The following is a 57,671-nucleotide window of genomic DNA, read 5'->3' on the forward strand; positions in this document are numbered from 1 at the left end:
AAAGCGTATTTCGTACAACCTTATTAATAACTTAAGTCTATTGAAAAACACCTCTTTGTTCAAGAGGCGATTTGACTGAATCTGTTGTTTCATTCCCTGAATTGGCGAATTTAACCGTAAAAAAACAGGCAAGAATTTGATTCTCGCCTGTTTTGATTGTAAAGCTTAGCATACAGTCGGAACTTACATACGCTGTCCAGCTCCGACTCGCAGGGACTAGCAGAATTCCCGTCCACCCGTACGATAAATCATCATCGAATCGCTCCGCTCTTCGTGATTCATTTATCTCCGTCGTGACCGGTTCAATCTGTACGTCCCTAAACGTTTGCCTGCGCTTTTCTAATTTACTTAAGTCCGTATTTTTTGTTGAAGCGATCAACACGGCCGTCCGCTGCTGCGAACTTCTGACGTCCTGTGTAGAATGGATGGCATTCTGAGCATACCTCAATACGAATGTCTTCCTTAACAGAACCTGTTTCAAATTCATTACCGCAAGTACAAGTTACCTTTGCAGCTTTGTAATTTGGATGAATTTCAGTTTTCATCTCAGTCATCTCCTTCCGCCCTGAACCATCTGGAACAGAGTAAGTATCTTACATACTAGCACGGTGCCAGATATGTTTCAAGCACACTGCTTATATTATAGCAGGGTGAATGTTGTGTAGCAAGCTTGTTTTTTAAATATGATCTTAAAAACCGCTGTTGGTTTCCGTAGAGGGCTGCACTTTCCTGCCTCCGGGCGGGAGCCTAGGCCCTCAACTTCAACCAGCAGCTGAATCTATATAAATAATGAAAGTGAAACGGTCAAGGTGTTACTTACTCAAATTTAAGACTTACGCCCGCTCGTTTTCATTTCTTCTGTCAGGTTTTCAAAGAACTCCTGGTTGGTCTTTGTCTGACGAATTTTGCGTACGAGGCGCTCACCAAAGTCATGTGAATCGGACATTGCGCGGCGGATCGCCCATAGTTTATCAAGGTGATCTTTTGTCACAAGCAGTTCCTCTTTACGTGTCCCGCTGCGGCGAACGTCAATGGCCGGGAAGATGCGGCGTTCTGCCATGCTGCGATCTAGGTGGAGCTCCATGTTACCTGTTCCTTTGAACTCTTCATAGATGACTTCGTCCATACGTGAACCTGTATCAACTAGTGCTGTAGCAAGGATGGTTAAGCTACCGCCCTCTTCAATGTTTCTAGCTGCACCAAAGAAACGCTTTGGACGGTGAAACGCAGCAGGGTCAATACCGCCTGACAGCGTACGGCCGCTTGGCGGGATCACTAGGTTATAAGCACGTGCAAGACGTGTAATGCTGTCCATCAGAATGACAACGTCACGCTTATGCTCAACCAAACGCATCGCACGTTCAAGGACAAGCTCTGCCACTTTAATATGATTCTCCGGCACTTCATCAAATGTTGAACTTACAACGTCTGCATTAACAGAACGCTCGATATCTGTTACTTCCTCAGGACGCTCATCGATCAACAGGACAATCAGTTCCGCTTCAGGATGGTTTGTTGTGATTGAGTTAGCGATTTCTTTCATCAGCATCGTCTTACCTGCTTTTGGAGGGGCAACGATTAGTCCACGCTGACCAAAACCAACAGGTGACACAAGGTCCATAATGCGCGTTGAAAGCTGACGTGGCTGGTTTTCAAGCTTGATTTGGCGATCCGGATAAAGTGGGGTCAGTGCAGGGAAATGCACACGCTCTTTTGACGTTTCAGGATCGTCGCCATTGACTGCTTCTACATGGAGAAGTCCAAAGTAACGTTCGTTTTCTTTAGGGGGTCTTACTTTACCGGAAACCTTATCTCCATTTCTCAGATCAAAACGGCGGATCTGTGAAGCTGAAATATAAATATCCTCAGAGCTCGGTGAATAGTTGATTGGACGCAGGAAGCCGAAACCTTCTGACTGGATGACTTCAAGTACGCCTTCCATAAAGAAAAAGCCTTCCTGTTCAGCACGTGATTTCAGGATTGCAAAAATTAATTCTTTCTTTGTAAGCTTGCTGTAGTAAGAAACCCGGTATTCTTTTGCGAGTTCATACAATTCTTTTAATTTCATATTGTCGAGTGACGACATTTTTAATTCTTCCATAAAGGACACCACACTTCTTTTATTTTAATTGCCTCTTCAGCGAATCTATTGTGCTTGAAAAATGTTTGTGAGGATAACTGGTTGAAATAGAGGTTGTGTAGCTGAAGTCATTCATTATTCTACTCTTATTTATCAGCACAATCAACGGTGAAAATTGTCGCTTGTTGAGTACTTGTGTAAACGCTTTTGATTTCCGCTACAGGGGGACGCTTTCCGCGGCCGGGCGGTGACCCCGCAGAGCAGTGATTTTCTGCTTAGCCTGAGCGTTCGTCCGCGGAAAGCGAAGTACTGATCGGAGAGAAGTTGCGGTTACCACTATAATCAAACGAAAAAACTCCAGGTTTATCTGATATGCTCCCTTCGAAGTAGACAGAGAAATAATAAAAATTCTCTACTACTTTGAAGGGGGCATTTTTGTGTCTAAAAGGACGACTGGTCATACATTAGATGAAAAATTAAAAGCAGTGTTATCTATCTTAGAGGAGAAGAAGTCGGTGGGTGTGGTCTCAAGAGATTATCAGATCACTGAAAAGACCTTCAGAGATTGGATTCGTAAATATCAATCAGATGGCATCGACGGATTGAAGGAATCGAAGACCTGGAAAGCGTACTCCCAAGAATTGAAACGACAGGCAGTGGACTATTATCTGGCGGGTCAAGGGAGCCTCAGTGAGACCTGTGCTCGTTTCAACATCTCAACCTCCTCTGTCTTACGAAGGTGGATAAAGCGTTACACTAGTGGGAGAGACTTGAAATCCACTAGTGAGGGGAATAAAAAGATGAGTACAGGACGTAAGACAACACTACAGGAACGGATAGAGATCGTCCAATTCGCAATCGCCCACGACCTTGACTATCACAGGGCTGCAGAGAAATATCAGGTCTCGTATCAACAGGTCTATGGATGGGTACGGAAATATCAGGCTGACGGAGAGACGGCACTTCACGATCGCCGCGGGAAATCCCTGGAGTCTAAGCCGGACCTGACAGAAGTAGAGAAACTGAAGCTCCGCATCAAAGAACTGGACCATCGTAATCAATATCTTGAAACGGAAAACGGCCTCTTAAAAAAGCTGAAGGAGATCGAAAGGAGGGACAGAATGCGCGAATAGGCAGTCATCTACATCGGTTCCAGGCGATCCATGAGTACCATGAGGAAACGAAGGCGCCGATCCAACTACTCTGCCAACTGGTCGGTGTCTCGCGATCCGGTTACTACAAATGGCTGAACCATACGCCGACTGACCAAGAGGAAGAAAATGAATGGCTACTCGGAGAAATCAAAAAGATATTCAACAAGCATCAGGGGATTCTGGGCTACCGGCGGATCACAATGTTCATCAACCGCCAGTTCAAAAAGCAGTACAATCGCAAACGGATCCGTCGCCTGATGATCAAGCTCAGACTGAAGTCTTTCATTCGCCAGTCAAACGGCTACTGTACGAAGACCAGCTATGTCAATATCGAAGATAACATCTTGAATCGCGCGTTCACAGCGAGTCAGCCCAACCAGAAATGGGTGACGGACATCACGCACCTCCATTATGGTCTTGGGAATAAGGCTTATTTGAGTGTGATCAAGACCTGTACGACGGGTCCGTCGTAGCCTATCAGATCGGTCACTTCAACAACAACGCGCTTGGTAATGGACACCCTGAAGGCAGCCATCGAAGCGAACCCAGACGCGACTCCCCTACTCCATAGCGACCGTGGGTCACAGTATACCTCGAAGGAATACCGCTACATCACGACAGAAGCAGGGATCACGCGCAGTATGTCTCGCGTTGGGAAGTGCATCGACAACGCGCCGATAGAGAGCTTCTTCGGGCACTTCAAATGTGAAAGGTATGAATTGAAACAGTACAAGAGTTATGAAGAATTGGTCAACGACATTGATCAATATATGCGGTTTTACAACGAGGGACGTTATCAAGAGAAATTAAACAACCTGGCACCAATGGAGTATCGGTACCAGGCCGCAGCGTAGTGCTAACCTTTTTCTTTTTTACTGTCTACTTGACAGGGCGCAGTTCAATCATCCCGGAGCTTTTCGACAATTACTTCATGACAAGGTTCGGCTTTTTCTTCAGGCTGTGTGTGCCTTTGATAAAGCGGACTGTGCCGGATTTTGCACGCATAACGAGAGAATCGGTTTCTCCGTATGTAGCTTTGAACTGAACGCCTTTAAGGAGTTCCCCATCAGTTACACCAGTTGCTGCGAAAATAGCATCGTCTCCACGGACGAGGTCTTCCATACGCAGGACCTGGCTGACATCAATGTTCATCGCTTTACAGCGTGCTGCTTCTTCTTCATTTTGCGGCAGTAGTCGGCCCTGGATTTCTCCGCCAAGACATTTCAGTCCAACTGCAGCGATGACACCTTCTGGCGCGCCGCCGGATCCGAAAAGAATGTCTACACCTGTCGTATCAAAAGCTGTATTAATAGCGCCTGCAACGTCGCCATCACCAATCAGCTTGATGCGGGCACCTGCTGCACGCAGTTCTTCGATAATTTTCGCATGGCGGTCACGATTTAAAATCGTGGCTACGACATCTTCAATATCTTTATTTTTTGCTTTCGCTACTGCTCTCAGGTTATCAATGACCGGTGCGTTAATATCAATGCAGCCCACTGCTTCCGGTCCGACTGCGATTTTATCCATATACATGTCAGGTGCGTTCAGCAGGTTTCCATGATCCGCAACCGCCAGCACCGCAAGTGCATTCCAGCCGCCTGAAGCGACAATGTTCGTGCCTTCTAAAGGATCTACCGCTACATCAAGACGTGGACCGTAGCCTGTACCAAGTTTTTCTCCAATATAAAGCATTGGCGCTTCATCCATTTCACCTTCACCGATCACAACTGTACCTTTCATCGGGATTGTGTCGAATACGTCGCGCATTGCAGTCGTTGCTGCATCGTCTGCTTCATTTTTCAAACCGCGCCCCATCCATCTTGCTGATGATAATGCTGCTGCTTCTGTAACCCGTACAAGCTCCATTGATAAACTGCGTTCCATGTCATTCATCCCCTCGTGATTTGTCATGAACCAGTATAACACATTGTTTCTTATTATGACATACTATTTAAATTATGCGTTGTTTACCTGCTCGAGTTCTTCCATTGACATTTCCTCACGCCAGATCACTGCACCAAGGCCGGACAGCTTATCAATCAGGTCACTGTATCCGCGGTCAATGTGCTCAAGACCCGTTACTTCAGTGATCCCTTCAGCCATTAGTCCTGCAATGACAAGCGCCGCACCTGCACGCAGGTCTGATGCTTTCACGCGGGCACCCTGCAAAACAGATGGTCCGTAGACAATTGCTGCACGGCCTTCTGTTTTAATGTTCGCGTTCATCCGCTTTAATTCGTCAATATGCTTAAAGCGAGCTGAATAAATCGTGTCTGTTACCATTGCAGTTCCGTGAATTTTTGTCATCAGTGACGTCATCGGCTGCTGCAGATCAGTTGGGAATCCAGGATATACAAGGGTCTGAATATCAATAGATTTCAAGGTATCTGACTTCCCGATATAGATATCCTCATCACCAGTTTCAATAGGAACTCCCATTTCTCGCAGCTTCGCAATCAGTGATTCAACATGAAGCGGGATGACGTTATTAATCGTCACACCATCACCTGCTGCTGCCGCTAAAATCATGAAAGTACCTGCCTCAATCCGGTCAGGAATGATGGTGTGACGTGTGCCGTGAAGCTCATCCACCCCTTCAATTCTGATCACGTTTGTTCCTGCACCTTTGATTTTGGCACCCATATTACTTAAGAGCGTTGCAACATCAATAATCTCGGGCTCTTTCGCAGCATTTTCAATCACTGTCTGACCCTTGGCTTTGACAGCTGCAAGCATGATGTTGATTGTCGCACCTACGCTGACAACATCTAGATAGATTCGCGCACCCTTCAGCTCATCGGCACGCAGATACAGTGCACCCTGCTCATTCGTTACAGTGGCACCGAGCGCTTCAAATCCTTTTATGTGCTGATCAATCGGACGTGGTCCAAGATAACAGCCCCCCGGAAGACCGATTGCTGCTTTTTTAAATTTACCAAGCATTGCACCCATCAGATAATAAGAGGCACGCAGTTTTTTCACGCGTCCATTCGGTAACGGCATAGCAACCATTCCTTCAGGATTCACACGCATTTCACCATCTTCAAATTCAACGGTTCCGCCAATTTCCTCAAGCAGCGCCTTTAACGTATGAACATCAGATATATCAGGTAAACCTTCAATAGTCGTTGGTGTATCTGCAAGGATTGTTGCAGGGATTAGTGCTACTGCACTGTTTTTCGCACCGCTGACTTTGATGTTTCCTTTAAGGGGATTGCCCCCTTCAATTTTTAATTTTTCCATTGATTGAAGCTCCTTCCGAACCAGCTCTTTTATGTCTTTTTATCATGTGTATTTCCAGCTGAATCATGTGTGAAGGAAGCAGGATTTTTTACGCTTTGCGATTATTCCAGTCGTTAAGAAATGCTTCAATTCCCGCTTCCGTCAGTGGATGTTTAAATAGTTGGTGTAACACTTTTGATGGGCATGTTGAGATATGCGCACCATTCAGTGCAGCCTGTGTGACGTGCATCGGGTGACGGATTGATGCTGCAATAATTTCTGATTTAATATCGTGCATAATGAACATATCAGAAATCGTGCTGATCAGATCCATGCCGTCGTGACCAATGTCATCAAGGCGGCCAAGGAAAGGTGACACGTAAGATGCACCCGCACGCGCTGCCATCAGTGCCTGATTTGCACTGAAGATCAGCGTAACATTTGTCTTGATGCCTTCTTTTGCAAATGCCGCGGTTGCTTTCAGTCCATCAGGTGTCATGGGGACTTTAACGGTGATATTCGGTGCGATTGCAGCCAGTTCTTTCCCTTCTCTGATCATACCTTCTGCATCAAGAGAAATTACTTCTGCGCTGACTGAACCATCTACAAGTGAGGTGATTTCTTTCAGCCGGTCATGGAACGAAATGCCTTCTTTCGCTACAAGTGACGGATTTGTTGTAACACCGTCAATAATCCCCCAGCTGTGTGCTTCTTTGATCTCATCCATATTTGCAGTGTCAATGAAAAATTTCAATGTGATCCCATCCTTTGTTATGTATTTGATTGTAGCTGTTAATCTGCACGGCTGACATTCGCCTTCCGCTCAATTCAGTTTCATATGACCTTGGTAAATTTAATTACTAACTAATGTACCAATTTTCTCTTATTAAAAAAAGACAAATTTTCCAATGTGTAATAAGAAAATGACATTTACCAGAGCCATAAAACATTTAAAAAAGGCTGACTCAAAAAACGGTTGGGCCGCTTATTGTTGAATAAGCAGCCTGCCTGTTTGTGAGCCAGCCTCTTTTGATATGACTCAATTTCTACCCCATGAAACCGAGTGACGAGTTACGCCTTGCTTGATGAACCAAATTCACGCATTTTGCCGATTACTGTTTCTTTAATCACTTCACGCGCTGGTCCAAGATATTTACGTGGATCATATACTTCTGAGTCAGCAGCAAGTACTTCACGTACCTTCTTAGCTGATGCAAGTTGGTTTTCAGTGTTCACGTTGATTTTAGCTGTTCCGTAAGAAATCGCTTTTTGGATGTCTTTTGTCGGAATGCCAGTACCGCCGTGAAGGACGATTGGTACGCCTGCTTCTTTACCGATCAGTTCCATTTCAGTGAATCCAAGGTTTGGTTCACCTTTATAAGGACCGTGAACTGATCCAAGTGCCGGTGCAAGTGTATCGATACCTGTACGTTCTACAAGTTCTCTGCATTCTTTAGGATCTGCGTAGATCACACCATCAGCAACCACGTCATCTTCCTGGCCGCCTACAACGCCAAGCTCAGCTTCTACTGAAACTCCTTTAGCGTGTGCGTATTCAACAACTTTAGAAGTTACTTCCACGTTTTCTTCGAAAGGACCGTGAGAAGCATCAATCATTACAGAAGTGAAACCTGCATCGATTGCTTCTTTACACTTGTCAAAGCTTGATCCGTGGTCAAGGTGAATTGCTACTGGTACAGTAATGTTTAAGTCTTCAAGAAGACCTTCAACCATTTTCACCACAGTTGTAAATCCGCTCATGTAGCGGGCAGCACCTTCAGAAACACCAAGAATAACAGGTGATTTTTCTTCTTCAGCAGCCTGAAGAATCGCCTGTGTAAATTCAAGGTTATTCAGGTTGAACTGACCTACTGCATAGCCCCCATCCTTCGCTTTGTTCAGCATATCTGTCATTGATACTAATGGCATAATTAGTTCCTCCTTTAAATAAACGGCATAGCTTCTGCACAACCATTTTCTCTAGTATCATACCAAACGTTTTCGTATTTGACCATGCCAGCCACTCATCTTTTCAAATTAGACGTGCTAATTTGCCTTTATATGCTCTTTTACAAGGTTTCTGATATCCTGAATATCAAAAGGCTTGGCGATGTGTGTAAGCGCTCCCAGTGATTCCGCCTCCTGAATCATGCCAAGTTCACCGTAGGCTGTCATAATGATTACTTTTATTTCGATTTCCTCTTCTCTCATTCTCCGTAAAATTTCAATGCCATCCATGCCCGGAATTTTCATATCAAGCAATACTAAATCCGGCTCTTCTTTTAGAAGCGCCAGTGCTTCAAGTCCATTCGCTGCCTGAAATGTCTTGTACCCCTCTTTTTCAAGAATCTCATTCAGCAGAATTCGTATGCCAAATTGATCATCTACAATCAGTACTTTTTCCACGTTCTACACCTCTTTTTTGTGATACCCAACCCACCCAGGTTCGCTTTATATGTATACTTTTTAATCATAGAGCAATACGGTCTGTTTCTCAACAAGCCCTTATTATGGTACATTCAACAGAAACAGATGAGTTCCTTTATATTAATGAAGAAACCGTTTGCGCTTTTTCGACAATACCTTGTTAAAGTTGGCTGTTGATTTCCGCTTCAGGGGGACTTCACGGCCGGGCGGTGAGCCAGCAGGCTGCGCCATGCTCTGTCTCACCTGTCCCTTCCTGCCATAGGAGTCGCCCCCTTCCGCTTCAATAAACAGCTGTGCAAATACAAATATGGACTTTACAAAACCTTCGACAAAAAGTGCGCAACACTATTGAAAGGATGATTGTTATGCTTAAAATGTTTACAACGCAGCTGACCGGATTATTTGGCAGACTGCAGTCTAAAGAAGAGATGGAAATTGAAAATGCTGCCCGACTGTTAGCGCAGGCTAAGGTTGGAGATGGCTCGATTTATATAAAAGGATTTGGTGAAATGGCAGGGGTCGCTGCTGAAGCACTGCAGGGTGAAGAGCCGCTTGAGGGTGTGCGCGAACTCCAGGATGAAATAGCCGGATTAACAGTTGCTGACCGCGTATTACTCGTAACAAGAAGAACAACTGATCCGCAGGCGCTCAACTTTGCAGAAAAGCTGATTGAAGCGGAGATTCCTTTTGCAGTGATTGCAGGAAAAGTGAAAGATGCTGAAGGCGATCTTCAGGAAAAAGCGGATTCTTTTCTGAATACGCAGACCGTACGTGGCATGCTGCCTGGTGAAACCGGTGAACGGTTCGGCTTCCCTTCATTGATGGCTGCGCTTTATCTGTATCACGGCGTGAAGTTCGTGCTGGATGAGATTTTAGAGGATTATTAATGTGTAAAGTTCCTACTCGATTTCGGGTAGGAACTTTTTTGTCTCAAGTCATGCTTTTTTACGTTGGATGAAAAACACGATGATACCTATAGGAATGAGTGCGAAGCTTGCATAAATGCTGGTCCATTTGATCGCGGTAAAGACCGGCGCGATGGTTGCGAAAACATCCAGCTGATCAGGATAAAAGCTCATGACTAGTGAGGTGCTGAGGTTTTCAAGGTAATCAAAGATCAGACCAGCTAATGGCAGCAGAATGACTGTCCCCCATTTAGAGCGCCGGATTGGTCTAAAGAGTATACCGAGCGTGGTTGTCAGAAATAAAAAGTAAGCGACCGGCCACACTACATCAAACGTATACCGAGCCCGAACGTAATATGCCCGCCCTTCTTCACCGTATGTTTCTGCAATCGCGTAAAGCGTTTCAGGTGTATAAAAGAAGGAGCTGTCCGGCGAGTCAGATGTTCCTGTGACGCGTGAAGATTCAGCCGCTTCATCTGGTAGGACAAAGCCAAGAAATGCTGCAAAGATCAGTAAAGAAACGAGCCAGGTTTTCCAGTTTGACCATTGGTAGAGCTTTTTCATCTAATCACCTCTTTTTGTTTATTATAGCGGGATGGGGGTTGGATGAGCGAATTTCAACTGGGTATGCGGGGTGCAGCAGGCTGGTAATTGGTTCAGGGACTGTTGGACACTGCATAATTGATTCAGCGCCGTCATTAATTGATTCATAACGAAGAATTTTTGCATCATCATTCCCCATAATTGAACGCCTCCACGTTCACTGTTATGCCAAAAAAATCCCCCACCCAACCCCGGGCGGAGGATCCAGTCATTTATTACTTCTTCATTGATGCTTCAATAAAGTCTCTGAACAGTGGCTGCGGACGTGTTGGGCGTGATGTGAATTCCGGGTGGAATTGTGATGCCACGAACCATGGGTGGTCAGCAAGCTCAATGATTTCTACAAGACGGCCGTCAGGGCTTGTACCTGAGAATAAGAATCCTGCAGCTTCCATTTTGTCGCGGTACTGGTTATTGAACTCAAAGCGGTGACGGTGGCGCTCATATACGACTTCATTGTCATATGCTTCGAATGCTTTTGTACCTTCAGTCAGCTTACACGGATATAGACCAAGGCGCAGCGTTCCACCAAGGTCTTCGATATCTTTCTGCTCAGGCAGCAGGTCAATCACCGGGTATGGTGTTGTCGGGTTGATCTCAGCTGAGTGAGCCCCTTCCATACCAAGTACGTTCCGTGCAAATTCAACACTTGCAAGCTGCATACCAAGGCAGATACCAAGGAATGGTGTTTTTGTCTCACGGGCATAGCGGATCGCTTCGATTTTACCTTCGATTGCACGGTCACCAAATCCACCAGGGACAAGGATTCCGTCAACGTCTGCAAGCTCCTGCTCGACGTTTTCACGTGTCAGCAGTTCAGAATTCAGCCATTTCACTTCAACGTCAGCGTCAAAGCTGTAGCCTGCGTGACGCAGTGATTCTACAACTGAAATGTAAGCATCCTGCAGCTCAACGTATTTACCAACAAGGGCAATGGTTGTCTTTTCCTTCAGGTTACGTACACGGTCAACCAGTGCGTTCCACTCAGTCATTTCAGGCTGTGGTACATCTAATTTGAAGTGATCGCATACGATCTGGTCCATGTTTTGTGCCTGAAGTGCAAGCGGTACAGCGTAAAGCGTATCTGCATCTGTTGCTTCAATAACTGATTTCTCATCGATGTCACAGAATAATGCAATCTTATCTTTCATATCCTGAGAAATCGGGTTTTCAGTACGCAGGACAATGATATTCGGCTGGATACCAAGGCTGCGAAGCTCTTTTACACTGTGCTGTGTAGGTTTTGTTTTCATTTCACCGGCAGCTTTAATGTAAGGAACAAGCGTACAGTGAACGTACATCACGTTTTCACGGCCTACATCACTCTTGATCTGACGGATTGCTTCAAGGAATGGAAGAGATTCAATATCCCCAACTGTTCCGCCGATTTCAGTGATGACAACATCTGCGTTTGTTTCGCGGCCTGCACGGAAAACGCGCTCTTTCAATTCGTTTGTGATGTGCGGGATAACCTGTACCGTTCCGCCAAGGTAGTCACCCCGACGCTCTTTTTTCAGAACAGTTGAGTAGATCTTACCCGTTGTTACGTTGCTGTATTTGTTCAGGTTAATGTCGATGAAACGCTCGTAGTGACCAAGATCCAGGTCAGTCTCAGCGCCATCATCTGTTACAAAAACTTCACCGTGCTGGTATGGACTCATTGTTCCAGGGTCTACGTTAATGTACGGGTCGAACTTCTGGATTGTTACGTTCAGACCTCTGTTTTTTAAAAGACGTCCTAGTGATGCTGCTGTGATTCCTTTTCCAAGCGATGATACTACGCCGCCTGTGACGAAGATATATTTTGTTGACATGTGTGTTTCTCCTTTCGGGTTTACGGTGTTGTTAAAGGTAACCGTTGATCTGCGCTACAGGGGGACGCTTTCCGGACGGTGGTTGCTGAGCCTCCTCACCTTCGGCTGCGGGGTCTCAGCTTCCCACTAATCGTCCCGGAGTCGCCCCCTTCCGCTCCGATCAACTCTGTGCATAAGAATGAATCCTTATACCAAAGATCAATTACTTGTAATAAAAAGTAACTCTTTTCAAACAGCTATACTATTTTAATAGCATTTGAAAAAGAGTTCTATAAAAAATAAAAAGCGCCCCTCCTGCGTGTAAAACGCAAGGGAGCGCGGATATTTGCGATTGATCCCTTTAAAGGGAGCCCAAATAAAATACTACCATCAAATTTTAAAAAATCAAGAAAGAATTAAATGGCGGAAAAGACTGACGATTTATTACTTGTCCTCATCTTCGTCTTCTTCATCCTCATCATCATCGTCATCGTCAAGGTCGTCAAAATCAACGTCGTCTTCGAATTCTTCATCGTCGAGATCCTCAACATCTTCAACTTCATCATCGATCTCGTCATAGACTAGGTCGTCTTCTTCGTCATCAAGATTGTCAAAGTTCAGATCTTCTTCTGCTTTTTTCTTTTTCTTTGATTTGGTTTTCTTTTTCTTCGTCGTCTGGATTTCGCTTGTGATCTGCTCATCTTCTACCTGATCAAGCGGATACCATGAACGAAGGCCCCAGCCTTTGTCTGAGTCAAGATAGATAAAGCGGCCGTCCATGTTAAGGTCTGTGTAGAACTGAACGATTCTATTACGGGCTTCTTTATCTGTCACACCTAGCAGGCGACTCCATTCTTTGACCATATCGTTGAATGTCATTGAGTTATGCTTATCAACGAGTAATTGGTGTGAGATTTCTATAAATGAATATTCACGCAGGTCTTCTACTGAGCGATTTTTAAGTTCCATGGTTTGCACTCCTTTGATTTAGGTGATGTTGCTTTTAGAAGTTAGTCTTCCACACCACTGTCCCTTTCCGTGGGGGACTTCGCTTTCCTGCCCCCGGGCGGTGAGCCCCTACATGCTCCGCATGAATGGTCTCACCTGTCCCTTTTCTGGGGCGGGAGTCTCCGTCCCCCACTACAAGGGACAGCTGAGATAGCTTACAATAAGCAGAAGCTTTTATTAAAAGAAATCAACTTTAGCAACTTTGTATAGAATTTCATTACATACATTGCTTTAAGCATTGTAAAAGTCCATTTTCATATCTGCACAGCTGATAGTTGAAGCGTAAGGGCACGACTCCTGTGACAGGAAGGGACAGGTGAGACAGAGCATGGCAAAGCCTGCGGGCTCACCGCCCGGTCGCGGAAAGCGTCCCCAAGAAGCGGAAATCATCAGCCTGACTTCATAAAGCAAGCAATTATATATAAATGAATTTAGCTCAAGGCATATGTTCCATTATAACCAAAGTTTTAATCAGAATGCCATAGTTACCATTGTTTTTTAGGAATTCTTTATTCGGCTCTTTTTCGTTTCGCGCCATGCGAGCCAGTAGAATATGGCTGACAGCAGAAGAAATGGGACTGCTCCAACCATCCGGCTGTAAAGGTAGAGGGTCAGCCCGGCGATCATTAATATAGAGGCGCTGAGGATAAGCAGTTTTTTCACTAAATCACGTCCCAATCAGAATGATTAGTTTAATTATAGTACATAAAGAAAACTGCCGGGTAATAATCCGGCAGTTTTAACGGTAATTTAATACTACATATTACGACGGTACTGTCCGCCTACTTCATATAAAGCATGTGTGATTTGACCGAGTGATGCCACTTTGACTGTTTCCATCAGTTCAGCAAAGAGGTTGCCGCCTGATACTGCTGTTTCTTTCAGCCTGTTCAGTGCTTCTTCAGTCTTGTCAGCGTGTGACTGCTGGAAGTTCTGAAGGTTGGTGATTTGCGTTTCCTTCTCATCTTTTGTCGCACGTGCAAGTTCCATGCTGTCCATCTGTTCTTCTGATGGTGGATTTGGATTCAGGTAAGTGTTGACCCCGATGATCGGAAGCTCACCTGTATGCTTCTTCATTTCGTAGTGCATGGATTCTTCCTGAATCTTGCCGCGCTGATACTGCGTTTCCATCGCGCCAAGCACGCCGCCGCGGTCATTGATGCGTTCGAATTCCTGCAGGACCATTTCTTCCACAAGGTCAGTCAGTTCTTCGACGATAAATGCACCCTGGAGCGGATTTTCATTTTTACTTAAGCCGTGCTCTTTTGTGATGATCATCTGGATCGCCATTGCGCGGCGGACAGATTCTTCAGTTGGCGTCGTGATCGCTTCATCATACGCGTTTGTGTGAAGCGAGTTACAGTTGTCCTGAAGTGCCATCAATGCCTGCAGCGTTGTCCGGATATCGTTAAAGTCGATTTCCTGTGCGTGCAGAGAGCGGCCTGATGTCTGAATATGATATTTCAGTTTCTGGCTTCGTTCATTGGCACCGTATTTATCTCTCATAACAGTTGCCCATATTCTTCTTGCTACACGGCCGATCACTGTGTATTCAGGATCGAGTCCATTTGAGAAAAAGAACGACAGGTTTGGTGCAAAGTCGTTAATATTCATCCCGCGGCTCAGGTAGTACTCCACGTACGTAAAACCGTTTGCGAGTGTAAATGCAAGCTGTGAAATCGGGTTCGCACCCGCTTCAGCGATATGGTAGCCGGAAATCGAAACTGAGTAATAGTTGCGCACTTTTTGATCAATGAAATACTGCTGGATATCACCCATCATACGGAGCGCGAATTCTGTTGAGAAGATACATGTGTTTTGTCCCTGATCCTCTTTAAGAATATCAGCCTGTACGGTTCCTCGAACGACCTGTAATGTCTGTTCGCGAACTTCTGTGAACTCTTCCATAGAAAGCGTGCGGCCAAGCTCTTCCTCACGCGCTTTTACCTGCTGATCCACTGCTGTATTCATAAACATGGCAAGTATGATCGGTGCAGGGCCGTTGATGGTCATGGATACTGACGTTGACGGAGCACACAGGTCAAATCCTGCGTACAGCTTTTTCATATCCTCAAGCGTACAAATACTCACGCCACTCTCCCCGACTTTTCCGTATATGTCCGGTCGGTGATCAGGATCTTCACCATAAAGCGTCACTGAGTCAAATGCAGTACTCAGGCGCTTTGCATCATCATCTTTTGAAAGGTAGTGGAAGCGGCGGTTCGTCCGTTCAGGCGTCCCCTCACCGGCGAACTGGCGCTTTGGATCTTCACCTTTACGTTTAAACGGAAACACCCCTGCAGTATAAGGGAATGATCCAGGTACATTTTCTTTATAGACCCACTTTAAAATTTCACCGTAGTCTTCAAATTTCGGCAGTGCCACTTTTGGAATCGACAGGCCTGATAGACTGGTTGTCTTCAGCTCTGTGACGATTTCCTTATCGCGGATTTTCGTTGTGAATTGATCCTGCGCATACAGTTCTTTCAGCTGAGGCCAGTTTTCAAGAATCTTTTTAGATTCGGCTGACAGCTGCTCCCATGCTGTTTCTTTCATTCTGACCAGCACTTCAACCGTCTCTTCTTCACCAGCTTCTTTAGCTGCTTCAATACTGCCTTCAAGCTGGAAGAATCGGCGTGCAAGTTTCACCTGCTCCTCAGCACCCTTATGATAGCGGCGGACCGTTTCTGAAATCTCGCGCAGATAGTAACGGCGGTCGTTTGGAATAATGACGTTCTGCTTTTCAACTTCAGCTTTTTTAGAAAAGGCCGTTGACCAGTCAGTCTGTACTTTGTCATTTACTTTTTCAACGAGCGCTGCAAATAGTGCATTCGTTCCCGCATCGTTAAATTGGGATGCGATTGTACCGAATACAGGCATATCATCAAGGTCCTGATCAAACAGCATACGGCTTCGCTGATACTGCTTCTGCACCTGACGCTTCGCATCCTCAGAGCCTTTACGCTCATATTTATTAATGACAATCAGATCTGCATAGTCGATCATATCAATTTTCTCAAGCTGTGAAGGTGCACCGAATTCACTTGTCATCACATACATGGAGATATCCGAGATCTCAGCGATTTCAGCATCCCCCTGCCCAATTCCGCTCGTCTCAACAATGACCATGTCATAGCCTGCAGCTTTGACAACGGAAATCGCATCACGGATTGCAAGTGACAGCTCACTTTTAGAACCACGGGTTGCAAGACTTCTCATAAATACGCGGTCAGAGAAAATCGCATTCATACGGATTCTGTCGCCTAAAAGCGCACCACCCGTTTTCTGCTTCGTCGGGTCAATCGAGAGAATCGCTACTTTTTTATCCGGAATTTCATTGATAAAACGGCGGATCAGCTCATCTGTCAGCGAGCTTTTCCCTGCTCCCCCTGTCCCTGTGATCCCGATAACCGGCGCATGCTTTTCTTCCGCTTTCACCTGGTCCATAATGTTCTGCCAGACGTCGCTGTCATCCTTCATGCGGTACTCGGCAAGTGAGATAAACTTTGATACGACCGGAATCTGACCTGACGTCAGTTCGCTGATTTCATGCTTCATTTCTTTTTCAACGGTTGCGTAATCACACTCTTCAAGCATGCGGTTGATCATGCCCTGAAGCCCGTTTGTACGCCCGTCTTCAGGTGAAAAGATGCGTGCGATTCCGTATGCGTGAAGCTCTTTAATCTCACGCGGAATGATCACACCGCCACCGCCGCCATAAATGTTAATATGCGGAGCACCGCGCTCATTTAGCAGGTCGTACATATATTTAAAATACTCAACGTGCCCGCCCTGGTAGGATGAAATCGCAATGCCCTGCACGTCTTCCTGAATTGCAGCGTTCACGACTTCTTCAACTGAGCGGTTATGACCTAAATGAATGACCTCTGCACCGCTTGATTGCAGGATTCTTCTCATAATATTGATTGATGCATCATGCCCGTCAAACAGGCTGGATGCTGTTACAAAACGAACCGGATGTTTCGGCTTATAAATTACAGGTTCATTAACTGCCATTATTTATTCCCCCTTGTTCACCGCTGCCTGATATCCCCTTACACCTTTTAGCAGCAGCTCGGTCTGTCTGTCCGTATACTGATCGATATTGTATTCACGCAACGCCCATCTTCTGAACGCCCACATCTGACCCTGTACGAAAATGTTCTGTGCCAGCAGATGAATTTCATCCTGCTCCATCACAAGTTCACCTTCATCCACACATTTCTGAATCAGCGTTTCAAACATTCTGGTCATTTCAAGCTCTTTTTTCAACACGTAGGGCAGTGCATCTTTTGAAAGTGACTTGGCTTCCTGATACATGACAAGCACTTCATCCTGCATACTGTCGACTACTTTAAAATAGTGTGCGATCCCTCTTGATAAAGACTGCAGCGTGCCGCCATCAAGCTCCATGTCGTGCAGGCGGACGCGGACTTCGTCATAGATTCTGTCACAGACGAGGTAGAGCACGTCTTCTTTTGTGCGTATATATTCGTAAAGTGTGCCGATACTGAACCCTGAAGCTTTTGCGATTTCACGTGTTGTGGTGCGGTGAAATCCTTTTTGCTTAAAAAGGGATACGGCTCCTTTGATCATCTGGTCACGGCGCATTTCAATGAGCCGCTCGTCTTTTACTGAGGATTGTACTTCCCGTTTATTATCCAATCGCATCCGCCACCTTTCACATTGTTGATGGGCCGTTGGCTGAAGGGACGTTTGTCTATTACAACCGCTTATGATTTCCGCTTCAGGCGGACGCTTTCCGTGGCCGGGCGGTGAGCCCGCAGGCTTCGCCATGCCTGGTCTCACACATCCCTTCCTGCCACAGGAGTCACCGCCTTACGCTTCAATCAACGCTTTGTAAGTAAACATACTTGTTAAAAGTAAATTGAAATTAAGTAATCTTCGTAACTTTGTTTCCTAAGTCATATAAAGCGTTGATTGTAGCGGGAGGGCGAGACTCCTGCGGAAAAACGATCGTGAGAGACCCCGGAAGGCAGTGGTTTTCTGCCTGAGGAGGCTCGAGCGTTCGTCCGCGGAAAGCGAAGCCCTCCTGCGGAAATCAAAAGCGATTATCTGCACCATTAAATTTACTTCGTCACCATACGGCCGATTACGAGGCGCTGGATTTCCTGGGTGCCTTCGTAGATCTGGGTGATTTTTGCGTCGCGCATGTAGCGTTCAACAGGATAGTCTTTTGTATAGCCGTAGCCGCCAAATACCTGTACAGCTTCTACTGTTACCTTCATTGCTGTATCCCCTGCCATCAGCTTAGACATTGCTGATTCTTTTCCGTATGGCAGACCTTCTGATTCAAGCCATGCAGCCTGGTAAGTGAGCAGGCGTGATGCTTCGATGCTTGTTGCCATGTCTGCGATTTTGAAAGATACGCCCTGGTTTGCAAGGATTGATTTTCCGAACTGCTCGCGTCCTTTTGCATATTCTACAGATGCATCAAGTGCACCCTGTGCGATACCGACTGCCTGTGCTGCGATTCCGTTACGGCCGCCGTCAAGTGTCATCATCGCGATTTTAAAGCCTTCTCCTTCTTTACCCAGAAGGTTTTCAGCCGGTACTTTCACATTGTCAAAAATCAGTTCAGTTGTAGGTGATGAACGAATGCCAAGCTTCTTCTCTTTTTTACCGATCGAGAAGCCTTCCCATCCTTTTTCAACGATAAATGCGCTCATGCCGCGTGTGCCGGCTTCTGCATCTGTTACAGCGAAAATGATGTACAGTTCTGCTGCGCCACCGTTTGTGATCCAGACTTTTGAACCGTTCAGTACGTAGTGATCACCGTTTTTCACAGCTTTTGTTTTCATTGAGGAAACGTCAGATCCGGCACCAGGCTCAGAAAGTCCATAAGCCCCAAGCATTTCACCCTGTGCAAGCTTTGTCAGGTAGTGCTTTTTCTGCTCTTCTGTACCGAACTTAAAGATCGGCCAGCTCGCCAGTGAAAGGTGAGCTGATAATGTTACGCCTGTTGATGCACAGACGCGTGACAGCTCTTCAACTGCGATGACGTATGCAAGGTAGTCACTGCCGATTCCGCCGTATTCTTCAGGCCATGGAATCCCTGTCAGGCCAAGCTCAGCCATTTTATCGAAAATCTCACGGTCAAAGCGCTCTTCTTCATCACGCTCAGCAGCTGTTGGTGCAACATCCTTCTCTGCAAAGTCGCGTACCATTTTACGAATCATTTCATGTTCTTCAGTCAACTTAAAATTCATGTTGGATTTCCCCCTATTTGGTCACGTGCTTACTGATCACGATTCTCTGGATTTCACTTGTACCTTCGTAAATTTCACTAATCTTCGCATCACGGAATAGGCGCTCTGCCGGATAATCTTCTGTATAACCATTTCCGCCAAATACCTGGACGCATTCGATTGCGTTCGTCATTGCAGTTGATGAAGCAAACAGCTTTGCCATTGACGCTTCTTTTCCGCACGGCTTGCCTTCCTGACGAAGGAACGCTGCCTGATAGACTAATAGTTTTGAAGCTTCAGCGGCTGTTGCCATATCTGCAAGCTTGAATCCGATTCCCTGCTGTTGTGCGATCGGCTTACCGAACTGCTCACGTTCTTTTGCGTAAGCGACTGCATGTTCAACCGCCGCCTCAGCAATTCCAAGTGATTTTGCTGCGATGCCGATTCTGCCGACATCAAGATTCCCAAGGGCGATCTTAAAGCCTTCCCCTTCTTCACCTAAAAGGTTTTCAAGCGGCACTTTCATATCTTCAAAGGTCAGCTGAACTGTGCGTGAACCGTGAAGCCCCATTTTCTCTTCATCTTTACCAACCACGAATCCAGGGAAATTCTTCTCTACGATGAATGCGCTGATCCCCCGTGTCCCTTTTTCAGGATCTGTTACGGCAAATACGATATATGTGTCTGCTTCCCCGCCGTTTGTGATGAAAATTTTAGAACCATTTATAACGTAGTGATCATCTTTTTTCACAGCACGTGTTTTCAGGCTCGCAGCATCCGACCCTGCACTTGGCTCTGTCAGACAGAAGGCACCCAGATGTTCTCCTGTTGCAAGCTTCGTGACGTACTTCTGCTTCTGTTCTTCATTGCCGTAATATAAAATCGGGTTCGTTCCGACTGACGTATGAACTGACAGAATCACGCTGACAACCGGACTGACTTTCGCAAGCTCATTGATTGCGATAATGTACGATGTGAAGTCCATTCCTGCACCGCCGTATTCTTCAGGCACTGTAATGCCCATCAGACCCAGCTCAGACATTTTATTTAAAATGTCACGCGGAAATTCTCCTGCTTCCATTCTTTCGATAAATGGTTCGATTTCTTCGCGTGCAAAATCTCTCACCATTTTTTGCATCATGATTTGTTCTTCTGTAAATCGCAGATCCATCCTTCTGATCCTCCCTGGTGTTTATTCGTAGGTGTAGAAACCGCGGCCGGTCTTCTTACCAAGCCAGCCCGCTTTTACGTATTTGCGAAGCAGTGGACATGGTCGGTATTTGCTGTCACCGAATCCTTCGTGCAGAATCTCCATAATATAAAGGCACGTATCCAGGCCGATAAAGTCAGCTAACTGCAGTGGTCCCATCGGATGGTTCATACCCATTTTCATGACATCATCAATAGCTTCCTTGCTTGCTACACCTTCATAAAGCGTATAGATCGCTTCATTGATCATCGGCATCAAAATACGGTTTGAAACAAACCCTGGAAAGTCTTCCACTTCCACCGGTGCTTTGCTGAGCGATTTCGTCATCTCTTCAATCGCCTGATACACTTCATCCGTTGTAGCAAGTCCGCGGATGATTTCAACGAGCTTCATCACCGGTACCGGGTTCATAAAGTGCATGCCGATGACCTGTTCAGGACGCTTTGTTGCTGCTGCGATTTCTGTGATTGGCAGTGATGATGTGTTGGAAGCTAAAATCGCGTGCGCCGGGGCTGCCTGATCAAGCGTTTCGAAGATTTTTGTTTTGATGCTCATGTTTTCTACTGCTGCTTCGATGATGAGGTCAGCGTTTTTTGCATCGTTCAGATCAGTTGAGCGTGTGATGCGGCCAAGTGTGGCGTTTTTATCTTCTTCTGTCATTCTTTCTTTGCTGACTGCCCGGTTCAGGTTTTTTTCGATGACGCCGAGTCCACGTGTGAGGAATTCGTCCTTCAGGTCGTTGAGGATGACGTTGTAGCCTGACTGGGCACATACCTGTGCGATACCGCCACCCATTTGGCCGGCGCCGATGACCATGACTGTTTTGATGTTCATTGGGATTCTCCTTTTTACTCTGATATGCCCTGTTGGTCTGCGCTCCGGACGGGAAGCTTTCCGCGGCCGGGCGGTGAGCCCCTCCGGCTTCCCCGTATGGTCTCACCTGTCCCTTCTCTGCCGCTGGAGTCACCCGTCCTCCGCGCAGCCCAACAGGAGATGGTGCAATGTACAATTCTTTTTTTGATAAACCGCAGACCTGCGCTTCAGGCGGACGCTTTCCGGACGGCGGTCGCTGAGCCCCTTCGGCTTCGCCAATAGGGTCTCAGCCATCCCGCTACTCATCCGGAGTCGCCGCTTACGCTCCGGCCTGCTGATAATTCTATTTATACGTCAAATACATAAACCTCTTAGTTAAAAATTCAGAATCAAACCTGAATCAGTACTGCGTCGCCCTGGCCTCCGCCTGAGCAGATGGCTGCGATACCGAGTCCGCCGCCGCGGCGTTTGAGTTCGTAGGCAAGTGTCAGGATGACACGCGCGCCGCTTGCGCCGATTGGGTGGCCAAGTGCGACTGCGCCTCCGTTGACGTTTACTTTTTCAGGGTCAAGGTTGGCAATTTTGTTACTTGCGAGTGCGACTGCTGAGAATGCTTCATTGATTTCAAATAAGTCGATGTCTTCAAGTTTGTGGCCTGTTTTTTCAAGCAGTGCGTTGATCACAAGTCCAGGTGTTTGCGGGAAGTTTTTCGCTTCTACAGCCACTTCTGCGTGTCCAAGAATGGTTGCGAGCGGCTTTTTGCCTTCTTTTTCAGCGCGCTCGTCGCTCATTAATACCATTGCGCATGCACCGTCGTTGATGCCAGGTGCGTTACCTGCTGTGATTGTGCCGTCTTTTCCGAATGCCGGACGAAGACCTGCAAGTGTTTCAGGTGTTGTGCCTCTTCTGACTGATTCATCGTTTTCAACAGTGATTGGGTCACCTCTACGCTGAGGAACCTGAAGCGGCACGATTTCTTCAGCAAATGTACCGTTATCGATTGCATCCCCTGCAAGCTTGTGGCTTCTTGCTGCCCATGCATCCTGCTCTTCACGGGACAGGCTGAATTCTTCAGCTGTTGAGTTTCCGTAAGTACCCATGTGGACGTTGTTAAATGTACAAGTCAGCCCATCATGAACCATCATGTCTTTGACCATCTGATCTCCCATACGGAAGCCTGATCTTGCTTTATCCATAAAGTAAGGTGCATTTGTCATGGATTCCATTCCACCTGCTACGATCAGTGACTCGTCTCCAAGTCTGATCAGCTGGTCTGCAAGTGTAACTGAACGCATACCTGACGCACATACTTTGTTAATTGTTTCTGTTTTGACTTCCCATGGAATGCCTGCTTTTTGAGCTGCCTGACGTGATGGGATCTGTCCCTGTCCGCCCTGCAAAACTGTTCCAAGGATGACTTCATCTATTGTTTCCGGTGCAATGTCTGCACGCTTGAGTGCTTCTTTGATTGCTTCTGCTCCAAGGTCTGAGGCAGTGAATGATGCGAGTGATCCGCCCAATTTCCCGAAAGGTGTTCTTGCTCCGTCAATAATTACTGTTTTTGGCATTGTGATTCTCCCCTTTGTTTGTTTCCTGTTAACCGCTTCACTGCGTTCCAGGCGGACGCTTTCCGGACGGTGGTTGCTGAGCCTCCTCAGGCTTCGCCTTGCGGGGTCTCAGCTTCCCACTAATCGTCACGGAGTCGACGCCTTCCACTTCGTTCAGCTATGTGTGAATCACACGAATGACTAACAGGTGATTAAAATAACAATTGAATCCGCTTACAAAAATGCATCCTTGACCTGAACATTCTGACTGTTTTATAGCTGGGCGGGCGTGTGTTGACTGAACGCTCGCTCAGTAATTCCCCTTTAAAAAAGCCGATTTAACGGCATTTAAGTGATTCTTCCTATTCTATTGTAAGCGATTTCAAGCATTGATACAAGTGGAGTTATAGAATGTTAGTAAATTATATACATGGTATTTTTTATACTATTTAAATGACTGGAAAATATAATGTGATGAGTTGAAATTATCTCCTTTCATTTCTTCTGCTTGATTCTTATTTATCAATATAGGTTACTCTGAAATGTCCTTACAGGTTATTTCTCACGGATCATTCACCTGTTATTAGGAGTGGTGTCGGGATGGGACTTGTACTTTGGGTTTTAGTTGTATTACTGTTTTTACTTTATTTTTTTGTATCTGAATTAGTTAAAGAAAGGAGGATCTCAAAACCAGATTTCACCGGTGAAGCCAGGTGGGAAATATTTAAACGGCAGTCCCGCCAAAAGAATTTCAGACGGGGATTATATCTTATTTTTACTTCCGGTGCGGCAATATGGATAACCTTTTACGAATTTGCGGCTAAAGACTGGAATTTGTTGCTTCTGGCTGCAGCCTCAGTTGTTTTTATTGATATTGCAATTTTTTCAACACCAAGAATTAAAAAGATATGGAATACTGAATTTGATTTGGATGAAATTGAAGCATATAGATCGGACGCTGACGATACAGTCACCAGATTAACTGCTAAGGCTTCTCACTTTGCTTTAGTTCATGAAAATATACCGGCCAATGTTAAAAATATTGATAACGGCACAGATATTCTGGATTTTGTTCACGATGTACTTCAGAGTTACTTATCAAGATTTGGATTACTTGCTCACATTTATGAATTTTATGAGGCGACTGAAATAAAAAATGAGGAATTTGATTACCAAATTTATGAAGAGGATTTAATAGGGGTTTTAGAAGATATCGCTTCTACTTTCAGTTTGAACTTTGAAGATCAGGATTTTTTAAATGATGCTTATGCAGAGTTCATTAACAAATTTCAGGCAACTAATTTACCTATCCATGCTGAACCATCCATGAATAAAATGATCAGTAACCTGCTCCTAAACGAAAATTATACGTTAACGTTATTTTCCAGCAATCGCTCATACATGCTCACGCCGACTTTTTTGGATAGAAGACTATATCTTATCCTGATTGTCTGCAGATATGGTGAGATTGACACGCTCGATGGCTCTCTGGTTCCCCAGCTTGTTCAAACAACTTTGCAGCATTATGAATGGGGCGCTCAAACCGGTGTTAATTAGATGTTAAGCAGGTGCATTGAATGTATAGGAGGTGGTACGCAGTGTCCGGACTAACTAATGATCCCGGCAATACTGATTCTGCGAAAGAAGAAGCTTTTAAAACGATTCGAGTGAAAATCAAGTCAGCCAGCGACCAAAGCTGTATCAGTCAGTTCGATTTAAATGCTAAATCAAACGTGACGAAAGTAGGCAAATATTCTGTCCCGCACCATGAAAAAGAAAGAAAAAGACGCGGCAGTCATATCATATCGATGCTTAGATAAGGCTACTTGATGCGATCAACAAAAAACGACCTGGCCGTCATCAGAAGCAGCCAGGTCGTTTGGTTTTATTAGTGTATTCAATGCTTTTAAAATTTCTTATGCGCTTTCAGCCGTCTGAGGCTTCCCAATCACACTCAGTTCAAGAAGCTCAGCGACATCCATCGTACCCACTTCTTCTTCAACTTCCTTCGCCTTGGTACCGTCTGACAGCATTGTCAGGCAGTATGGGCAGCCGGAGCTGATCATGGATGGTTCTACGACGAGTGCCTGTTCTGTACGGGCAACGTTGACGCGGTGGCCTTTGTCTTCTTCCATCCACATGAGTCCTCCGCCGGCGCCACAGCACATGCCTGTTTCGCGGTTCCGTTCCATTTCCACGAGCTGAACGCCCGGGATTGATTTCAGGATTTCACGCGGTGGATCATATACTTCGTTGTAACGGCCAAGGTAGCATGAGTCGTGGAAGGTGATCTTCTCATTGACTGCATGTACCGGCTTCAGCCTGCCGCGCTCCACCAGTTCTGCAAGTACTTCTGTGTGGTGGTAGACTTCAGCTTTCAGGCCGAATTCAGGATACTCATTTTTAAAGACATTGTATGCGTGAGGGTCGATCGTTACGATCTTTTTCACTTCATTTTTTTCAAACTCAGCAATGTTGGCATTCGCCAGCTCCTGGAATAAGAATTCATTTCCAAGACGGCGCGGTGTGTCACCTGAGTTTTTCTCTTTGTTACCGAGAATTGCGAATTTCACGCCTGCTTCATTCAGCATTTTCGCAAATGAAAGGGCGATTTTCTGGCTTCGGTTGTCAAATGAACCCATTGATCCAACCCAGAAAAGGTATTCGAATTCTTCATCTGCTTTTTTCATTTCTTTGACTGTCGGTACCACAACGTCTTCGCGTGCTTCTCTCCAGTTTTCTTTTTCTTTACGGTTCAGACCCCAAGGATTACCCTGACGCTCAATGTTTTGCATTGCGCGCTGTGCATCCGGCTCCATTTTACCTTCAGTCAGTACAAGGTAACGGCGCAGGTCGATGATTTTATCAACGTGTTCATTCATGACAGGACACTGGTCTTCACAGTTACGGCACGTTGTACAAGCCCAGATTTCCTCTTCAGTGATAACGTCACCGATCAGGCTCGGGTGGTACATATCAATTGCTGCTTCAGTGCCGCCGTTTGCTGCAGCTGCTGCAATCTGATTCCCTTTTGTCTGTGCAAAAGCAGGTGCCGGGACCCATGGAGACTGTGACGTGACAGCTGCACCTGTAAATGTCAGGTGGTCACGGATTTTAGTGATCAGATCCATCGGCGACAGCATTTTACCTGTTCCGGTTGCCGGACACATATTCGTACAGCGTCCGCATTCCACACATGCGTACAGGTCAATCATCTGAAGCTGCGTGAAGTCTTCCACTTTCCCAACACCGAACGTTTCCTGTGACTCATCTTCAAAGTTAATACTGCGAAGCTTACCAGGATTATCAAGACGGTTGAAATAAACGTTGATTGGTCCTGCGATCAGATGAGCGTGCTTTGACTGCGGCACGTATACTAAGAAACCTAATAGGAATAATAAGTGTACCCACCATGCAAAATAGAAAATGACTGCGTTCGCTGTAGCACCCATCCAGCCGGTAGCAAGTGCAATGACTGAAGCGACAGGCTCTGTCCATGTAGGATCGTGATCAAAGAAGACGATTCCCGCACCATTTCCGAGTAATACAGAAACCATTAGTCCGCCGATAAAAATCAGTACAAGTCCTGATTTAAAACCCCTTTTAAGACGGACAAGTTTCTCCATGTAGCGGCGGTAGAACGCCCATGCCACTGCGACAAGAATCATTAATGTGACAAGTTCCTGGAAGAATGTAAATCCAGGATAGAAAATACCAAGTGGCAAATGTTCACCAGGTACAAGCCCTTTATAAATGAAATCAATTGCGCCTGCCTGTACCAGCAGGAACCCATAGAAGAACATCACGTGAATGATCCCGCTCTTCTTATCTTTCAATAATTTTTTCTGGCCAAATACCTGAACCATGATCTTTTTCATACGTTCTTTGATATTGTTATCAAACTCTTCTTTTTTACCGAGCTTGATAAAGTCATAGCGTGATTTCACCAGATAGCCAAATAAATAGACTGCGTAAGCGGTTACAAGAATGAACGCAATCCAGTTAACAATCAGCAAAATATCCCCAATGCTCATGTTCGCTGCACTCCTCCCAAAGTTGTCTGACTCTTTCTTATACTCATTATATAATGAATGAGCATTCAGTCAATGGATTTTCAGAACTTTTCTCTTTCATTTTACAGGTTCTGCTGTTATTTGGACATACTATTTTAGAGAAAGGAGTCGGATGATGAAAATATTTGTCTGGATTGCACTGCTTGTTATCTGGCTCAGGCTGGACTGGCTGACCGGATTAAAAAAGAATAAAAAACCACTTTCTTCTCCCTACAAAAGGAAAAATGCAGAAGCAACTTTTTTTGATGATGGCGTAGAGTGGATGAAGCAGCTTGAGGATGACTGTCTGAATGCAGTCTGCACAATTGATATCATGTTTTTCATTTTACAGCCCGATGATGCGGGGAAGCGTCTGATGAAACTGCTTGTAAAAAAAGCGCGTGAAGGCGTACGCGTGCGCCTGATGCTGGATGCAATTGGCAGCCGTTCCTTTAAAAAGTCACTAAAGCATATTCCGCATGAAGGGGTCATCATTCAATTCAGCCGCCCGTTTACGTTTAGAGGAAGCTGGTTTTCGATGCAGAAACGCAATCATAAAAAACTGTCAATTATAGATAAAAAAATTGCGCATGTGGGTGGTTTTAATATTGGTCTTGAATATTTACACATGGACCCTGTACTGACGCCGTGGCGTGATTATCATTTACGTTTGACCGGCGAGATTACACAGGATTGCCAGACTGAATTTGAGCGTGATTGGCGTCAGAAGTTCATTGAACCAGAATCAGCTGGCAGCGGAGCTTATCAGCTTGCTTCCTCTGAAACAATTGATCAGGAAGCGTTCATTTGCAGCCTGCTTAAAAGAGCGAAGGATTCGATTTTTATCGGCTCACCTTATTTCATTCCGACTCATAAAGTTGAAGCGTGTTTGTTTGATGCCATTGAAGGCGACGTAAAATTAACCGTTTTAGTGCCCGGAACGCCTGATCATCCACTTGTTCAGCCTGCCTCGTACCGCTACCTTCGCCGTCTGATAGAAAGAGGAGCAGATGTTTATCAATTCCAAAACGGCTTTTATCATGCAAAAGCGATTTTGATCGACGACAAACTGTGTGATATTGGCACAATGAATTTTGACCGGCGGAGTCTGTTGATTAATGAGGAGTTAAATGTGATTACGGAAGATACGGAAATCATTCAGTTGCTGAAGGAGAGTCTTGAGAAAGATCTGGCGAATTCGGTGAAGCTTCGGATGGGAGATTTGAAGGTACAGCCGATAAAAGAGACGGCTGCGTGGTGTGTAGGGCATCTGCTTTAATGTAAAAAGGCAAAGAGCAATGTCACTCTCTGCCTTTTTACCATAACGGTTCGTCTGTGTTTGAGAGTTTGACACCAACCGGCATGATGAGAATAGCACCGATCAACACGATTGTTGCCAGGATTGCGAGACTTGTAAAAGATAAGTCCAGTATCAGGGCGCTGAATATGATGATAAAACTGATCAACCCTGAAAGTGAAGCAGAGCGCTTTCTTGTATTCTTAGTTACGTACTGCTTTTCACCACAATGCGGACATTCCATTGCGCCATTAAACCACATCATCCGTTTAAAAGATTTCGAGTATGGCCATTTTTGGTGACAATTCTGACAGACTGGCATTGGAAGTTCCTCCTTCATGGTACTTATAGTAGTTATACGGATGAGCGTGGGAAAAGTTCCCTCATTTCAGGTGATTGCGACATCCTGGATCTGGATTGATACAACTTCCCCGGTGTATCGGGACATCTCACGCAAAAACATCGACATCCTCCCATCACACACACCGCTTCTGTCAAATCAAAAAAGCCTGCAGCATTACTCCACTGCAGACCTCCCCACGATCCAGCATGTTGCCGGACCAGCTGATTTATTTACATCTGCGCCAAATTCAGGCATAGGAATCTCAACACCAAGCTGCTCACACATCCGCGCCCACTCCGCTGCAATCCCTTTTGAACCGACCGGCCAGATAACTGCAACTGATGGATCATCAAGATAGGAGCGGGCGAGACATAATGGCGCGATCTCCGCATCTTGTTCAACCACTTCCATCCCAACGAGCGGCTTTCCTGCAAGCATCCACTCAACCGGACTGCTCACCTCTGAAAAGTCCCGAATCCTTTCACCAAGCACCGTCACTGCAACAGCAGACTGCTGCAGTGACATGTTTGATTCAGTGCTCCCGGTCACCTCAGCATTCACGTCAATTTCAGCCAGCCCCTGCAACGCACCTGCCTTAAGCTTTTCCCATGCCTCATCACCGCAGAAATTATGAATCACTACTGAAACCGGAAGTGCTCCTGCTGAAAAGCAATCTATCACTGCTGTGCGGAAAGCATAATAGGCGACTACCTCATAAGGAACATTCACTTCATCCAGCGGTTTTTCACCAATTGCTCCGCTGTTATCAGAAGTCATGACAAGCACCCTGTCACCCGCCTGCCACTCCATCGCGTTACGGCCGAAAGCTGATTTATTCATCTTTTGATTTTTTATTTGTATGGAACACTTTTGCGCTTCGGATATATTCAACATCTGAAATGTTCTGTCGCGCATTGACAACACGTGCACATGCAAACAGGTAATCTGACAGACGGTTCAGGTACTGCTGTGGTGTACCTGGCAGCTCAGCATCAAGCTTTGCAAGTGACACAGTCTGACGCTCAGCGCGGCGTGTAACGGTTCTAGCGATATGAAGCGTCGCTGCTGCAGGTGATCCGCCTGGCAGGATAAAGCGTTCAAGCTCAGGTGCTTCTTCCATCAGTTCATCAATTCTTTTTTCAAGCTGTTCTACTGCTTTTGGATCAAGCTTCCACTCACGGCGGCTTGATACGTTTGCGAGATCTCCGCCTGCATCAAACAGTTCATGCTGGATCGCCTCAAGGTCTGCCAGAATATCTGTAAATTTTTCTGCATCAAGCTCAGTGACAGCTTTCCCTACAAAGCTGTTTGCTTCATCGATTGTACCGTATGCTTCAACGCGGACATCATCTTTAAAAACGCGTCCCCCGATTAAGCTCGTTTGTCCTTTATCCCCTGTTTTCGTGTAAATTTTCATCTTAATTCCTCCTTTGTTTTCAGCTCTTCTGCAAGTCCATACCAGACTCTTGTCACGCGTTCTGCTTTTAATGCGGAATATTGATGACACCAGCCAAGAACGTCTCTTGTAAAGCGCTGTTCTTTTTCAAGCGGCACAATTCCTTTTGACTGATCCGTTCCAATGATGACCACGCGTCTGTCAGGCTTTCCGTCTTCCCATTTTGTTAAACGGTCCACTTCCTGTTTCCATGCCAGAACGACTTCATCACTGTCACGACCGAATTGCTTAAAAATCCAATTTTCAAGCGCTGTAAACAAAATCGTGCCCACACCACTTTCTATCTTTTCACTGGGCTCACTTACTTCCTGAAACGAAGCCTGATTAAGCTGTGATTCTACCCATTTTCGTTTGCCGTTGTAGGCACCGCCGATAACAAAGTGCAACGGTCTCCCCTCCCGAATGATGCTGCGTCTTTCCAGACAAGCGTCAGCCCTTCACCGTGAAGCGGCTTCCAGTCCCAGAAGTCTTTTTCTTCAGGTGCAAGCTCTGTTAAAAGCTTTCTAATCGGACCGCCGTGTGCCACGATGGCGATATCCCTTACCTCATCATGCACACACCACTCGCGGATTGTCTTCCATGCTTCCATCACGCGCACTGAAAAGTCTTTGAAAGATTCACCGTTTTCAGGCTGCATCAATTCAGGGTTATTCAGCCATTCTGCAAAGTCTTCACGCTTTTGCAGCTCGTCTGCTTTACGGCCTTCCCATTCACCAAAGTTGATTTCACGCAGTCCACGATGCTGAATTTTCGGCTGATCCGGAAACAGAATGTCTGCTGATTCCACACACCTTTTCAAATCACTGATCACAACGCGTTCTGCGTCCGGCCGGTGTTGTTTTGTTTCATGCAGACGGTCAATTCCATCCTGGGAGATCGATACATCTGACCAGCCGATATAGACTTTATCCTGATTTTCCTTTGTTACCCCATGACGATAGAGAGATAACACCACACGAGTATCAGACTCCATAATTCTCCTCCTTCAACTGAAGCACCAAGCGAATCCCCAGAGATTCCGCCGAACTCTTTTTTAAAAAAGATTACGCTGATGATTGTATAAATGATTGTTCCTGCTAAAAGTAAGATGAGTAACGGCCACATCTCCGGTGAAAGTAACAGCGGGATGGCTGCAACCAGACTGACTGCCCCTGCTTTTAAAAGAACATGGCGAGTCAGATAACTTTTCAAGTAATATGCCATACCATCCTGCCTTGCAAGCGGCGCTTTTACAAGCAGTACAGCGATCATCAGCCGGGACAGCACCGGAACCCAGATGAGCCAGATCCAGCCTGCCGCTCCCTGCATAGCGAGGTCGAGCAGCAGAATGAATTTTGACGCCAGCAGGACAATAAGTGATAGCACACCAAATGCACCGACTCTCGGATCCTTAAGAATCTCATGTCTCTTTTCAGTATTTTTGTACGAAAAGTACGCGTCACTGACATCCGTCCAGCCATCCAGATGCAGACCGCCTGTCAGAATAATAAACGTCAGCCAGACCAAAAATGCAGTGACCAGCGGACTTGCAGAAAATGCTTCTGCAGCAAAAATGAGTCCGATCGAACCACTCCCGATGATCGCGCCAACCAGTGGCAAAAGGCCGATCATCCAGCTGACTGACCGATGATTCATCTCAATCTCGCGACGGATTGGCAAAACGGTGAAAAATTGAATGGCAAGTAACAGTCCCTTTAACATGATGATACCTTATTTACTGCAAGCTTATCATGTGGCAGAGTGTTCATCCCAGCACCTCACCTTTCCGGACCAGCGCAAGACCTGCTTCCATTTCAACTGCACAATTACTCTCGTTGACGAGCAGTTGATGAACCTCACCAATCAGCCGCTGGTACTCAGAAGTGAATCCTTCTATAAATACGGGCTCACACAGCACCTCGTTTGAAACAATATAAAGGTCTGCCTGCATTCTGACTGACTTGATAAAATAGGACACATCATGCAGAATCTGTGCCTTTTCTGACCCTCTCATCAGTTCATTTGTCAGCCAGGTCGTCACGCAATCCCAGACAACAATGCCACGCTCCGGTATCTTTCTGACTGCTTTTGGCAGATCTACAGGCTGTTCAATTGTCAGCCACTCTTCATTCTCACGATCCCTCTGATGCCTTTCAATCCGCTCCTTCATTTCCCGGTCAAAGGAAACACCTGATGCGAGGTACACAAGATTGCCTCCGGTTTCATGCTGCCGCCCCAGTGCTTCACGTTCCGTCCATCCTGTTTTACCGCTTCTGACGCCGCCAATGACAATCGTTACTGTGCCCATGACATCACCGCCTTAATCAGCTTTTGATTTTGTTCCGGCAGCTTTATTCCGATTCTCAGCCAGGCACCGTCAAGGCCTGTGTAATTGTAAGTGTGACGTAAAACCAGCCCTCTCCTGAGCAAAAACTGCCAAAGGGCTTCTGTCTGCTTTGCATCCGGCGGCTGAATGCACACATAATTAGCTGCTGATTCAGAAACTTTAAAACCAATGTCACGCAAGGCATTCGTAAAATGAGATCTTTCTTTTCTAATCATTGAACGGACTTTATCTGTGTACAGCTGATCCTGCAATACCGTTTCTCCTGCTAAAAGTGCAAGCTGGTTCACATTCCAGTGAGGCAGCCACTGACTAATTTCTTTTACCGTTTCCTCATTAGCGAGCAGGTAGCCGAGACGCAGCCCCGCAATGCTGTACATCTTTGTCATTGATCTGAAAATGATGAGTGAAGGACTGCCTGTGTGATCCGCAAGTGAATATTGCTCTCCTGCCATATCAATAAAAGCCTCATCCAGTAAAAGTGTACTGCCTGATTGCTCAGCTGTTTTCAGCCAGGCTGACAGAGTCTCCCTTTTAATCCTGATGCCTGTAGGGTTATTCGGGTTACAGATAAATAATGCACGATCAGCCTCTGATAAAAATGCATGAATGTCATGATGATCAGGCTGCCAGTTCATCGACTCGGTTGTATAAATGTGATGCGTCTGCGCGCCATTAGCTTCAATGACTCTTTCATATTCACTAAATGCAGGATGGATCACGCCGACTTCTTTCCCGTGGAATTTTCTGAGCACTGTCATCATCAGCTCTGATGCACCATTTCCGGGGAGAACCTGGGCTTCACTTACCTGATGTTTTTTGGCAATGAGCTTTTTCAGGTCCCTTCCTTCAGGGTCAGGATAGGAAGAAACCGCGTAGTACCAGCGATCCCACTGCTCTTTTAAACGGGTTGGCGGACCGGTCGGGATACTATTTTCACTGAAATCAATGATCTCGTCAGGTACTGTGAGATTTAACGTTTCGTACAGATAAAGCGGGTTAGCGCCATGTGAAGGTAAAGTCAAAGAGCATTCCTCCTATCCAGCAGCATGCAAGAAACAGCCAGGCCGTTCTATGCATAATGGTAATGGTTTGGTCGATATGACGTACTGTGAGCGGATCATCTGACAGACCGATCACTGGCCTGTTTGAGATCACACCCTGATATGTATTTGTTCCGCCGAGTTTAATATGTAAGAGCAGTGCGACAGCTGCTTCTCCCCAGCCGCTGTTTGGACTTGGATGCTTCCGTGCCTGTGATGGCAGTGCTTTTAAAAGAGTCATTCTTTTACTTTGTTTCGGCTTTACAGTGAGCAGCATCAAAAGTGCAGTGACCCTTGCCGGAATCCAGTTAGCTAAGTCATCAAGCTTCGCGCTTGCCCATCCATAATGCTGATAACGTTCATTCTTGTAGCCGACAATTGAATCACCGGTGTTAATCGCTTTATACCCCCAGATGCCGGGTGCGCCGAATAAAAGTCCCCAGAACATTGGTGCTGTAACCCCGTCACTTGTATTTTCAGCAACTGTTTCAACCGTTCCGCGTGCAATGGCTGATTCGTCCAGGTGCTCAGTATCTCTTCCGACAATCCATGATAGCTTTGTTCTCGCTTCTTCCATCTCTCCTTTTTGAAGCGGCGCGGAGACTTCTTTTGCTGCATCAGCCAGACTTTTAGACGCAAGTGCTGATGCAATCAGGATCGTTTCAAGCATGAAACCTGCGATCCAGTGAATCTGATAGCTGCCGTAAACGACTAAAGCTGTTATCAAAGTCGTGATGGCAACAACTGTAAATACGCCGATCATCCCTTTTAGCTTACGTGATCTCCTTTTATTTATCCTGCGCTCAATCCATATAATGAAAGATCCGATCCACCTGACAGGGTGCGGCCAGGCGGGCGGATCTCCAATGAGTCGATCAAGGCAGAGCGCAATGGTGATTGCTGCTGCGTGTGTGATCATGATATTCCCTTTCTTTTACGGTAAATCTTGATTGCTTCTGTCGTACATTCTACAATTCCTTTACCAATTAATTTACCAAGCGTCGTAATCGAGCCTGCATATTGTACGAACGGACCATGCTGGGTTGCTGCAATCATGGCGCTGTCAGTGGAGGTGCCGGTTGCAAGTGTGCCAGTCAACGGATCTTTTACATCAGCATTTTGCAGCGCTTTTACTTTTGCTTCAGTCGCTGTCATCATTGCCTGAATAAATGCTTCATCAGACAGCTTCCCATTAATAAAGACCCAGCTGTTGATCGTACCGATTGTCGTCTGTCGATCCCGTTCATGGGAAAGTGAGACGTCAACTGCGTTTCCTACTCCGGCAGTTACAGCAATCACGACAGACAAGCCGTTCTGTTCGTACTCACGGATCACAACATCCTCAACCATCACAGCGGTCATCATACCGACTGTGTCAGCGGCGTTCCATCCATTTTTCGCAGCGTACATTTTCATATCCTCATAGCTGTCATCACATTCATAATCCATCGGCACGTGCCTGTTGACGAAATGATGATACCAGCCTAGTCCTGCTCCGATCACTGCAGATGATAAAGTCTTCAGCGATTGTGGTGCCCCGACGTGAATATGGTCAGCGGTAATGGTGAAATGATCTTTCGTGATCTCAGACGGCAGGTTCTGTCCGTGATTTGGCAGCAGTGTGACCTGCGGCTTTGGCAGCTCCGGGTGTGACTGCGTATGCACGCGCGCCTGATACACCCGCTCAACCGTTTCTTTATTCATCACATGACCCGGCTCAGCCAGCTGCACGGTTTCCCCGTTGTGTAAAAGCAGCAGGCGGTCGCAGTATAATGAGGCAATATTTAAATCATGAAAAATTGAAATGACCGTCAATTCATGCGTTTCCGTCCATTCCTTTAACAGATCAAGCAGCTGTTTCTGATAAGACAGGTCCAAATGATTCGTCGGTTCATCCAGTAAAAGAAGCCTCGGCTCCTGCGCGAGTGCCTGCGCTAAAAATACGCGCTGACGCTCACCGCCTGAAAGGTCCTGAATCGATTTCCCTTCAAATTCGAGAACGCCGGTTTGCTTCATCGCTTCTTTGACCGCTTTTTCATCGCGGGTCGTCCACGGTGCAAACATCCCTTTCTGGTGAGGATAGCGGCCCATCGATACCGTTTCGCGCACCGTATAATCAAAGGCATGACTGTGCAGCTGCGGTAATACGGCAATTTCACGGGCGAGCTGCTTCGCTGAATAACTTTTGAGCGGCTGGTCTTTAAAAGAAACATCCCCTGAACGACAAGGTAAAAGTCCGCTGATCATCTTCATGAGCGTTGTTTTCCCGCTGCCATTAGGTCCAAGAATGCCGAGAATTTCCTGCTTCTGAAGCTCAAATGAAACATTTTTCACGACGTCCTTTTCACCATATCCGCCGCTGATCTGTGAAGCCTTCAGCATCGCTATCCTCTCCTTTCCTTCCGTTTTTGTATGAGTATCAGGCCAAATACCGGTGCACCGATCAGTGCTGTAATGACACCGATCGGCAGTTCAGTCGGTGCAACAATCGTTCTTGCCACAAGATCACATAAGATAAGCAGGCTCGCTCCATTCAGAATTGAAAGGGGCAGTACGTGCCGGTGATCTGAGCCGGTCAGCATTCTGACCATGTGAGGAACAACAAGGCCGACAAAGCCGATCGTCCCTGACACAGCAACCGCTGCTCCGGTTAATAATGACCCTGAAGCCAACACGACAAACTTTCTCCGCTGAACGTTCACCCCTAAATGCTGGGCACGCTCCTCGCCAAACGCCATCGCATTCAGCTCGCGCGCGTTCCAGATTAACAGGAGTGCACCAATCACAAAGAACGGCGCAATCAGGCGGATATATTCCCAGCCTCTCATTGATACACTGCCTAGCAGCCAGTTGATGATCTGTCTTAGCTCATCACCGGTTAATGCAATCATCAGTGATAGAATCGAGCCGAGAAACGAGCTGAAAATGATTCCTGTCAGAATGATCGTTTCCATCTTCATTGACTTCTCAACCATTCTGGCAAAGCCAAGCACAATGATTAACGTAAGCAGTGCTGCTAATATACTGATCACAGGCAATGTAAAGCTGCCAAGTCCAGGTATTGTCAGTCCAAGGAAAATGGTTGCTACTGCACCGACTGACGCGCCGGATGAAACACCGAGCGTATACGGGTCAGCGAGCGGGTTTTTTAGAAGTCCCTGAAAAGAAGCACCTGCGATCGCAAGTGATGCACCTACAAGAGCTGCAAGTATCACACGTGGAAATCTGATATCAAGCACGATTGAGCTGAACATCGGGTCCAGCGCTTCTCTGTTACTGAACGCACCTGCGAAAATACTGAGCATTTCCATGACAGGCACTCTTACAGAGCCTACTGTGACTCCAAGTGTGAAAGCAGTCAATAAAAGCAGGATGGAAACAGCGTATCCCGCCCAGACTTTACTCCGCGAAAACATCAGGATAGATCGCTTCTGCAAGGGCCTGTGTACCTTCTACGAGTCTTGGACCTGAACGTGTAACCGGGTCTGAAGGGACTAGATAGACATCTTCATTTGTTACAGCAGTGACCTGACTGAAGCCTTCATAACCCATCCACTGGTCCACTGCATCCTCTACGAAATCACCATAAGTCAGCAGTGCTACCTCCGGATTCCGCGTGACAACTTCCTCTTCTGTTAAAGGAACGAATCCTTCCTGATCCGCCATCACGTTTTCAGCATTGATCAGATCAAGCATTTCCTGAATAAATGTGTTGTTTGCTGCTACATACATTTCAGGCGGTCCTGCCACATCCACTAATACTGATTTACGGTCCTCTTCTGAAATCGCAGATGCTTTTTCAGCAATCTCATCAAAGCCTGCCTGCATATCAGCAATAATCTGCTCTGCTTCTTCAGTTGTTCCAGTGATCTGACCAATCATATCGATCGTGCCGTAGACTTCATCAAAGGTCATTGCATTTTCAATCACAACAACCGGAATGCCTGCGTCCTCAATCTGCTGAAGACCATCTGCACCACCCGGATTTGATGCATGTGCAAGCACTACATCAGGCTGAAGAGAAATAATCTTTTCTACGTTAAACTCCATGCCACCGATTTTTTCAACGTTCATTGCTTCTTCAGGGTAGTTGTCAAAGTCAGATACCCCGACGATTTCTTCATCGAGTCCAAGTGCGTATGCGATTTCTGTATTGCTTGGCAGCATGGATACGATCGCATCAGGCTGCTCTTCAATTGTGATCTCTTCACCGTTTGCATCTGTTACTGTGACCGGGAATGATGATTCTGACTCAGCAGGTTCTTCTGTTACTTCTTCCTGATCCTGATCGTCTGCCGGTGCTTCTGTTGTTTCTTCTGCGCTGTCTGAGCAGGCTGCAAGTACGCCTGCTGCGAGTAAAACTGGTAACCATTTTTTCATGTTGTGTTCCTCCGTCTTATGATTTTTTGCAATAAAAAAACATCTCACGCGGGAGATGCAGGGTTGCAGGATATAGCCGTATGTAAAAAACGGAGAGGCTGCAACACCCGCCCATATCCTCGTAGGCGTGTCTGGTGCTTGGAATCAAGGCAGGTCTCCTGGCTTATGACAATCAGTGTTTGCCTCCTTCCCATAGCTTAAGCTACAGTGGCTGCGGCAGACACAAGTCATTTACAGTGGCGGGACCGCGCTGGAATTACACCAGCTTCCCTTTTAACTGATCATTGATGATCAGCACCTCTATCCGTTCATATTGAAATGTTTTTCCAATGCTATTATAGCACTTCCTGTCAGATATTGTGCAAGGGCTTTTTTCGAGAGATTATGAGTGAAAAGTGATTAGAAGCTTAAAATACGGGAAAATAAAAAGAAATCTGCATGGAGGTGTCAGCATATATGTCAAATGATCATATGAAGCATGAAGGTCCACATCCTCACGAGCATAGTATGGAATGCGGTCACACTAAAATTCAGCACGGCGATCACATCGATTTTGTCCACGACGGTCACTTGCACCATGAGCATCAGGGTCACTGGGATGATTGTAAGATTGAAGTGTCAGAAGAGAACCCTGATACATGTCAACCGACTGAATGCGGGTGTAATCACACAGATGATTGCGGTCATGAGTTAGTACCTCACGGCGATCATTTTGATTATCTGGTGAACGGCCGCCTGCACCATGTGCATGATGGACATTGTGATGACCACGGTCCTGTAGAAGTCATTGATAAAGGGTAATACTGAATGTAAAACACCCCTGTCAAACCTAATTTGACAGGGGTGTTTTATGTTTAGCTTTTAATTTCAAGTGGTCTTAAGCTCGCTTCGATTTGTGCACGTTTTGGCTCAAGGAATGGTGGCAGCGCAAGCTCTTCCCCAAGATGCTCCATATCCTCATCGGTTGCAAAGCCCGGCTCATCAGTTGCAAGCTCAAACAGAATACCGTTTGACTCGCGGAAGTAAATTGAGCGGAAATAATAGCGGTCGACTTCACCTGATGTCATCAGACCGAAGCTTCGGATGCGGTCATCCCACTTTTCATAATCCTCAAAAGTCGGAATACGGAACGCCACGTGGTGCACGCTCCCCCGGCCAGGACGTTCAGGCGGAAGATCAGGTCTTTCTTCGATATGCACTTCAGCACCCGTCCCGCCTTCTGCAACTGACATGACCTGGATTGCAGGCAATTCAGCGCCGGCGCGATTCGGATACTCGCCCACCTTTTCAAAGCCAAGCACCTGCTCAAGCACTGCAATTGTTTTTTCTGCACGGCGCACAGTCAGCGTAACCGGTCCAAGACCAACGATCGCATGCGCTTCAGGAACATCAGCACCAGTCCATGGTATTCCCGGCGCGACTCCTTCTTCACCGTTATCCGCGACCAGCATGAGGCGCGATCCTTCTTCATCCTCAAAATAAAGTGTGTCACGCCCTGCACGCTTTTCAATGTCATCATGACGGACATTTAGTTCATCAAAACGCTTTTTCCAGTAATGAAGTGATTCTGTTGTCGGTACACGGAATGCTGTATTTGAAATACTTGAAACGCCTGGATACGTGCGGCCGGCCATCGGAATATCAAAATACGTCATATCCGTTCCCGGACTGCCGACTGCATCTGCGTAAAATAAGTGATATGAAGATGTGCTGTCCTGGTTTACAGTCTTCTTAACAAGGCGCATGCCTAATGTTTGTGTAAAAAATCTATGGTTTTTCTCAGCAGCCGAAGTGATTGCTGATACGTGATGAATTCCTGTTACTTTCATGGTGAACACTCCTTTTATCTCGAAACTAAGATATTTTCTATCCTTATTGTATGACTGATTGTAAATGAATGCAAGAAAAATATCTCGAATTCGAGATATTATCTAGTTTGTTGTATTTTCGCTGGAGCTGTAGCATTCTCTGAACAGCTTGTTGCGATACACCCGGGAATTTGTTGCAATTCAGTGCCAGTTTGTCTCTATTCCGCCGAAAGTTGTCGTAACCCATCCGGCAACTTGTACCTTTCCCACTCAAAGTCGCCGCTATCCCCAACTGACCACGCTCCACCCCACCATCATCTACCACGAAAAAAACCGCCCCCATCAAAGGAGCGGTTCATCTCTATTAATCTTCCAGTGCCTGTTCAAGATCGATCAGCAGGTCTTCAATATCTTCAATTCCAACTGAAATTCTCACTAGCCCGTCAGTAATACCGAGCTCTGCGCGACGCTCTGCAGGAATAGATGCATGTGTCATACGTGCCGGTACTGAAATCAGGCTTTCTACTGCGCCAAGACTTTCAGCAAGCGTAAAGTATTTCACTTTTTCAAGTACGCGCGCTGCTTTTTCACCGCTGCCTACATCAAATGAAATCATCCCGCCAAAGCCGCGTGACTGCTTCGCTGCTGTCTCGTGGCCAGGGTGTGATTTGATGCCAGGGTAGTGAATCGTTGTGACGCCTTCGTGACGCTCAAGGAAGGAGACGATTTCTTTCGCATTCACTTCATGCTCTTCCATACGCAGGCCAAGTGTTTTGATACCGCGCATTAACAGCCATGAATCCTGTGGTCCGAGGATTGCACCAATAGAGTTTTGTACAAAATGTACTTCTTCAGCAAGCTTAGCTGAATTAACGACCACAAGTCCTGCTACAACGTCACTATGTCCGCCAAGATATTTTGTCGCACTGTGCACAACGATATCTGCACCATGATCGATCGGCGTCTGCCAGTATGGTGTTGTAAATGTATTATCCACAATTGTCAGCAGGCCGTGCTCTTTAGCAACAGCTGACACTGCTGCAATATCCGTTACTTTTAAAAGAGGGTTTGTCGGCGTTTCAATGAATACTGCTTTCGTGTTTTCCTGAATCGCATTTTTCACATTGTCAGGGTTACTTGTATCAACGAAAGTAGAATCGATACCAAGACGATTCAGCACTTTTGTCATAACACGGTATGTTCCACCGTAGACATCATCAGTCAGTACAACGTGTGACCCTGTGTCAAACATCATCATGACTGAGCTGATTGCAGCCATTCCTGAACCGAATGCAAATCCCGCATGACCATTTTCAAGATCCTTGATTAATTCTTCAAGCGCATGACGCGTCGGATTACCTGTACGTGAGTATTCGTATCCCTGACGCAGACCGCCTACGCCATCCTGCTTATATGTGCTCACCTGATAAATTGGCGTGGAAACCGCACCTGTTGCTTCGTCTCCAACAATACCGCCATGTATCAATTTCGTTTTCTGCTTCATATGTGTTTAACCACCTTCATATATATTCTGACTCAGATATCGTTCACTGCTATCAGCAAACACAGTCACGATATGGCTGCCTTTTTCAGCTGTTTCCGCTTCCTTCAGCGCAGCATGAAACGCTGCACCGGATGAGCTGCCGACAAGCAGACCTTCTTTTAAAGCCAGTTCTTTTACCCAGTAAAAAGCGTCCTTGTCATCTACTGTGTGAATCGCATTAAAAAGCTCACGATCCATATATTCAGGAAGAAATTCCATCCCGATTCCTTCTGTTTTATGGGGACCGGATTCACCGCCATTGATCGTTGAGCCCTCGGGTTCCACGATGACCGTTTTAATTGCAGGGTTCTGATCCTTTAAGTAGCGGGCATTTCCCATAAATGTACCACCAGTTCCTGCGCCTGCTATAAAAACGTCAATCTTGCCGTCCATATCGCGCCAAAGCTCAGGACCCATCGTTTTATAATAGGTCTCCGGATTAGCAGGGTTACCGAACTGCGCCGGTGAAAATGAACCAGGCGTCTCACGCACAAGCTCTTCCGCTTTTGCAATCGCACCCTTCATTCCCTCAGCAGTCGGTGTATTGACAACTTCTGCGCCAAGTGCGCGCATGAGCGTCTGCTTTTCAACACTAAATTTTTCAGGTGTGACAAAGACCACCTTAAAGCCGCGTCCGACAGCTGCAAGTGCAACACCGATGCCTGTATTTCCGGCAGTCGGTTCAATGATGGTTCCGCCTTCTTTTAGCTCACCGCGCTTTAGTGCGTCTGCAATAAGCTCCATACCGAGGCGGTCTTTTACGCTGCCGCCCGGATTAAAATACTCCAGTTTCGCAAAAATCCGGCATTCGTTAGGAACCGGAATGCCGGAGATTTCTACGACCGGCGTATTGCCGATCAGTTCGTGCACGCTTTTTGCTACGTTCATTTACGCGTCCTCACCAAAAACGTCTTTCCACTCATCACGTTTTGCAAGCATATCAGCAGCAATTTCCTTTGCACCTTCAAGGCTGTGATTCGCTGCCCAGCCGCATTGCACTTCATTGCACGCCGGTACTTCATCAGCTTTTAACACGTCATTCAGCGTTGCTTCGATCGCGTTAAGGATTTCATCATAGTTATCATGGTTGAGCACTGCAAGGTAGAACCCTGTCTGGCAGCCCATTGGCCCGATATCAACTACGTTATCGAGGTGATTACGGACATTTTCAGCCATTAAGTGCTCAATTGAATGAAGACCATCCATCGGCATATGCTCTTTGTTCGGCTGCTTAAAACGCATATCATACTTATGAATCTCGTCGCCGTTCTGTCCTTTTGTCACGCCAACAAGTCGTACATAAGGTGCTTTTACTTTCGTATGGTCAAGATTGAAGCTTTCTACATTCATTTTTTTCGTCATGTGAAATCTCTCCTTTGAAAGTGTGGTTGTGTTTATCTTAACTGGTCCGGTGATGGGATGTACAGGGATTTCCATTCGATAAGCGTTAATCTTGCTTCAGGTGGAAGCTTTCCGCGGCCGGCACGGTGAGCCCGCAGGCTTCGCCATAAGCCTCACCTGTCCCTTCCTGTGAGCCGCCGCCTTACGCTCCGATTAACTATGTGATACTTTGTACGATCCATCTATAAAATAACAATTGTTACTTTTTCACCGCATGTATCAACCAAACGTATTCGTTTAGTCTTTTAAATGATGTTGAAAACCCTGCATCATCCAGCAATGCACTCATCACCGGGATGGTTGTATAGTATTCTCTTTTCAGATCTTCAAGCAGATTGTGATAACCCTGCTGCTCTACCTTTTTCCACTGAGCAAGTTTGGCTTCTTCGGTTTCAAAGATTGTGTCCGCGAAAACAATCTGACCACCTGCTGGCAGTTTGGATGCATAGATCTTAGCTGCCTTTGCCTTTTCTTCATCTGTCAGGTGATGAAAAGCGTAAGTGCTGACGAATGTGTCCGGCTGTTCGTTCAGTTCGAAATCCAGAAAGTCTCCGTCTGAAATATTCAAAGCAGGAAAACGCTCCTGCGTACGTATGCGCATGGCATTGTTTGGTTCATAGGCTGTTACTTTGAGGCCTTTCAATAAAAGCTTTTCAGTCAGGTTTCCTGTGCCTGGGCCAAATTCAATCGTATGCCCGGAAGCTTTAGCGGCTACTTCTTCAAGTATGCTGTCATAATGCTCAAATACTGCTGCATATTCTTCATCCTGTCCGCTGACCGATGCATCATAACTATCTGCCCATTCATCAAAAATCTCTACAAATTCTCGTCCCATATCAGGGTCACTCCATTCAAATTTTATTATTCTTATAAACATACTCGGAATTAACCGGGACGGTGATTATATTATCAGAAATTAATCAGGTTGTCACGTATATTATGTTAATTTGAAGCAAAATACGTGATAAAAGCCGATTGATTTGGTATGTTTTAAAACGAAGTTCTGAAGGAGGGAATAAAATGTCTACTTTACTAGAAGAAATTAAAGTGTATAAAGAAAATTTCAAGAAAAAAGCACCCGAAGAAAAGCAGCGATTAATGGCTCAGGCTACGAAGGAACTGGAAGAATCCGGTGCTGCACAGGGCTTAAAAGAAGGAGATCAAATTCCTGACTTTACTCTGCCTGATGCAACAGGTAATCAGGTTTCAATTCAAGCATTACTGGCTGACGGACCTGTTATCCTTACGTTTTACCGCGGGGGCTGGTGTCCGTATTGCAACCTTGAATTGAAAGCCTATCAGGACAAACTTTCAGATATTGAAGCTGCCGGCGCATCACTCGTTGCGATTAGCCCGGAAATACCTGATGCTTCATTAAATACCAAAGAAAAGAACAACCTTGAATTTACAGTATTAAGTGACGCTGGAAACAAAGTCGCAAATCAATTTGAACTTGTATTTAACATGCCTGATTACCTTATCAGCATTTACAAAGATTCAGGTCTGGATGTAGCAGGTCATAATGGGAACAATGACTGGGAGCTGCCTAAACCGGCAACTTTTGTCATTGATTCTACTGGTAAGATTCTGTTTGCTGAGGTAGAAGCTGATTATACCTACCGTACTCCACCGGAAAAAGTGGTTGAATTTGTGAAAAATATTTAGTAAAAAGCCGGGCTCCTGCGCAGGAGCCCGGCTTTTTTTGACTCAGCGGGGACGGAGTTGACTGTGCCACTTTTAGAATGATTCTAAAAATGAACCACACAACTCCGTCCCCACCGAGTCGCTTCATTTATCACTTCACCAAATACTGCGGCGGATGACAAGCATTCACAGTCAGGCAGCTTTGCCATTCTTTTTTAGAGTGCTCCCACTCGACGGGATACTGTCCCCATTCCCATGAAGGGTTCCAGTAGCCTTCCGGGTGCAGCTGTTCTGCGTACCATCTGGCGTTTTCTTCAACCAGGTCCTCAAATTCCTCATATAAAGGTGATTGAGTATTTGTCATTAATTGAAGCGGCTGCAGTCCATATCCGCTCCATTCATTAGGGTTTTTAGTGAACTGAACGAGCTCTTTAATTTTGTGAATGATCTCTTCTTTCAGCTCTGCTTTTGGTGTAAGTTCTGCTAACCTGTAATAGCACTGGATTTCGTGCATATCCCATTCAGTGATTTCATGCAGCCTGTTCATGACGTCTGTTTCAAGCTTTGCTGCGAATTGTGAATTGGGCTGACACTTTTGAAAATAACCGAGGATTTCTGCTGACGGGTTACCGGGCGTTTTTTCAAAGCCGGTTTCCCCCGCTTCATTGACGCTCCACCAGGGGGCACGCGGAACGTGATTGACGATTTCCGGTACGATCGGAAATCGCTTTTGCTCACCGTCATATTGTCTTTCAAGATAGTGCAGTGCTGCTGTAATCATCGGATGTCGATGACTGATCGGCAGCTGCATCACATATTGCAGTGCAACGGTTGTGTCAATCACACTTGAGTCGACCATTCTGCGATCAGGTTCAATCGCGTGTCCAAAGCCGCCGTCTCTGTTTTGATAGGCTTCGAGTGCATGAATGACTGCTTCAGGAGACCCTTCTCCCTGTCTGAAAGCATGGAAAGCCCGATCCACCTTTCTTGCATCACGTGATATGTATAGATTAATTGCGATTTTCTGATCTTTTGTCAGGTGTTTGTTCAATATATTCATTTTCTCGCCTCCAGATATCGTTATTCGCTACAGCTGTTAAAAAAACCTTTTCATAAAAAAACTCAGGTTATGACCTGAGTTTTTAATCTGATGATGTCATTTCAAACGTTTCCTCGTTTCCATCTTCCCATTCGACAAAGACTTCAATTGAGTCATCTGCGGTTACATCAGCGAGATTCATTGATGACTTTTTTGAATCTTCAAATGTCAGATCAGTTAGAGACTGATCATTGAACCTGAATGTAGAACTCGATTCTTCACCAGCATTTCGGTATCCTGCGGTTACTTCACCTGTATTTCCTTCACCGAGCAGATCAGTTTCTTCTCCCTGGTAAGTGACAGTAAACTCATGTTCAACCATTTCCTGGTCATCGTTATTACCGCCTAACACTTCTGTCATCTCAAGCGTCGCTTCCCACTGCTCTCCTTCACCTGAAAAGCTCGTTGTCGGTTCTTCTTCCGGTCCGCAGGCTGCAAGTATAAGTGCGGGCATGATGAATAAACCTAATTTCTTCATCTCAACATCCTTTCATTTAAATTGGCATTTAATTTACATATACCCTTTCAGAGGAAATTAACACTTCCAAATACCTATAAGAAAGTCTTCTTTGTCATTAAAAAAACTGCCTTCTGTAAGAAGACAGTTTTTAGAAGAGGATCAAATGTGAAAAAGTATTCCTTCAATTCTATGGTTTATTCCTTCAAATTGAATGTCTATCCCATCAATCTGGAAATTTATCAGTCAAAATTGAAATTGATTCATTCATCATGCATGTTCGTGGTGCTTTTTCAATCAGGTTGCCTTGCTTTCCCTTCAGTAAGGCTCATCATTCCTTCAGCCTAACGTGCAATTCCTTTTTCTGAAAAGCGCCCCCCGGACATCACTTATTACATTTGCTCAGGTGCTGCTACACCGACCAGCTTCAGTGCATTGCTGATTGTCTGGCGGACTGCTTGAATCAGGTTCAGACGTGCTTTTGTCAGCTCAGGTGCTTCTGCATCAAGTACTTTATTCGCATTATAGAAGCTGTGGAATGCTGAAGCAAGCTCATTGATATAGGTTGCTACGCGGTGCGGCGTTCGCATTTGTGCAGCAGACCCCACGATCTGCGGGAACTCTCCAAGCTTTTTCAGCAGGTCAATTTCTTTTTCGGTACCAATCAGTGAAACGTCAGCCTTGTCTGCAAAGCTGAAGCCCTGTTCTTCTGCTGAACGCAGAATGCTGCAGATACGTGCATGCGCATATTGTGCGTAATAGACAGGGTTTTCATTGGATTGTGATACAGCAAGATCAAGGTCAAAGTCCATATGTGAATCACCTGAACGCATAGCGAAGAAATAACGCACTGCATCAAGACCCACTTCATCCACAAGCTCACGCATCGTGACCGCTTTACCTGTACGTTTACTCATCTTCATTTTCTCGCCGTCTTTATAAAGCTGAACCATCTGAATGACTTCAACTTCAAGGCTGTCCCGTTTATAACCAAGTGCTTCTACAGCCGCCTTCATACGAGGGATGTAGCCATGGTGATCGGCTCCCCAGATGTTGATCACTTTATCAAATCCGCGCTCGAACTTATCACGGTGATAAGCAAGGTCAGGCGTCAGGTACGTATAAGAGCCATCGTTCTTAATGAGTACACGGTCTTTATCATCACCAAGCTCTGTTGAACGGAACCATGTTGCGCCGTCTTCTTCGTAAATGTGACCGTTGTCTCTTAATACTTTTAGTGCGTCATCAATTTTACCGCTCTTGTAAAGTGATGTTTCAGAGAACCATACGTCAAAAGGAACGCGGAATGCTTCAAGATCATCCTGCAGCTTTTTCAGTTCAAATTTCAATCCGTATTCACGGAAGAATTCGTAGCGCTCCTCTTCAGATGCATTGACATACTTATCGCCGAATTCTTCAGCAAGCGTGTTGGCAATTCCGATAATATCTGCACCATGATAACCGTCTTCAGGCATTTCTTTTTCCTGGCCAAGCGCCTGGAAATAGCGTGCCTCAACAGATAACGCAAGATTATGAATCTGGTTGCCGGCATCGTTAATGTAGTATTCGCGCGTCACATCGTAGCCTGCTTTTGCAAGAACGTTAGACAGTGAATCTCCTACTGATGCGCCGCGGGCATGTCCAAGATGAAGGTCTCCGGTCGGATTCGCTGATACAAACTCAACCTGTACTTTTTCACCTGCGCCTGTATCTGTCTCACCATATGCTTCACCAGCCGTCAGGATTGTCGGGATCAGATCAGTCAGGTAAGAATTGTCCATGTAAAAGTTAATGAATCCAGGTCCTGCGATATCGAGTTCTTTAATAGAAGCTTTTGACTGATCAAAGTTGTCAACGATGTCCTGTGCGATCTGACGCGGCGCTTTTTTTGCAACACGGGCAAGCTGCATCGCCATATTTGTTGAGAAGTCACCGTTCACTTTATCTTTAGGTGTCTCTAAAATGACTTCAGGCAGCTGCTCTTCTGTTGCGAGCCCTGCTTTTAATACAGCATCCTTAATTTCCTGCTTCAGTTTTTCCTGTACATCTAATGCAATGGTCATTGCACAGCCTCCTTGTAATCAATCGTCATTTTATAAGTGCCAACACTTGAGCCCTGCATTTCAAGTCCGTACGTGATTTGAAAACGTCCGTCTTTTGTGCCCGGCGTATTGTGTGTATATGATTTTGTATCTGTTAAAAGGGAAAGTGTGCCATGCTCACTTTCGTAAGAGCTCATCATTTTATTGCCGCGGCTGAAAGCAAGTCGCATTTTCACAGCGCCGCTTCGTAAAATGACTGCACTGTCTTCTTCCATTTTTACAATGGTGCGGACGGTGCCTCCGTTTTGCTCTTCTTCATATTTTAAATAATCAATGTTGTTTTTTTGAATCCATTCCCCTTTAGACTCCAGGGTTAGTTTTTCCTTTGAGCCATCGGGCTGTGTGATCACTGTTGTCAGATGAATGGAGACGGGTGTTGCATTTTCCATCTTGCTCACTCCGTTTCGCTCAATTAATAACCTTTCTATTATAAAAGAGGGTGGGCTTAAAATGCAATGGAAGTTGTCGGGGATGGGGAGAAAAATTCGGTTTAGTTTTAATAACGCTGATCCTTTCCGCGTGGACTGCGCTTTCCTGCCCCCCGGACGCTGAGTCCGCATGCTTCGCCATGGCCTCACCTCAACTATATATAGAAAAAGACTGCGGCAAGCCGCAGTCTTCCCAAATCTTCTATTTTACAAACCCAAGCAGCATTTCACGTAACATTTTACTCGCTGTATTAGCCGTTTGTTCTGAGTGGTCATAGACTGGTGCGACTTCAACTAAGTCTGCGCCTACCACATGTACATTTGATCCTGCGATTGCGTGGATTGAGGCAAGCAGTTCGCGTGATGTGATGCCGCCTGCGTCAACGGTACCGGTACCTGGTGCGTGTGCCGGGTCGAGTACGTCGATATCAATCGTCACATACACGTTGCGGCCTGCAAGTGTCGGCAGGATTTCTTTTAACGGCTCAAGCACTTCAAATTTCGAGATGTGCATGCCGTTTTCTTTTGCCCACTGAAACTCTTCTTTCATGCCTGAACGGATACCGAATGAGTAAACGTTTTTCGGACCGATGTGCTCAGCAATTTTACGGATCGGCGTTGAGTGTGAAAGCTCTTCGCCTTCATAGTCAGTGCGGAGGTCTGTATGCGCGTCAAAATGAATGATGGCAAGATCATCATATTTTTTCGCAACAGCCTTCATCACAGGCCATGAGACAAGGTGCTCTCCGCCCATGCCTAACGGAAACTTTCCGTCTTTTAAAAGAGAGTCGATATATTCTTCGATTAAGTCGATGCTTTTATAAGGATTTCCGAATGGCAGCGGAATATCGCCTGCATCAAAATATTTCACTTCATCAAGGTCTCGGTCGAGGTACGGGCTGTATTCTTCAAGACCGATTGATACCTCGCGGATACGGGCCGGGCCAAAGCGTGAGCCCGGACGGTAGCTGACTGTCCAGTCCATCGGCATGCCGTAAATGACTGCCTGGCTTTCCTCATAGTTCGGATGACTTTTTATAAAAACATTTCCTGAATACTGCTCATCAAATTTCACAGGGGATGCCTCCTATTCAGTTAAGTCTTTCACGAATTTCGGCAGCACAAATGCTGCGTTGTGAAGCTCTTTTGTGTAATACTTTGTATCGATTTCATGGAATCTTTCTTCCGCTACTTTCAGTGGATCATGTTTTTTAGATCCAAGTGTGAATGCCCACAGACCGCTTGGGTAAGTTGGGATATTTGCCGTGTAAAGACGCGTGATCGGGAAGATTTCCTTTACATCACTCATGACCTGTTTGATCAGGTCAGATTTAAACCAAGGGTTATCTGACTGTGCAACGAAAATACCGTCTTCTTTCAGTGCTTTTGAAATGCCTGAGTAGAAGCCTTTTGTAAATAGGTTAACAGCCGGTCCTACAGGCTCAGTTGAATCAACCATGATGACATCATATACATTTTCGCTTTCAGCAATATGCATGAAGCCGTCTCCAACGATCACTTCTACGCGTTCGTTTTCAAGGTCTCCTGCAATTTCAGGAAGATACTTCTTTGAGTACTCGATTACTTTACCGTCGATTTCAACAAGTGTTGCTTTCTTGACTGATGGGTGCTTGAGTACTTCACGGATGACACCACCGTCACCGCCACCTACAACGAGTACGTTTTCAGGGTTTGGGTGTGTGAAAAGTGGTACGTGTGCGACCATTTCGTGGTATACGAATTCGTCTTTTTGTGATGTCATGACCATGCCGTCAAGGAATAGCATGTTGCCCCATTCTTCTGTTTCAGCCATGTCGAGCTGTTGAAAGTCTGTTTTTTCTGAGTGTAGTGTTTGTTTGATTTTCATTGTGATGCCAAAGTTTTCTGTTTGTTTTTCTGTGAACCAGAATCCGCCCATTTTGCATTTCTCCTTTTTAAATGAAATTGATTGAACCGCAATTGTTCTCCGTGGAGGGCTGCGCTTTCCGCGGCCGCGCGGTGAGCCCCTCAGTCTTCGCCTGATGGTCTCACCTGTCGCTTCTCTGCCGCAGGAGTCTCCGCCCTCCACTACGAGCAATTGCTGTGTCAGGTTAAAACAATAAATATCTTTTTATAAATAGAACAATCACTTTCGATCACATCATGATTGAACACAAAATTTATCCATACTGAATGTGTTTTCCACGTTAGGTTAAAAGAAAACACACATGAGGAAAAGTATAGACTTTTTTGGGGAGAATTCAAGATGTTTTTTGGATTGTTTTTAGGGGTTGTATGAATTTTTTAGGGCTGTTGTTGCTTTGAATGGAATCAGGTAACTGGCTTTTGGTTTCTTAAGAGCATGAAGAGGGTGTGATGAAGCAATTAGACTTAAGTATTCAACATTCTCGAAGGTGATTGCTGCATGTTCCCGGGTGTGTCGCTGCAACTCCAGTGTGGATAAGTACATCCTGCAGCCGGGATGCTGCAGAATCAGACGAAATAGCTACATCTGCCGTCACCTTAAGCTTTATAGATTAAATCCATCAAACTTTGCACATACTAGTTTTAAAAAACAGGAGGCGGAGGCTTTGGGACGTTTGTCGCGGAGGAGACGGAGAAAGCGGATAAGGATTTTGCAGCTTGCTCTGCTCGGTATGATTACGTGCGTTTTTTTATGGGGTGCTTCAGTGACTGTGCTGTATTTATACGCTAAAACCACCGGCCCCCCTTCCATTGCCGTTACACAGTCGACGCTGCTTTTTGACGGGCAGGATCAGCTGATTGGGGAGCGGTCATCGGGTGAGAAGCGGTACTGGAAGTCACTTGAAGAGATTTCCCCGTTTGCAGTTGATGCTGTGATTGCGGTCGAGGACCGTAAATTTTATGATCATAAAGGCTTTGATTTTAAAAGAATTGCAGGTGCTGTCGTAGCTGATATCCAGGCGATGGCGAAGGTACAGGGTGCGAGTACGATTTCACAGCAGTATGCACGTAATCTGTATTTAACGCACGATAAGACGTGGGCGAGGAAGCTGAATGAAGCTTTGTATACAATTCGCCTGGAATGGAATTATGACAAGGAAGATATTCTTGAAGGTTATTTGAATACGATATATTACGGGCATGGACGTTACGGTATTGAAGCAGCGAGTCAATACTATTTCGGCGTTTCCGCGGAAGATCTGACGCTTGCGCAGGCTGCGATGCTTGCCGGTATTCCAAAGTCACCATCCGGTTACTCACCTGTTGATTATTTTGACAGTGCAAAGGAACGTCAGGAGCTTGTTCTGTCTGAAATGCTTGAAAACGGCGACATTACTGAAGCTGAGGCTGAAGATGCGATAGAAGAGAAGGTTCAGGTGACAGCAACTCCACCTTCAGAGTCACTTGGCGCTGCCCCATTTTTTCAGGAGGCGGTGTGGAAGGAGCTTGAGTCGATTGACCTTGAGCCCTACTATTTGAAATATGGCGGGCTGAAAATTTATACAACACTTGATACTGATCTGCAGAAAATTGCGGATGAAGTTGTAAAAGAGAATATGCCTGCTACTGAACTCGAAGTTGCATTTGCCGCCATCGATCCTGACAGCGGTGAAGTAAAAGCGATGACTGGCGGCAGGAATTTTGAGAAGAGTCCATTTAACCGGGTCACACAGGCACTCAGACAGCCCGGGTCTACGATGAAGCCGATTCTTTATACAGCTGCGCTTGAAAAAGGCTTCACACCAGCTACTACGATGCGCAGCGAACCGACCACGTTTACCTATGATGAAGGCAGAAGCGAATATGCGCCGCAAAACTTCAATCAGAAGTACGCAAATGATGCGATTACACTCGCTCAGGCAATTGCGATTTCAGATAATATTTACGCTGTAAAAGCGCATGAGTTTTTGGGAAGCAATGTGTTAAAAAGTCAGGCAAAGGAGTTCGGTTTGAGTACCCCGGTTGAAGAATTGCCTTCAGCTGCACTCGGGACGTCTGAAGCAGTACCGCTCGAACTATTTAATGCTTACTCTGTTTTTGCAAATGGCGGAAAGAAAGTACAGCCTATGCTGATCAGAAAGATTGAAGCGCCTGACGGTGAAGTGATTTATGAGACAAAAAAGAAAGCGAAAAGGATCATTGATGAACAGCAGGCATTCGTGATGACACATATGTTAACCGGAACGTTTGACCCTGCACTGAATGATTATTCTACTGTAACCGGGATCACTCTTTTGGATGAAAAGACGCGTGAATACGCTGCAAAATCAGGTACAACCGACACAGATCAGTGGATGATCGGCTTTTCACCAGCGTTGACTGCAGGTGTCTGGACAGGCTATGACGATGCACGGACTCTGACACTTACTGAGGATAAACAGGCCGCAAAATGGATCTGGCTGCGCTTTATGGAGCGGGCTCATGCAGATAAGCCGGAGGAATTTTTCGTCCCACCACCTGGCGTAACTGCCGTTCAGATGGATCCGCATACAGGCCTTTTAGCTGGGGAATCATGCGGAAAGCGTACAGCCTATTTTGTAGAAGCAACAGCACCTGTTGAAGACTGTGACGGAAATGCTGCACCTCCAGGCGAACCTGTAAATGGACATACAGAGGATGAAAACTGGTTTGAAGAATGGTTTATGGAGTAAACGGATATTGAATGCAAAAAGACCCGAGGTGTGCGGCCTCGGGTCTTTTCGTGTCCTAGCTACATATTCAATGCAACTGTAAAATAATTTTACTCTCTTTATTCACCTCTAGCAATAATCAGTGACATTTTTCTACAATCCGTCACAATTTGTTCACGAATGTCATTTTTCTGTTGACAGCAGCGCTTCATGAAGCTCCGGCTCTGATGCCTGCCAAAATGCTTCATTATGAGCTTTCAGAAAGTCAGCCAGCACTTTTTTAGAGGGTTCATCCATATGATCAACAATGATTTTACGCTTCATCGATTTATCCATCAGGTTTACATGATCTGCGAGGAGTTTATAGCCTCTTCTCTTTTCCACATTTACAACCATTTCACATGCCGTCACACCAGCATAGTAAGGACCTTCAGCTTTACGGTCAATCGTTACCCAGACAAGCCAGTAATCTTTACCACCTGCTGAATCTTCACGGTTTGTTGTAAATTTGATGCGCTTTTCCACTTTGGATCTCGCATGCATTGCGCCGATATCCACTTCTGCTTCCCGTTCGGCGACATCGACAATAACTGGTGATACGTTATCAAGGCTAAGTGAGCCGACACCAAATCCGCCGTGGCCGTCTGTAGGATCATTTTTGATGATATTGAAACCGATATTTTTCTTTTTGTCTGACATGTATGTTCGCTCCTTTACGTGTTACTTTGCTCATATTGGCTGTTGATTTCCGCTTCAGGGGGACGCTTTCCGCGGCCGGGCGGTGCAAGTATTCCAAAAGTGTTTCTAACAAAAACCATCAAGTCAATCTTTACTTTATGTAAAAGTGTAAAAAATCATATACAATAAATGTGCGTATTCGTATTTAATTGTATCATATGAGATCAATTGAAGACGATGAATACACTTTGGAAGGGGTTCTGAGATATGCCGATCGTGACAGTAAAAATGATTGAAGGTCGCAGTGATGACCAGAAAAGAGCACTTGTTGAAAAGGTGACAGATGCAGTAGTGGAGACAACTGGTGCTACACCGGATAAGGTTTCGATTATTATTGAGGAAATGAAGAAGACGGATTATGGTGTTGGCGGCGTAAGAGTAAGTGATCAATAGAAAAGCGGAAGGCGCTTGCTCAGCTCCGACAAGCGTAAGCCACGGAGCAGAAAACGGGTGGTTTTCCCCGTTTTCTCAGGTTGACTTATGACTCGAGGGTCTAGGCGCTGGAGCTGGACAAAGAAAAGCGGAAGCGCCTTGCTCAGACCCGACAAGCATAAGACGCACTGAGAGAAATGGGTGACCTTTCCCATTTTCTCAGTGTGGCTTATGACTCGAGGGTCTGCCTGCTGGAGCTGGACAATAAGAACATAAAAAACTTCCTCAGGCTCTGCCTGGAGGAAGTTTTTTTGGTGCTGTCGCGCATAGGTTAAATGACACAAAGCGTCGAAGTTAGTGCACAAAGTGGCGAACACTATACTTTTTCCACCGAACACTGGTAGTTCAACGCCGAACCGCACACACCTCTTACGCCACAACCGGCTTCTTCAGGAATCCAACTGCCAGCGCAGTTACTAATGTACCTGCAGCAATTGCGATTACGTACAGCAGGATGTTAATAACTGCACCTTCAAGCGTCGGGAATACGAAGATTCCGCCGTGCGGTGCGCGCAGTGCAAGGTCAAACCATAGTGTCAGACCGCCTGCGACTGCTGATCCGGCAACCGCTGAAGGAATCACGCGTAGCGGATCGGCTGCTGCGAATGGGATTGCACCTTCTGTGATAAAGAAAGCCCCAAGGAAGTAAGCTGAAACCCCTGTTTTACGCTCCTGCTCATTGAACTTTTTACGGAAAAGCGTTGTAGCAAGTGCCAGCCCAAGCGGCGGCACCATTCCACCAGCCATAACAGCTGCCTGTGGACCGAACTGACCATCAGCTGCTACTGCTAGTGCGAACGCATAAGCTGCTTTATTGATTGGACCACCCATATCAACTGCCATCATACCGCCAAGCAGTAATCCAAGCAGGGCAAGGTTACCTGTTCCAAGACCGCCTAACCAGTCAATTACACCCTGATTAATTGCACTAAGTGGTTGAACTGCCCAATACATGATTAACCCTGTAATCAGTATCCCAAAGAATGGATAAATCAAAACCGGTTTTAACCCATTAAACACTTGTGGCAAGTTAGCAAAGACACGTTTCAATCCAAGTACTAAATAACCGGCAAGGAAACCGGCGATAATTCCGCCAAGAAAACCTGCATTTCCTGTAGCAACCATCAAACCACCGACCATACCAGGTGCAAAGCCGGGACGATCAGCAATACTCATCGCAATGAACCCTGCCAGTACAGGAATGATTAAAGCAAATGCGTTTGCGCCACCAATATAACTTAAGATATCACCAAGTGCTGAACGCTCACCTGTGATTTGATCTTCAAACATAAAGGATAGTGCAATCAGAATCCCTCCACCTACGATAAACGGAAGCATATTGGATACACCGTTCATCAGGTGTTTGTATACGCCTGAACGTCCTTTTGCCTGACCTTCTTCTTTCTTCTCACCCGATCCACCGCTGCCCTGGTATACAGGCGCATCCTGCTTAATCGCGCGGTTGATCAGTGTTTCAGTCTTGCGGATTCCGTCTGTTACAGGAACTTCAATGACGCGCTTTCCTTTAAAACGTTCCATTTCAACCTTTGTATCAGCTGCGACGATAATCGCTACAGCATTTTCAATTTCTTCAGCAGTCAGCACGTTTTTCGCACCGTCTGAACCGTTCGTTTCGACTTTGATCGGCACATTCATTTCTTTTGCTTTATTTTTCAGCGCATCTGCCGCCATATATGTGTGCGCGATACCTGTCGGACAGCCTGTTACTGCTAAAATCTGTCCCTGTACCTCACCAGTTGTCTGCTCTTCCTCTGCTTCCTCTTCTTCAAAGCTTGAGATCAGATTAATCACTTCATCTGGTGTTTTCGCATCAAGCAGACCCTGTTTCACTTCGTCTTTTAAAAGCAGTACCGATAAACGGCTGAGCGCCTTTAAATGTGTGTCATTTGCGCCTTCAGTTGCTGCAATCATAAATACAAGGTGCGCTGGCTGACCATCAAGCGACTCATAGTCAAGTCCATTAACTGAACGTCCAAACGCGATAGCAGGTTCTTTCACTGCCTTTGTCTTTGCGTGCGGAATCGCTACACCTTCTCCAATCCCGGTTGTCGTCTGGTCTTCGCGCGCCTGGATTGCTTCACGGTATGCTTTTGGATCGGCAAGCTTCCCTGCGCGGTCTAACAGACTGACCATTTCATCAATGGTGCCCTGCTTTTCTGTTGACTTCAGCTCCAGATTAATGGTGCTTTTTGTGAGTAGATCTGTAATCTTCATTTTACTAACCCCCTTATTTGTACCATTGGCAAGTAGTGATCAATTTGTTCTTTTACAGCAAGACCTTCTGAAAATGCGGTTGCTGCACCGCATGCCATACTTAGTGCAAATGTATCTTCTATTGAATAACCTTTTTCAAGACCCGCAAGGAATCCTGCTACAGACGAATCGCCTGCGCCTACGCTGTTAATCAGCTTACCCTTTGGCGGAGTGGCAATATAGGTTTCATCTTCTGCAAATAAAACAGCCCCATGCTCAGCCATTGAAACCATCAGGTAGTCAATGTGATGATCCTGATAAAACTGCCTTCCATGGATCACCGCTTCTTCCACCGTTTCAATGTCCCGGCCAATATAGCCGCCGAGCTCTTTATGGTTTGGTTTAATCATAGTCAGTTGTGTCATGAGTGCCGGTTCAAGCAGTGATTTTTCAGAATCAATGACAACCCGCATGTCATTTTTATAAGCTGCCGCTGCAAGCTTTCCATATAAATCCCGCTCCACACTTGAAGGAATACTTCCTGCAAGTACGAGCGTATCGCCTTTTCCGTAGCGGTTGACAAGCTCAATCAGTTCATTCACTTTTTCAGCTGAGATCAAAGGACCTGCTGCATTAATTTCTGTTTCTTCATCCGTTTTCAATTTGATATTAATACGTGAATGATCTTCCACGTGGATGAAATCGGCTTTAATCTGCTTTTCATCTAGCGTATCCTCAATGAACCTTCCGCTGAATCCACCGGTAAATCCGGTTGCCGTACTTTGAACATCCAGCTCTTTTAGTACCTGTGAAACGTTAATTCCTTTTCCACCTGCATAAAATGCTGTCTGATCCGTTCTATTTAATTGCCCCGTGCTGAATTGATCAACGCGGACTACGTAATCCACTGAGGGATTGAGTGTTACTGTTAAAATCATACCTTCACCTCTTTTACGCTGGTCTGTTTTTTGTAAAGCGCTAAATTTTCTTCAAAAGTCTCTGTAATGAGCACCGCTTCACTTAACTCACCAAATCTGGCAAATGCAATTTCCCCAATTTTTTCTGAATCTGCCAGCACAAAGGCTTCCCGCGAAAGACTGATCGCCGCTGCCTTCACCTGGGCTTCTTCAGGGTCAGGCGTGGTGTATCCCGACTCGTAATGGACGCCGTTCGTTCCCATAAACGCTTTATCAAATCTGTAACCACTGAGCGAATCAATCGCTCCTCTTCCGATCAGTGCATTTGTTTTTGGTTTAATTATCCCACCTGTTAAATAAGTGCGAATACCTTTTTTCATCAAAGCGTCAATATGCATCAGTCCGTTTGTAACGACAATGATATC

General features: G+C 45.8%; 53 protein-coding genes, 1 pseudogene and 1 riboswitch (1 of these 55 cut by a window edge). Of the genes and pseudogenes, 9 read left to right on the top strand and 45 right to left on the bottom strand.

Translation table 11 applies throughout. From position 1 onward, the window contains the following. Positions 1–344: 344 nt before the first annotated feature. Positions 345–545 carry a 50S ribosomal protein L31 gene (gene rpmE, locus DH10bf12_RS00795; RefSeq protein ID WP_471736729.1) on the bottom strand — a complete coding sequence of 67 codons (201 nt, stop codon included), beginning with the start codon at positions 543–545 and terminating at the stop codon, positions 345–347. A gap of 281 nt (positions 546–826) precedes the next feature. Beyond that, complete coding sequence (gene rho / locus DH10bf12_RS00800; RefSeq protein ID WP_471736730.1) at positions 827–2,101, bottom strand: transcription termination factor Rho; 1,275 nt, start codon at positions 2,099–2,101, stop codon at positions 827–829. A gap of 416 nt (positions 2,102–2,517) precedes the next feature. On the opposite strand from rho, the pseudogene DH10bf12_RS00805 reads away from it, so the two are divergent. After that, a pseudogene (locus DH10bf12_RS00805) lies at positions 2,518–4,088 on the top strand (IS3 family transposase). Positions 4,089–4,158: 70 nt separating this feature from the next. Here DH10bf12_RS00805 and glpX read toward each other — a convergent pair. The 5 genes from glpX to DH10bf12_RS00830 form a co-directional block, all read right to left on the bottom strand. Next, positions 4,159–5,121, bottom strand: a complete 963-nt coding sequence (gene glpX, locus DH10bf12_RS00810) for a class II fructose-bisphosphatase (protein WP_471736731.1) — start codon at positions 5,119–5,121, stop codon at positions 4,159–4,161. Between the two features lie 72 nt (positions 5,122–5,193). Beyond that, a complete protein-coding gene (locus DH10bf12_RS00815; RefSeq protein WP_471736732.1) occupies positions 5,194–6,480 on the bottom strand; it encodes a UDP-N-acetylglucosamine 1-carboxyvinyltransferase in 1,287 nt (428 codons plus the stop codon). Between the two features lie 88 nt (positions 6,481–6,568). After that, positions 6,569–7,213, bottom strand: a complete 645-nt coding sequence (fsa, locus tag DH10bf12_RS00820; protein ID WP_471736733.1) for a fructose-6-phosphate aldolase — start codon at positions 7,211–7,213, stop codon at positions 6,569–6,571. Between the two features lie 317 nt (positions 7,214–7,530). Further along, entirely contained in the window at positions 7,531–8,388 is an 858-nt protein-coding gene (locus DH10bf12_RS00825) for a class II fructose-bisphosphate aldolase (protein WP_471736734.1), read from the bottom strand. A gap of 117 nt (positions 8,389–8,505) precedes the next feature. Then, entirely contained in the window at positions 8,506–8,865 is a 360-nt protein-coding gene (locus tag DH10bf12_RS00830; protein ID WP_471736735.1) for a response regulator, read from the bottom strand. 386 nt (positions 8,866–9,251) lie between these two features. On the opposite strand from DH10bf12_RS00830, the gene DH10bf12_RS00835 reads away from it, so the two are divergent. Beyond that, a complete protein-coding gene (locus DH10bf12_RS00835) occupies positions 9,252–9,773 on the top strand; it encodes a DUF2529 domain-containing protein (protein WP_471736736.1) in 522 nt (173 codons plus the stop codon). A 48-nt stretch (positions 9,774–9,821) separates the two neighbouring features. On the opposite strand, the gene DH10bf12_RS00840 is transcribed toward DH10bf12_RS00835, so the two are convergent. The 10 genes from DH10bf12_RS00840 to DH10bf12_RS00885 all read right to left on the bottom strand — a co-directional run bounded on the left by DH10bf12_RS00840 (position 9,822) and on the right by DH10bf12_RS00885 (position 22,995). After that, complete coding sequence (locus tag DH10bf12_RS00840; RefSeq protein WP_471736737.1) at positions 9,822–10,355, bottom strand: hypothetical protein; 534 nt, start codon at positions 10,353–10,355, stop codon at positions 9,822–9,824. A 4-nt stretch (positions 10,356–10,359) separates the two neighbouring features. Further along, complete coding sequence (locus tag DH10bf12_RS00845) at positions 10,360–10,533, bottom strand: hypothetical protein (RefSeq protein ID WP_471736738.1); 174 nt, start codon at positions 10,531–10,533, stop codon at positions 10,360–10,362. A gap of 76 nt (positions 10,534–10,609) precedes the next feature. Next, positions 10,610–12,208, bottom strand: coding sequence for a CTP synthase (locus tag DH10bf12_RS00850; RefSeq protein ID WP_471736739.1), 1,599 nt, complete (start codon positions 12,206–12,208; stop codon positions 10,610–10,612). A 423-nt stretch (positions 12,209–12,631) separates the two neighbouring features. Continuing rightward, positions 12,632–13,156 carry a DNA-directed RNA polymerase subunit delta gene (gene rpoE / locus DH10bf12_RS00855; RefSeq protein WP_471736740.1) on the bottom strand — a complete coding sequence of 175 codons (525 nt, stop codon included), beginning with the start codon at positions 13,154–13,156 and terminating at the stop codon, positions 12,632–12,634. Between the two features lie 795 nt (positions 13,157–13,951). Continuing rightward, positions 13,952–17,212: a fused isobutyryl-CoA mutase/GTPase IcmF gene (gene icmF, locus DH10bf12_RS00860; protein ID WP_471736741.1), complete on the bottom strand. Its 3,261-nt coding sequence runs from the start codon at positions 17,210–17,212 to the stop codon at positions 13,952–13,954. A gap of 3 nt (positions 17,213–17,215) precedes the next feature. Continuing rightward, positions 17,216–17,806 carry a TetR/AcrR family transcriptional regulator gene (locus DH10bf12_RS00865; RefSeq protein ID WP_471738273.1) on the bottom strand — a complete coding sequence of 197 codons (591 nt, stop codon included), beginning with the start codon at positions 17,804–17,806 and terminating at the stop codon, positions 17,216–17,218. Between the two features lie 479 nt (positions 17,807–18,285). Then, positions 18,286–19,425, bottom strand: a complete 1,140-nt coding sequence (locus DH10bf12_RS00870; RefSeq protein ID WP_404405419.1) for an acyl-CoA dehydrogenase — start codon at positions 19,423–19,425, stop codon at positions 18,286–18,288. Between the two features lie 13 nt (positions 19,426–19,438). After that, entirely contained in the window at positions 19,439–20,575 is a 1,137-nt protein-coding gene (locus DH10bf12_RS00875) for an acyl-CoA dehydrogenase (RefSeq protein ID WP_471736742.1), read from the bottom strand. Between the two features lie 21 nt (positions 20,576–20,596). Beyond that, positions 20,597–21,448, bottom strand: coding sequence for a 3-hydroxybutyryl-CoA dehydrogenase (locus tag DH10bf12_RS00880; RefSeq protein WP_471736743.1), 852 nt, complete (start codon positions 21,446–21,448; stop codon positions 20,597–20,599). A gap of 368 nt (positions 21,449–21,816) precedes the next feature. Then, positions 21,817–22,995, bottom strand: a complete 1,179-nt coding sequence (locus tag DH10bf12_RS00885; protein ID WP_471736744.1) for an acetyl-CoA C-acetyltransferase — start codon at positions 22,993–22,995, stop codon at positions 21,817–21,819. Between the two features lie 579 nt (positions 22,996–23,574). On the opposite strand from DH10bf12_RS00885, the gene DH10bf12_RS00890 reads away from it, so the two are divergent. Next, on the top strand, positions 23,575–24,531 hold the full coding sequence (locus DH10bf12_RS00890; protein ID WP_471736745.1) for a type II toxin-antitoxin system SpoIISA family toxin: 957 nt from the start codon (positions 23,575–23,577) through the stop codon (positions 24,529–24,531). 41 nt (positions 24,532–24,572) lie between these two features. Next, on the top strand, positions 24,573–24,794 hold the full coding sequence (locus tag DH10bf12_RS00895; RefSeq protein WP_471736746.1) for a hypothetical protein: 222 nt from the start codon (positions 24,573–24,575) through the stop codon (positions 24,792–24,794). Between the two features lie 96 nt (positions 24,795–24,890). On the opposite strand, the gene DH10bf12_RS00900 is transcribed toward DH10bf12_RS00895, so the two are convergent. Continuing rightward, positions 24,891–27,008 (bottom strand): heterodisulfide reductase-related iron-sulfur binding cluster, encoded by a 2,118-nt coding sequence (locus DH10bf12_RS00900; protein WP_471736747.1) that lies wholly within the window; start codon positions 27,006–27,008, stop codon positions 24,891–24,893. A 154-nt stretch (positions 27,009–27,162) separates the two neighbouring features. Here DH10bf12_RS00900 and DH10bf12_RS00905 point away from each other — a divergent pair, with 154 nt between their 5' ends. Next, a complete protein-coding gene (locus DH10bf12_RS00905; protein WP_471736748.1) occupies positions 27,163–28,305 on the top strand; it encodes a phospholipase D-like domain-containing protein in 1,143 nt (380 codons plus the stop codon). Positions 28,306–28,342: 37 nt separating this feature from the next. Here the strand turns inward: DH10bf12_RS00905 and DH10bf12_RS00910 are convergent, their stop codons facing one another. The 12 genes from DH10bf12_RS00910 to DH10bf12_RS00965 all read right to left on the bottom strand — a co-directional run bounded on the left by DH10bf12_RS00910 (position 28,343) and on the right by DH10bf12_RS00965 (position 37,868). Continuing rightward, entirely contained in the window at positions 28,343–28,645 is a 303-nt protein-coding gene (locus DH10bf12_RS00910; RefSeq protein ID WP_471736749.1) for a TIGR04104 family putative zinc finger protein, read from the bottom strand. Positions 28,646–28,840: 195 nt separating this feature from the next. Continuing rightward, positions 28,841–29,506, bottom strand: coding sequence for an ATP-binding protein (locus DH10bf12_RS00915; protein ID WP_471736750.1), 666 nt, complete (start codon positions 29,504–29,506; stop codon positions 28,841–28,843). Next, positions 29,499–30,083 (bottom strand): cob(I)yrinic acid a,c-diamide adenosyltransferase, encoded by a 585-nt coding sequence (locus DH10bf12_RS00920; protein ID WP_471736751.1) that lies wholly within the window; start codon positions 30,081–30,083, stop codon positions 29,499–29,501. Before DH10bf12_RS00920 ends, DH10bf12_RS00915 begins: the two co-directional genes overlap by 8 nt. Then, positions 30,080–30,508, bottom strand: a complete 429-nt coding sequence (locus DH10bf12_RS00925; RefSeq protein ID WP_471736752.1) for a bifunctional adenosylcobinamide kinase/adenosylcobinamide-phosphate guanylyltransferase — start codon at positions 30,506–30,508, stop codon at positions 30,080–30,082. The genes DH10bf12_RS00920 and DH10bf12_RS00925 overlap by 4 nt, the downstream gene beginning before the upstream one ends. Then, the gene (locus DH10bf12_RS00930) at positions 30,460–31,095 is read right to left on the bottom strand and encodes a histidine phosphatase family protein (protein ID WP_471736753.1); all 636 of its coding nucleotides are present in this window, start codon (positions 31,093–31,095) and stop codon (positions 30,460–30,462) included. Before DH10bf12_RS00930 ends, DH10bf12_RS00925 begins: the two co-directional genes overlap by 49 nt. Then, positions 31,047–31,823 (bottom strand): adenosylcobinamide-GDP ribazoletransferase, encoded by a 777-nt coding sequence (gene cobS / locus DH10bf12_RS00935; protein WP_471736754.1) that lies wholly within the window; start codon positions 31,821–31,823, stop codon positions 31,047–31,049. Before cobS ends, DH10bf12_RS00930 begins: the two co-directional genes overlap by 49 nt. A gap of 43 nt (positions 31,824–31,866) precedes the next feature. Further along, positions 31,867–32,409, bottom strand: coding sequence for a bifunctional adenosylcobinamide kinase/adenosylcobinamide-phosphate guanylyltransferase (locus tag DH10bf12_RS00940; RefSeq protein WP_471736755.1), 543 nt, complete (start codon positions 32,407–32,409; stop codon positions 31,867–31,869). Further along, positions 32,397–33,470: a threonine-phosphate decarboxylase CobD gene (gene cobD / locus DH10bf12_RS00945; protein WP_471736756.1), complete on the bottom strand. Its 1,074-nt coding sequence runs from the start codon at positions 33,468–33,470 to the stop codon at positions 32,397–32,399. The genes DH10bf12_RS00940 and cobD overlap by 13 nt, the downstream gene beginning before the upstream one ends. After that, positions 33,445–34,407: an adenosylcobinamide-phosphate synthase CbiB gene (cbiB, locus tag DH10bf12_RS00950; RefSeq protein WP_471736757.1), complete on the bottom strand. Its 963-nt coding sequence runs from the start codon at positions 34,405–34,407 to the stop codon at positions 33,445–33,447. The genes cobD and cbiB overlap by 26 nt, the downstream gene beginning before the upstream one ends. Continuing rightward, a complete protein-coding gene (locus DH10bf12_RS00955) occupies positions 34,404–35,870 on the bottom strand; it encodes an adenosylcobinamide amidohydrolase (protein WP_471736758.1) in 1,467 nt (488 codons plus the stop codon). Before DH10bf12_RS00955 ends, cbiB begins: the two co-directional genes overlap by 4 nt. A 2-nt stretch (positions 35,871–35,872) precedes the next feature. After that, positions 35,873–36,925 carry a FecCD family ABC transporter permease gene (locus DH10bf12_RS00960; protein ID WP_471736759.1) on the bottom strand — a complete coding sequence of 351 codons (1,053 nt, stop codon included), beginning with the start codon at positions 36,923–36,925 and terminating at the stop codon, positions 35,873–35,875. Next, a complete protein-coding gene (locus DH10bf12_RS00965; RefSeq protein ID WP_471736760.1) occupies positions 36,888–37,868 on the bottom strand; it encodes a helical backbone metal receptor in 981 nt (326 codons plus the stop codon). The genes DH10bf12_RS00960 and DH10bf12_RS00965 overlap by 38 nt, the downstream gene beginning before the upstream one ends. Before the next feature lie 131 nt (positions 37,869–37,999). Continuing rightward, a riboswitch (cobalamin riboswitch) is annotated at positions 38,000–38,185 on the bottom strand. Between the two features lie 139 nt (positions 38,186–38,324). Here DH10bf12_RS00965 and DH10bf12_RS00970 point away from each other — a divergent pair. After that, positions 38,325–38,669 (top strand): hypothetical protein, encoded by a 345-nt coding sequence (locus DH10bf12_RS00970; protein WP_471736761.1) that lies wholly within the window; start codon positions 38,325–38,327, stop codon positions 38,667–38,669. A gap of 53 nt (positions 38,670–38,722) precedes the next feature. On the opposite strand, the gene DH10bf12_RS00975 is transcribed toward DH10bf12_RS00970, so the two are convergent. The 5 genes from DH10bf12_RS00975 to DH10bf12_RS00995 form a co-directional block, all read right to left on the bottom strand. After that, positions 38,723–39,697 carry a ring-cleaving dioxygenase gene (locus tag DH10bf12_RS00975; RefSeq protein WP_471736762.1) on the bottom strand — a complete coding sequence of 325 codons (975 nt, stop codon included), beginning with the start codon at positions 39,695–39,697 and terminating at the stop codon, positions 38,723–38,725. A gap of 343 nt (positions 39,698–40,040) precedes the next feature. Beyond that, the gene (locus DH10bf12_RS00980; protein WP_471736763.1) at positions 40,041–41,180 is read right to left on the bottom strand and encodes a bifunctional cystathionine gamma-lyase/homocysteine desulfhydrase; all 1,140 of its coding nucleotides are present in this window, start codon (positions 41,178–41,180) and stop codon (positions 40,041–40,043) included. Positions 41,181–41,186: 6 nt separating this feature from the next. After that, positions 41,187–42,107: a cysteine synthase A gene (gene cysK / locus DH10bf12_RS00985; protein WP_471736764.1), complete on the bottom strand. Its 921-nt coding sequence runs from the start codon at positions 42,105–42,107 to the stop codon at positions 41,187–41,189. After that, positions 42,108–42,581 (bottom strand): S-ribosylhomocysteine lyase, encoded by a 474-nt coding sequence (locus DH10bf12_RS00990; RefSeq protein ID WP_471736765.1) that lies wholly within the window; start codon positions 42,579–42,581, stop codon positions 42,108–42,110. A 238-nt stretch (positions 42,582–42,819) separates the two neighbouring features. Continuing rightward, positions 42,820–43,455: a class I SAM-dependent methyltransferase gene (locus DH10bf12_RS00995; protein WP_471736766.1), complete on the bottom strand. Its 636-nt coding sequence runs from the start codon at positions 43,453–43,455 to the stop codon at positions 42,820–42,822. 185 nt (positions 43,456–43,640) lie between these two features. On the opposite strand from DH10bf12_RS00995, the gene DH10bf12_RS01000 reads away from it, so the two are divergent. After that, the gene (locus DH10bf12_RS01000) at positions 43,641–44,285 is read left to right on the top strand and encodes a peroxiredoxin-like family protein (RefSeq protein WP_471736767.1); all 645 of its coding nucleotides are present in this window, start codon (positions 43,641–43,643) and stop codon (positions 44,283–44,285) included. Between the two features lie 130 nt (positions 44,286–44,415). Here DH10bf12_RS01000 and DH10bf12_RS01005 read toward each other — a convergent pair whose 3' ends face one another. From DH10bf12_RS01005 to speE, 6 genes are all read right to left on the bottom strand, one after another. After that, positions 44,416–45,324, bottom strand: a complete 909-nt coding sequence (locus tag DH10bf12_RS01005) for a hypothetical protein (RefSeq protein WP_471736768.1) — start codon at positions 45,322–45,324, stop codon at positions 44,416–44,418. Between the two features lie 82 nt (positions 45,325–45,406). Next, positions 45,407–45,841, bottom strand: coding sequence for a hypothetical protein (locus DH10bf12_RS01010; RefSeq protein ID WP_471736769.1), 435 nt, complete (start codon positions 45,839–45,841; stop codon positions 45,407–45,409). Positions 45,842–46,212: 371 nt separating this feature from the next. Then, positions 46,213–47,883 (bottom strand): arginine--tRNA ligase, encoded by a 1,671-nt coding sequence (argS, locus tag DH10bf12_RS01015; RefSeq protein ID WP_471736770.1) that lies wholly within the window; start codon positions 47,881–47,883, stop codon positions 46,213–46,215. Beyond that, the gene (locus tag DH10bf12_RS01020; RefSeq protein ID WP_471736771.1) at positions 47,880–48,311 is read right to left on the bottom strand and encodes a YwiB family protein; all 432 of its coding nucleotides are present in this window, start codon (positions 48,309–48,311) and stop codon (positions 47,880–47,882) included. The genes argS and DH10bf12_RS01020 overlap by 4 nt, the downstream gene beginning before the upstream one ends. Before the next feature lie 241 nt (positions 48,312–48,552). Then, the gene (speB, locus tag DH10bf12_RS01025) at positions 48,553–49,425 is read right to left on the bottom strand and encodes an agmatinase (protein WP_471736772.1); all 873 of its coding nucleotides are present in this window, start codon (positions 49,423–49,425) and stop codon (positions 48,553–48,555) included. 12 nt (positions 49,426–49,437) lie between these two features. Further along, positions 49,438–50,268 carry a polyamine aminopropyltransferase gene (speE, locus tag DH10bf12_RS01030; protein WP_471736773.1) on the bottom strand — a complete coding sequence of 277 codons (831 nt, stop codon included), beginning with the start codon at positions 50,266–50,268 and terminating at the stop codon, positions 49,438–49,440. Between the two features lie 751 nt (positions 50,269–51,019). Between speE and DH10bf12_RS01035 the strand changes: the two genes are divergently transcribed. Further along, positions 51,020–52,966 carry a transglycosylase domain-containing protein gene (locus DH10bf12_RS01035; protein WP_471736774.1) on the top strand — a complete coding sequence of 649 codons (1,947 nt, stop codon included), beginning with the start codon at positions 51,020–51,022 and terminating at the stop codon, positions 52,964–52,966. A gap of 162 nt (positions 52,967–53,128) precedes the next feature. Here DH10bf12_RS01035 and DH10bf12_RS01040 read toward each other — a convergent pair whose 3' ends face one another. After that, positions 53,129–53,644, bottom strand: a complete 516-nt coding sequence (locus DH10bf12_RS01040) for a YwhD family protein (RefSeq protein WP_471736775.1) — start codon at positions 53,642–53,644, stop codon at positions 53,129–53,131. A 246-nt stretch (positions 53,645–53,890) separates the two neighbouring features. On the opposite strand from DH10bf12_RS01040, the gene DH10bf12_RS01045 reads away from it, so the two are divergent. Further along, positions 53,891–54,076 carry a 2-hydroxymuconate tautomerase gene (locus tag DH10bf12_RS01045; RefSeq protein ID WP_322420190.1) on the top strand — a complete coding sequence of 62 codons (186 nt, stop codon included), beginning with the start codon at positions 53,891–53,893 and terminating at the stop codon, positions 54,074–54,076. A gap of 408 nt (positions 54,077–54,484) precedes the next feature. Here DH10bf12_RS01045 and DH10bf12_RS01050 read toward each other — a convergent pair whose 3' ends face one another. The 3 genes in view from DH10bf12_RS01050 to DH10bf12_RS01060 are tightly spaced (each overlapping or abutting the next) and all read right to left on the bottom strand, a layout consistent with a single transcriptional unit that may run on beyond the window. Further along, positions 54,485–56,350, bottom strand: a complete 1,866-nt coding sequence (locus DH10bf12_RS01050) for a PTS fructose transporter subunit IIABC (RefSeq protein ID WP_471736776.1) — start codon at positions 56,348–56,350, stop codon at positions 54,485–54,487. Next, entirely contained in the window at positions 56,347–57,267 is a 921-nt protein-coding gene (gene pfkB / locus DH10bf12_RS01055; RefSeq protein ID WP_471736777.1) for a 1-phosphofructokinase, read from the bottom strand. Before pfkB ends, DH10bf12_RS01050 begins: the two co-directional genes overlap by 4 nt. Then, positions 57,264–57,671 carry the 3' portion of a DeoR/GlpR family DNA-binding transcription regulator gene (locus DH10bf12_RS01060; RefSeq protein ID WP_471736779.1) on the bottom strand. Its footprint extends 342 nt past the window's final position, so the window shows 408 of its 750 coding nt (coding positions 343–750); its start codon lies off the right edge, out of view — the gene reads right to left on this strand; its stop codon occupies positions 57,264–57,266. The genes pfkB and DH10bf12_RS01060 overlap by 4 nt, the downstream gene beginning before the upstream one ends.

Source organism: Jeotgalibacillus sp. 10bf12, from assembly GCF_055597105.1.

Bases quoted from the DNA above. Each gene is read 5' to 3' on its own strand.
- cysK (WP_471736764.1), bottom strand. From the start codon at position 42,107: ATGAACGTAGCAAAAAGCGTGCACGAACTGATCGGCAATACGCCGGTC.
- cbiB (WP_471736757.1), bottom strand. From the start codon at position 34,407: ATGATCACACACGCAGCAGCAATCACCATTGCGCTCTGCCTTGATCGA.
- rho (WP_471736730.1), bottom strand. From the start codon at position 2,101: ATGGAAGAATTAAAAATGTCGTCACTCGACAATATGAAATTAAAAGAA.
- DH10bf12_RS01020 (WP_471736771.1), bottom strand. From the start codon at position 48,311: ATGGAAAATGCAACACCCGTCTCCATTCATCTGACAACAGTGATCACA.
- DH10bf12_RS00840 (WP_471736737.1), bottom strand. From the start codon at position 10,355: ATGAAAAAGCTCTACCAATGGTCAAACTGGAAAACCTGGCTCGTTTCT.
- DH10bf12_RS00980 (WP_471736763.1), bottom strand. From the start codon at position 41,180: ATGAAGCAGAAAACGAAATTGATACATGGCGGTATTGTTGGAGACGAA.
- DH10bf12_RS00955 (WP_471736758.1), bottom strand. From the start codon at position 35,870: ATGCTGAAGGCTTCACAGATCAGCGGCGGATATGGTGAAAAGGACGTC.
- DH10bf12_RS01005 (WP_471736768.1), bottom strand. From the start codon at position 45,324: ATGAATATATTGAACAAACACCTGACAAAAGATCAGAAAATCGCAATT.
- DH10bf12_RS00940 (WP_471736755.1), bottom strand. From the start codon at position 32,409: ATGGGCACAGTAACGATTGTCATTGGCGGCGTCAGAAGCGGTAAAACA.
- DH10bf12_RS00920 (WP_471736751.1), bottom strand. From the start codon at position 30,083: ATGAAAATTTACACGAAAACAGGGGATAAAGGACAAACGAGCTTAATC.
- DH10bf12_RS01000 (WP_471736767.1), top strand. From the start codon at position 43,641: ATGTCTACTTTACTAGAAGAAATTAAAGTGTATAAAGAAAATTTCAAG.
- cobS (WP_471736754.1), bottom strand. From the start codon at position 31,823: ATGTTAAAGGGACTGTTACTTGCCATTCAATTTTTCACCGTTTTGCCA.
- DH10bf12_RS00875 (WP_471736742.1), bottom strand. From the start codon at position 20,575: ATGGATCTGCGATTTACAGAAGAACAAATCATGATGCAAAAAATGGTG.
- argS (WP_471736770.1), bottom strand. From the start codon at position 47,883: ATGACCATTGCATTAGATGTACAGGAAAAACTGAAGCAGGAAATTAAG.
- DH10bf12_RS00835 (WP_471736736.1), top strand. From the start codon at position 9,252: ATGCTTAAAATGTTTACAACGCAGCTGACCGGATTATTTGGCAGACTG.
- DH10bf12_RS00825 (WP_471736734.1), bottom strand. From the start codon at position 8,388: ATGCCATTAGTATCAATGACAGATATGCTGAACAAAGCGAAGGATGGG.
- DH10bf12_RS00870 (WP_404405419.1), bottom strand. From the start codon at position 19,425: ATGAATTTTAAGTTGACTGAAGAACATGAAATGATTCGTAAAATGGTA.
- DH10bf12_RS01045 (WP_322420190.1), top strand. From the start codon at position 53,891: ATGCCGATCGTGACAGTAAAAATGATTGAAGGTCGCAGTGATGACCAG.
- DH10bf12_RS00930 (WP_471736753.1), bottom strand. From the start codon at position 31,095: ATGGAGTCTGATACTCGTGTGGTGTTATCTCTCTATCGTCATGGGGTA.
- DH10bf12_RS00915 (WP_471736750.1), bottom strand. From the start codon at position 29,506: ATGAATAAATCAGCTTTCGGCCGTAACGCGATGGAGTGGCAGGCGGGT.
- DH10bf12_RS00865 (WP_471738273.1), bottom strand. From the start codon at position 17,806: ATGCGCCGTGACCAGATGATCAAAGGAGCCGTATCCCTTTTTAAGCAA.
- DH10bf12_RS00975 (WP_471736762.1), bottom strand. From the start codon at position 39,697: ATGAAAGTAACAGGAATTCATCACGTATCAGCAATCACTTCGGCTGCT.
- rpmE (WP_471736729.1), bottom strand. From the start codon at position 545: ATGAAAACTGAAATTCATCCAAATTACAAAGCTGCAAAGGTAACTTGT.
- DH10bf12_RS00900 (WP_471736747.1), bottom strand. From the start codon at position 27,008: ATGAGCATTGGGGATATTTTGCTGATTGTTAACTGGATTGCGTTCATT.
- DH10bf12_RS00965 (WP_471736760.1), bottom strand. From the start codon at position 37,868: ATGAAAAAATGGTTACCAGTTTTACTCGCAGCAGGCGTACTTGCAGCC.
- DH10bf12_RS00990 (WP_471736765.1), bottom strand. From the start codon at position 42,581: ATGACGAAAAAAATGAATGTAGAAAGCTTCAATCTTGACCATACGAAA.
- DH10bf12_RS00910 (WP_471736749.1), bottom strand. From the start codon at position 28,645: ATGCCAGTCTGTCAGAATTGTCACCAAAAATGGCCATACTCGAAATCT.
- DH10bf12_RS00905 (WP_471736748.1), top strand. From the start codon at position 27,163: ATGAAAATATTTGTCTGGATTGCACTGCTTGTTATCTGGCTCAGGCTG.
- glpX (WP_471736731.1), bottom strand. From the start codon at position 5,121: ATGGAACGCAGTTTATCAATGGAGCTTGTACGGGTTACAGAAGCAGCA.
- DH10bf12_RS00815 (WP_471736732.1), bottom strand. From the start codon at position 6,480: ATGGAAAAATTAAAAATTGAAGGGGGCAATCCCCTTAAAGGAAACATC.
- DH10bf12_RS00885 (WP_471736744.1), bottom strand. From the start codon at position 22,995: ATGCCAAAAACAGTAATTATTGACGGAGCAAGAACACCTTTCGGGAAA.
- DH10bf12_RS00890 (WP_471736745.1), top strand. From the start codon at position 23,575: ATGGGACTTGTACTTTGGGTTTTAGTTGTATTACTGTTTTTACTTTAT.
- pfkB (WP_471736777.1), bottom strand. From the start codon at position 57,267: ATGATTTTAACAGTAACACTCAATCCCTCAGTGGATTACGTAGTCCGC.
- speE (WP_471736773.1), bottom strand. From the start codon at position 50,268: ATGGGCGGATTCTGGTTCACAGAAAAACAAACAGAAAACTTTGGCATC.
- icmF (WP_471736741.1), bottom strand. From the start codon at position 17,212: ATGGCAGTTAATGAACCTGTAATTTATAAGCCGAAACATCCGGTTCGT.
- DH10bf12_RS01040 (WP_471736775.1), bottom strand. From the start codon at position 53,644: ATGTCAGACAAAAAGAAAAATATCGGTTTCAATATCATCAAAAATGAT.
- DH10bf12_RS00850 (WP_471736739.1), bottom strand. From the start codon at position 12,208: ATGTCAACAAAATATATCTTCGTCACAGGCGGCGTAGTATCATCGCTT.
- DH10bf12_RS00970 (WP_471736761.1), top strand. From the start codon at position 38,325: ATGTCAAATGATCATATGAAGCATGAAGGTCCACATCCTCACGAGCAT.
- rpoE (WP_471736740.1), bottom strand. From the start codon at position 13,156: ATGGAACTTAAAAATCGCTCAGTAGAAGACCTGCGTGAATATTCATTT.
- DH10bf12_RS01010 (WP_471736769.1), bottom strand. From the start codon at position 45,841: ATGAAGAAATTAGGTTTATTCATCATGCCCGCACTTATACTTGCAGCC.
- DH10bf12_RS00845 (WP_471736738.1), bottom strand. From the start codon at position 10,533: ATGGGGAATGATGATGCAAAAATTCTTCGTTATGAATCAATTAATGAC.
- DH10bf12_RS00880 (WP_471736743.1), bottom strand. From the start codon at position 21,448: ATGAACATCAAAACAGTCATGGTCATCGGCGCCGGCCAAATGGGTGGC.
- DH10bf12_RS00995 (WP_471736766.1), bottom strand. From the start codon at position 43,455: ATGGGACGAGAATTTGTAGAGATTTTTGATGAATGGGCAGATAGTTAT.
- DH10bf12_RS01050 (WP_471736776.1), bottom strand. From the start codon at position 56,350: ATGAAGATTACAGATCTACTCACAAAAAGCACCATTAATCTGGAGCTG.